Origin of the sequence: Streptomyces curacoi (assembly GCF_001513975.1) — a bacterium.
GTDB lineage: Bacteria > Actinomycetota > Actinomycetes > Streptomycetales > Streptomycetaceae > Streptomyces > Streptomyces curacoi.
The window spans coordinates 48,174-105,234 of sequence record NZ_KQ947996.1 but is presented as its reverse complement, the minus strand read 5'-3'; the positions used below and the strand labels follow the sequence as shown (position 1 = coordinate 105,234).

Sequence of the window (57,061 nt, the reverse complement as noted above, 5' to 3'; positions counted from 1 at the left end):
CCAGCAGCAGGGCCGCGTCCTCGTCGGCGCCGAACAGGGCCTCGGCCAGCGCCGCCGGGTCGTCGGCCGTGTGCTCGACACCGGAGACGTCCGCGTCCTCGACGCAGGGGACCGACGCGCGCCACGGGGGCTGCCGGTCGTCCGGGCGGGGCTTCGCCGGTGTCACCTCGACGCGGAACTCACCCCCGCCGGGTGACAGGGTCGCTGCCACGCCGACCCGCCAGTCGCCCCCCTTGGTGAGGCACTGCCGTAGTTGTGCGGTGAGCGCGGCCACCAGACGCGTCCGCTCGACGGGCGTCACCCCGCACGCGGCGGCCAGCCGCGCGGTGGCGATGCGGGCCTGCGCGGCGTCGGTGATGGTGCGTACGCACCAGGTGCGGGTCATGAGGAGCGGTCCGGGGGGAAGGGGCCGAGCACGGCGACGGCGGTGTCGTCGCGTACCGGCCGCGCGGGGCTGCCGGCGTCCCGCACGATCGATGCGGCGATCACGGCGGGGTCGAGGGACGACCGTGCGTGAGCGGCCGGGCCCGGACTCCAGCGGCTCGGCAGTCCGTCACTGTGCAGGACCAGCAGGCAGTCCTCCGTCCAGAGTTCCTGGTGCTCCGGCAGGTGCACGGGGAGGTGGCTGCCGACGATGCCGGGGCGGGAGACCAGGCCGTGCCAGGTGTCGCCGTGGCGCAGCCGGGCCCCCACGTTGCCCACGCCGGTGAACGACAGCCGTCCGGCGGCGATGTCCAGTTGGGCCACGGCCACGGCCGCGCCCCTGGTGCCGCGCAGGGCACTGTGCATCCGCCGCAGCAGGTCCGACGGTGGCAGATGGGGTGCCTGGCGCAGTGCCTCCACCGCGGCGGAGGAGGCACGAGCCGCCTGGGGGCCGTGGCCGAGACCGTCGGCGAGCATCAGCGTCACCCGCTCGCCGGTCCGTACGCACGCCCAGGCGTCACCGGAGAACTCCGCGCCCGCGAAGGGGATGTTGAGCCCGCCGGCCCGCACCGGGAGCGGGACGGGGTGCGGGCCGGCGGCGCCGCGGTCCGGGCCGGAAGCGATCCTGGCCAGGACGACCGTTCCCCGGCCGGGTGTGCTGTGCAGGTCGAAGTCGTCGGCCGTGCGCAGGCAGGTGCCGAGGCCGGCGCCGAGGGAGGCGGCGGTCGAGTAGCCGTCGCGCAGCGCCGCGGCGGTGTCGGGCATACCCGGCCCATGATCGACGGCCATGATCTGCACCACGGAGATCCTCTCGTCGGCGTAGGCCGGAACCACCGGCCCCACGAGGTCGAGAAGTACCCGCCCGCCACCGGCGTGCTTCAGCAGGTTGGTGGCGAGTTCGGTGGCCACGAGCTCGGCCGCGGCGACCCTGGCCTCGGCCAGCCCGGCATGGCGGGCCGCGGCCCCGGCCGCCACGCGGACGTCGCGGACGCGGGTCGAGTCGTGCACCGGCACGTCCCAGACGCGGGGCATCAGGGCGCCTCGCGGGGACGGGGCGGCCGGGAGTTCCATGACGTCACCGTAACGGTGGTGCCGATGCCACGGCGGCTGTCGATGGAGAACTCGTGGACCAGACGCCGGGCGCCGCCCAGGCCCATCCCCAGCCCCTCACCGGAGGTGTAGCCGTCGGACAGGGCCTGGTCCAGGTCCACGATGCCGGGGCCCTGGTCGCTGAAGACGAGCCGCAGCCCCTGGATCCCGCCGCTGCTCACCGACGTGCACTCCATCTGGCCCCCGCCGCCGTGGACGAGGGCGTTGCGCGCCAGCTCGCTGGCGGCGGTGACGAGTTTGGTCTGCTCGACCAGACCGAACCCGAGTTGGGCGGTCATCTGCCGCACATGCTGCCGTACCCGCACCAGATCGAGGTCCGAGTTGATGGGCAGGCAGGCGGAGACGCTGCCGGTGCTGTGGGTCACGGGCTCTCCCCGCGTGCGCGCCCGGCGCGGGGCAGGGCCGCCACCTCGGCCCCGAGCAGGCGCAGGGCCTCCTCGGTGTTGAGAGCCGTACGCAGTCCCGGCAGGGTCAGGCCGAGTTCCACCAGGGTGATGGCCACCGCCGGGCGCATCCCCGCCACCACGGTCTGAGCGGCCAGCAGCCGGGTCATGGCCGCGACGTCACTGAGTACGCGGCCCATGAAGGAGTCGACGATCTCGACACCGGACAGGTCGATGACGACGCCGGTGACCGCGCTGTCGGCGGCGGTCTCGCCGATGTCCTGCTGGAGCTGTTCCGCGGTGCTGTCGTACAGGTCGCCCTGGAGGGTGACCAGGAGTACCCCGCCGAGCCTCAGTACCGGCACATGTCCCTCGAACGGGGAGGTGGCGGCGCCGGTCACCGGGGCTCCACGGTCGAGGCGGGGTTCGGCACGATGTGGGCGCCCTGCTGCTGCAGTGCGTAGGCCAGGGCGTCGGCGAGGCTGGCGCGGGTGAGCACCGAGCTCAGGTCGATGCCGAGGTGGACGATGGTCTGCGCGATGGCCGGCCGGATCCCGGAGACTATGCACTCCGCTCCCATCAGCCGCGCGGCCGCCACGGTCTTCATCAGATGCTGCGCCACCAGGGAGTCGACGGTCGGCACTCCGGTGATGTCCAGGATCGCGATACGGGCGTGCTGTTCGACCACGGCGTCCAGGAGCGTCTCCATGACCACCTGGCTGCGGGCGCTGTCGAGGGTGCCGATCAGGGGTACGGCGACGATGCCTTCCCACAGCTTGATCACGGGGGTGGCGATCTCCAGCAGTTCGAGCCGCTGACGGTTGATGAGTTCCTGCCCGGCGATCGTCGTCGCCTCCAGCATGACCAGGCGCAGGGTGCCCATCAGCACGGTCAGTGCCGTCGTGCACTCCCGCAGGTGCTCGGCGGGCGACTCGGAGAGCTCGTCGAGCAGGAGGTCGGTGACGGGGGGCCGCAACGCGTCCATCTCCTCGGAGATCTGCGCGATGGTGGCGCCGGCGCGTGCCCGGGCCTGCGCGGTACGCGCCAGCTGTTCGCGGACGACCGTGAACCCGTCCGCCTCCGCGTCCTGCACGCGCCCCGAGACGGCCACCGCGGCCAGCGCCTCCACCACGGTGCGCCCGGCGTCCACCGCGTCGTCCCGGGAGACGGTGTACACGGTGCGGAACAGCGCCGCGTCGGCCCAGCGTTGGGCGATCTGCTCCCGGCGCCGCCGCAGGAAGGCGCCGACCTCCTCCGCCGGGTCGGTCTCGTGTTCTGCCACTTGCTGCTCCGGCACGTGCTTCCCTCCTCATACGGTTGCGCTGCCCCGGCTGCACGGGGAGCGCCGGACGGTACGGTCAAGGCGCCCGCCGTGGCCCCGACGAGTCGAGACGAACCACGAGCGCGTCCTCGTCGGGACCGCCGTACCGCGGTGATCCGACGTTCTGCCAGGACGGTACCGGGGGACCTCGGCCGGGCATACGCAGGGTCCGCGGGGAGCCGGCGGCACCGACCCGCGGTCTGCCCTTGCTCGGGCCGAGGCCGGGGAGGAGCACGAAGAGGGGGGCGTTCGCGCGGTGCCGGGCGCGCGCGGCCCGGTCGGCGGAAGGCAGCGGGGCGGCCAGGACGCCGAGCCGGTCGCCGCGCGCGGGCACCGGCGGGTGCGGGCGTGCCTGGCCGCCGTTGAGCGTGTGGACGTGCTGGAGCGCGGCGAGGCCGTCGCCGACCGCGTCCACCAGGGGGTGCGGGACCGCAGGGCGAAGCGCCGACTCCGCTGCCGTGCATCTGTTCACGTGGTCGGATTCGCCATTCTGGTCACGGTGACGGCGCCGGGCCCACGCCGCGGCGTTCCTTCGAACGGCACCCGTCGGCGCGGTGGGTACGGCTCGCGGTCGATCAACTGCCTCTCCGGGAAGCGGCCTTCAGTCCTCCGTCGAGACGTGGGGCTCGGGGGACGCCGGCCGGGCGTCCGCGGTGGCGAGCGCCTCCTCGACACTGCCCACGATCGGGACGGTGATGCTGACCCCGGTGAGATCGAGGATGCGCTGGACGGCGGGCGTCGGGGAGATGACGTACACCCCGCCCGAGACCTCCCGCACCTCCTGGTACGCCCGCAGGACGATGTTCATGCCGGACGAGTCCATGAAGGGCACGCCGGCGATGTCGAGCAGGAAGTGCCGTCGGCCGTGGTGCAGCTGGTTGGCGAGGTGGTGCTGCAACTCGGTCGCTGTATCCATGTCCAGGTCACCCTCGACCGTGAGCAGCACGGCGTCCTCCCGGGGCACCTCCACCTTGATCGACAAGGGATTCTGGGCAACGGACACAAGTACCTCCCACAGGCGTTGGCGATCGGGACGGGTGCCCCGACGGACGGATTTCATGCATCGTGGCGCTCCAGAAACCCCGTGACCGGTCCCCTGGAGGCCGTCGTCGCTGGTCCCGGGCATGAGGCTCCTGTCCTGCGCGTGGTGTTGACCGTCCCGTCGGTGCGTTCGCCCGCCTACCCCCGAATCCCCGCGGCACACAAGGCGCATGCGAGGGAGTGGTACTCCGTCCCGCTTCTGGCTGCTTTTGTGTGCATGGGTCCGAGTGGCGGTTTGACGGCCCGCCGACTGGTCACGCAGGTAGGAGGAAGGCATCACGCGATGTGGAGGAGGGAAGGAAGCCGGGCCTGCCCGGCGTCCGTCACGGACGTACGGCGGGTTCCAGGTTCCCTCGCCTCCGTCAGGGAGCGAAAGGATGAGTGAGAACTACCGGACCGGCGCCACCAAAAGCCCGGCGGGTGCGGGCCGTGTGCGCCGCGGGCCGCGGAGTCCGGCCGAGGCGCGCGGAGCCGTGCGGCGGGTCCTGTCCGAACAGTCGCGCACCCGGGGCACCGCGTGCACGCCGGACACCCTCTCGGACGCGTTGCTTGTGGCATCGGAACTGACGACCAACGCGATGCTGCACGGCGGCGGCGTCACCGACTTCGACGTCGAGGTCGTCGGTCAGAACCTGTACCTGTCCGTCAGCGACCGGGAGCGGCGGCGGCCGGTCACGCTCGACCCCGTCGACCGTCACGGACGACGGCGCTGCTCGGGGCGTGGCTGGCCGATCGTGTGCCGGCTGTCCCGGACCGTGCTGGTGTCGGACCTTCCGGCCGGCGGCAAGCGCGTCACCGCGGTGATTCCCCTGTGCGGTGATTCCCCTGTCGGCGGAGCGCCGGTACCCGGTCGACAGCACCGGAACAGAACCTGACCTGCCCCGAACGGACCGGGACGGGCCGGCGGGCCCACGGCCACTCGGCCGCGGCCCACCCGGCCGGCACCGCTACCGCTCAGGGCTGCCGCTCAGGAGGCTTCGGGGTTCAAGGGGTTCAGGTTCGGGGTTCAAGGGGTTCAGGCAACCTCGGGCTCCAGCAGCCCGGCGCGCAGTTGCTTGATGATGCGGCTGATGAGCCGCGAGACATGCATCTGGGAGACGCCGATCCGGTCGGCGATCTGCGCCTGGGTGAGCTCTTCGACGAACCGCAGATGGATGATCCGCCGTTCACGGTCGTCCAGCCCGGCGATCAGGGGCGCCAACGAATGGAAGTCCTCGACGAGTTCCAGCGAGGGGTCCTCCGCACCGAGGAGGTCGGCCAGGACGGACTCGCCGTTCTCGGCGTCGCCTGTGACGGCCGCGTCGAGGGAGGTGGACTGGTAGCAGTTGGCGGCCTTGCGGGCCTCGATCACCTCGTCCTCCGACAGGGACATCAGCTGCGCGAGCTCGCGGGTGGTCGGCGTACGGCCCAGCCGGGAGCTGAGTTCCTCCGTCGCCCTGGCCAGCTCCGCGCGCGCCTCCTGCAGTCGGCGCGGCACATGGACCGCCCAGCTCGTGTCGCGGAAGAAACGCTTGATCTCGCCGACGACGTAGGGGACGGCGAAGGTCGTGAACTCGACCTCCCGGGACACCTCGAAGCGGTCGATGGCCTTGATCAGCCCGATCGTCCCGACCTGGACGATGTCCTCCAGCGAGTCCCCCCTGGCGCGGAAGCGCGACGCCGCGTACCGCACGAGCGACAGGTTCATCTCGATCAGCGTGTTGCGAACGTACTGGTGTTCGTGTGTGCCTTCCTCCAGCATGGCCAGTCGGTCGAAGAACTGACGCGACAACTCGCGTGCGTCCTCGGGCCTCACCCTCGTCGGCTCCTCGATCAGCGGCAGCGCCGCAGCGTCCGTCGTGACCGTCTCCTGTGCCGTGGCCGTTGCCTGCGCCACCGTCACGGCTGCCATGCCGCCCTCCCCATCGCCGGAACTTGTCGTCCTTCCCCGCGTGCCCGCACTCGCGCGGCTCACTCCCCTTCTGTGGGCCAGAACACATCATCGTGGTGAGTTCTGGCGTGAAGTCGCGCCTCGGGGCGCGCGATCCGGACACCTCCGCGCCGCCCGGATCCCGACCGGCGCGGGCCTTCCGTCACCCTCTTGCGTCCGCGCCTGTTTGCGTGCCCGGTCGCGGGGCATGCGGGTTTTCGTGCTTCGGACCAGAGGCGCACCGGTGCTACAGGTGTGACCGTTCCGGGGTCTTCAGCGCCCCGTGCACCGTTTCCCACGGAGATTCCCGAGAACACCCTTCAGGAGTTGTTCCCGCATGCTGGTTGAAACGTCCGCACATGGTTCCGACATCGCTGCCCGTCCCCGCGTGTCCGGCGGACGCGTCCACGACGACGCCCCCGACACCGCGGCCGACTTCGCCCGCCTGGCCGATCTGCCCGAGGGACCGGAACGCGACGCGGTACGCGACCAACTGACCGAGGCGTGGCTGCCCATGGCCCATCGCATCGCCGGAAAGTTCCGCAACCGCGGTGAGGCGCTGGAGGATCTGCGCCAGGTCGCGGCGCTGGGACTGGTCAAGGCCATCGACCGGTACGAACCGGGGCGTGGGGCCTTCGAGAGCTACGCCGTGCCCACCATCACCGGGGAGATCAAGCGGCACTTCCGCGACCGTATGTGGGCCCTGAGGGTGCCCCGTCGGGTCCAGGAGCTGCGCAACAAGGTGCGGATGGCGCGCCGTGACCTCACCGACGCCGCGGGCGGCGCCAGCCCCTCGGTCGCCGAGATCGCCGCCCACGCGGGGCTCACCGAGGAGGAGGTCAACGCGGGGCTGGAGGCGTTGGAGAGCTTCAGCACGCTGTCCCTCGACGCCGAGATGTCCTCCAGCGACGACGGCTTCAGCCTCGCCGACACCATCGGCAGCTGCGAGGAGGCGTACGACGTCGTCATCGACCGGGAGGCGGCGAAGGAGGGCCTGCGGCGCCTGCCCGAGCGCGAGCGCGCCATCCTGTACATGCGCTTCTTCGAGGACATGACCCAGAGCCGCATCGCCGACCACCTGGGCATCTCCCAGATGCATGTCTCCCGCCTCATCAGCCGGTGCTGCGCGCGGGTGCGGGACGAGGTGCTGGAGCAGGGGCCGGGGACGCAGCGCCGCGGCGACGACGGCAGGGCCGGGTGACGCGGAGCGGCCGGACCTCCGGCGCCACGCATCCGGGCCCGACCGCCTCGCTCGGCGGCGGACGCGACGTTCACTTCTTCCAGGACTTCCAGGACTTCCAGGAGCGGATACACATGCTGATGCCCCATCCGGTGGTGCTGCGCGGGCTCATCGAGGAGTACGAGGCGCTCATGGCCCGCGAGGGCGACGGGGAGGCCGGCAAGGGCCGGCGCGCCCTGCGCGCCCAGGACCTGGCGTACACGCTGTGCGTGTCGACCGGAACGCGCGAGGTGGGCCAGGCCCTGGCAACGGCCCGCCGCCTGCTCACCGCCGCGCGCGACCCCGAGGAGTCGGCGATCGCCGGGTGAGCTGCGCGAGTGCACGGGCACAGGGAAGAGGCGTCGAGAGGAAGTAGGAAGCGATGTGAGCACCGGCGGAATCTGGTCGTACCCCGCGGGGAGCGGTCACCAGGAGGGACGGCCCCTCACGGGGTTCACGGTCGAGGCGGCCGACGGGGTGATCGGTCATGTCGACCGCCAGGCCGACGACACTCCCCTGCGGCACCTGATCGTCGACACGGGCGCATGGGTCTTCGGCAGCAGTCTGCTGATACCCGCGGGCACCGTCACCGGCATCGACATGAAGACCCGGGTGATCACCGTGGCGTGCACCCGAGCGGAAGCCAAGGCGGCTCCCCGCTTCAGGACGGACCGCGAGACCCTCGATCCCGAGTACTTGTCCGCCGTCGGTGCCTACTACGCCGCTCTGCCCCATGGTTCGGGTGCGAGTGGGTAGCGGAGCAGCATGCGCACGGACGGACGGACGACGAGGAGTGGAGGCGACAGGGTGCGAGGAATGGTGAAGTGACGGAAGCCGGAGCCCTCTTGGTGCGCGCCCGCGGTGCTCGGACAGTGATGAGCATCTTGCGGGCGGCGCACGAGCAACAGTGAAGCCGGCGGAGCGCCGTCCGGCCCGGGACAGCGGGACGGCGCGCACCCGGTCGGTGCCGATCACCAGCGCGGCGGCGGCACGCAGTCATGTGCGGGCGGTCGTAGGAGACCACTGGCGTGCCCCGGCCGGCCCGGCGAGTGAGCGAGCCGTCACGGATCTCCTGCTGGTCGTGTCGGAACTGGTCACCAACGCCATCCGGCACGGCGGCGGCCTCGCCGGGTTCGAGGTGGACCTTCTTCCCGAGGGGGTGCGGCTGAGTGTGCACGACTACAGCGACGCCGTCCCCTCCGCCGCCTACGGGTCCGGCGCGCTGCCCGACCCGCACGAGGGCAGCGGCTACGGATGGCCGCTGATCATCCGGCTGTCCCGGGAGATCCGCATCGAGTGCCGCCGGGAGGGCGGCAAGACGGTCAGCGTGCTGGTGCCGCTGAGGTGAGTGTCCGCCCGTGGGGCGGGCGACTCACCAGGGCAGGAACACGTGCACGTCCTTGCCGTCCTCCCGCGGCACCACGCTGACCTGGTCGCACAGCGTGTGGATCAGATACCAGCCGATACCGCCGCCCCCGCCGTCGCCGGGCTTGAAGGGGCGCGGCGCCGGTGGGGTGGTGCTCGTGTCGCCGAGTGTCACGTGCACGCCCTCGAACGTCCTGCGCATCGTCAGCCGGAACGGCCCCGGCGCGTACTGGATGGCATTGGCGGCCAGCTCGCTGACGACCAGCAGGATGTCGTCCCGGTATTCGGGCGTCGCCGGCGGTGCGGACCGCGCGAGCGTGTTCAGAAATTCCTCCGCGCTGAGGCGCGCTCCCGTCACATCACCAAAACCCCCGTCAAACCGGACCTCCCAGTCCTCGATCTTCTTCGAGGACGGTTCGCCGCCCCCACGCGATTCGGTCGCCATCAAAACCTTCTCCGGCCCGTCCGCCGCCGGTCGCGGTGACTTGTCGTACTGCTGCTTCCACCGCTGCTGGTTCCCAGCCAGCGCGCGGCTACTCGTCCGGAACCGGTGGGAACCGGCGGGACATCACGGAAGAGGGAGACCCCAGGTATTCCTGTGCCGGCTGGAACCTCGCCGTCGACGTCCCGGTTCGGCGTGTTCTGACGGAGGCTCAGGGGGCTGCGCGGAAAGCGCAGTTATGGAAGACCGGCGTGCCGATGAAAAGATATTGGGCTTTTTCACCATAATCTGTCATAACCATACGAAATCGATCCCTCACAGATCACATCTCTCTCACTCCCGGAGTGGACATGCACAAGCTTCGCAACGCTGCCGTCCTGGTCGTCGCCCTTGGCAGCGTCGGACTCCTGAGCGCCGGCACCGCCACCGCCCAGCCCCTCGACGGTCACGGCGGCTCGGGCGTCCTGCAGAGCTCCCACTGCAAGTCGCACGACCTGAACGTCGACGTCCTCGGCCAGGTCGGCGTGCTCAACGGCGCGCTGGGCAACGCGCTCAACGGCGAGGGCATCGCGGGCGGGCAGGACGGCACCCACCTGGGCGCGGACATGGGCTGCACCAACAGCGTCTTCTAGGCCGGATCCGAACGGAAAACAGTCAGGGGCCCGATCCACTTGCGTGGGTCGGGCCCCTGACTGGTATGAGTGGTCGGCCGTTGGGACGACGCGCGGATCAGTCTCCGGAGGAGAACGCACCATGGACACCGAAGCCGGCCCCGGTTCCCTCCCGGACGTTCCCGGAACGGAGCGGCCGGTGCCCGAAGCCGACCCGGGGCTCGTCAAGCGGTGGCGATCGGGGGGAGGCGAACTGGTCGAGCTGCTGTCCGAGGTGCGCGAGCGGACCGGCGGCATCGCCGCGTTCCGTCTCGGCCCGGCCCGCACCGTTCTCGTCACCGATCCGCAAGCGGTCCAGCATGTACTCGCACGGCACCCGGAGCGGTACGTCAAGCGCTCCCACCGCGCCCGCCTGCTGATCGGCGACGGCGTGCTCGCCGCCACGGGTACGGCATGGGAGCGGCAACGCCGCGTCCTGCAGGCCCAGTTCACCGGCACCGGGATGCGCCGCTACGAGCAGCGGATCAGCGAGGCGGCCCGGACCACCGCCCGGCGCTGGGAGACGTACGCCCGTACCGGACAGACCCTCGATGTCGGGCAGGAGATGCGCCGTTTCGCCCTGGACGCCATCTGGCGCTCCCTCACCGGCCATCCCCTCGACGACGGCACCGAGCGTGAACTGGCCGCCGTGGCAGCGGTGGCGGCCGCCCTTCCGACTCTGCCCGCCGACGCCGGCGACGCGCGGGACGCCGTAGCCGCCGACCTCGCCCGGATCGACGCCGTCGCCCAGCACGCCGTCGACGCCGCCCGCAGCGGCGCGGCCGGGCCCGACGGCCCGGGACTGGTGCACACCTTGATCGACGCTGCCGCCGAGCACCCCGAGTACGACGACCGGCTGATCCGCGACGAACTGGTCACGCTGCTCACGGCCGGGCACGAGACCACCGCCACCACGCTGACCTGGCTCTGGCTGCTCCTCGACCAGTACCCCGCCGCCCGCGAACAGGCTCTCGCCGGCGGCGGCGAAGGCTCGGAGCGACGCCGTCAGGCCGTCCAGGCCCTCGTGCACGAGACGCTCCGGCTCTACCCGTCCGCCTGGATCCTGCCCCGTCACGCGGCCGAGGACGACACTCTCGCCGGCTACTCCGTCGAGGCGGGCACCGACATCCTCGTCTGCCCGTATCTCACGCACCGCGATCCCGAACTGTGGCCGGATCCGGAGCGCTTCGAGCCTCGGCGCTTCCTCACGCGGCAGGGGAGGCCGAGCCAGACAGGCGCCTACTTCCCCTTCGGTATCGGCCCCCGCGCCTGCCTCGGCCTTCAGTTCGCGCTCCGCGAATCGACCACCCTGCTCGAACACCTGCTGCCGGCCCACACCCTGGCCTTCTCCGCCATCCCCACGAAGGCGGAGTACGGCATCACCGTCCGACCCGACGGCCCCACCCCCGCAACCCTGCGCCCGCCGCTCGGCTGAAGCGCACCGCATGGGAAACGGTCTCCGCTCCCCGCGTCATCAGCGCCTCAGATCCGCGCCCAGTGCGGCGGCGACGCCGCGGTCCACATCCCGACCCGGTCGCCGCGCCGTCAGGGGTCCGCCGTCGGACGAGGACAGTTGGCTCCGCGGCCACCGACCGGCCACCGCTTGCCGTCGGCGCCGGTTCAGTCGGCGGCCTCGGCGCGGTCGCGGTCCTCGTCCCCCGCGCGTGCGGTCGCCGATGAGGCGCTGACCCTGGCGACAGCGGACGACAGCTGCTCCTGTACCACTTCGGGCAGCGCGTCGCCCTTCACGGCGGTGACCAGGTCCCCGGCCAGGGAATGCAGTTTCGTGTTGGTGTGCTGGGACGCCGAAACCAGTACCTTCCAGGCGTCTTCGGAGCTGAGGCTGAAGGAGGCCATCAGGATGCCCCGGGCCAGGTCGATGGTCGGCCGGGTCTGCATGGCCCGGCGCAGCTGGGCGACTTCGATCCGCAGGTCCTGATCGACGTCCTCGGACGCGTCGGTGTCCTCGGACGCCTCGTTGTCCTCGGACGCCTCGTTGTCCTCGGGAGCGTCGGTGTCCTCGGGGTGCCGGGCTGCCGTGCCCTGTCCGTCCGGGCCGTGGTGGGCGAACAGCCCACGGGTACCGGTCAGGCCGAACAGGCGGTCGACTGCCGTGCTGGTGCCTTGGACGGCGACCGTCTTGGCCTGCCCCAGGGCTCGATTGCGCAGGTTGAACAGGACGTTGAGAGTGGAGCAGTCGCAGAAGGAGACGCCCGTCAGATCCAGGTCGACACCACGAACCGAACGGTTCAGGGCGTCGCGCAGGACACTGTGCAGCCGTTCACTGGTGTCGAGGTCGAGTTCTCCGGACACCTCCACGACAACCCTGTCGCCGTCCGGACGGACGGCGGTGACCAGCGTGCACGGCGGGCTCACCACCGGTGCGTCCGCGGTGTTCGCACGGTCGGCATCGCCCCCGGTGGGGGGCTCCGCAGAGGACGCGAGCTCCGGCATGACCGCCTCTCCCTCAGGTGCTCCCCGTCTTCTGTTCCAGACTGAACCCGAACCACCGTACACGTCAACAGATACATGAAATGGAGTGCGTGTTTTTGTATACGTGAACCCTACGACGTAGTCTTGGGGTATGGACGGAGTCCCTGAGCCGCACACCGGATGGACGTTTCTCACCAACCATGCCCGCGTACTGGCGGCCATCGCCGACAACCCCAGTGTCCGCATCCGCCATATCGCCGCGCGCTGCCGGCTCACGGAGCGCGCCGTCCAGAAGATCATCGCCGATCTGGAGCACGACGGCTATCTGTCCCACACCCGTGAGGGACGCACCAACACCTACCGGATCGACCCCGGCAAGGTGCTGCGTCACCCCAACGAGGCCGGGCTGACGGTGGCCGCGCTGCTCTCGCTGCTCGTCCAGGACGAGGCCCACCGCAGCACGGCACCGCAGCAGCTGAGGACGACGCGCCAGCGGATGCCTGCGGACGGCGTCTGAGCGGTCGCGGGAAGGCCGGTGTCGACGCGACACCGGAGCTTGGGGTTCAGGACAGGACCGGGGCTTGGGGTTCAGGACAGGACGCGCAGCGCTGCGGGCAGGACTCTGACCGTGACCGGAAGGGTCGCCTCGACCTCACCGTCCGCGCCGTAGGGCACCTCGCGGTCGGCCGCGATGCGGATCTCCCTGCCCCGCAGGATCCGCACCTGGGGGCGGTGGACGTGGCCGCCCGTCTTGAGTTCGTTCATCAGGGCGAAGAACAGCCGGCGCGGCGCCTCGCGGATCATCACCACGTCCAGCAGACCGTCGTCCAGGCGAGCGTCCGGGGCGATGAGGCGGCCGGAGCCGTAGTAGCCGGAGTTGGCGGCCACGACGGTGTAGCCGGTGTGCAGGTGTTCCTGGCCGTCGACGGTGACCCGGTAGCGCGCGGGGCGCCAGGTGGTGACGGCGCGCAGTCCGCCCGCGTAGTAGGAGGCCGCGCCGCGCAGCAGGGTGGCGTTGTTGGCGTGGCGGTTGGCGAGTGCGTCGACGCCGGCGTAGACGCTGCCGAGGACCACCGTGCGCTGGTGGACGGCCGACTCCACTTCGATGGTGTCGACCTTCCGGGGCTCGTGGTGGAGCAGTACCTGCGCGAGTGCGTCGGGCTCGGTGGGCAGGTTCAGCGCCCGGGCGAAGTCGTTGCCGCGGCCGGCCGGGACGAGGCCGAGTAGGGTGTCGGTGCCGCTGAGGGCGCCGCCGATGCCGCCGGCCATTCCGTCGCCGCCGACGGCGAGCACCACCCGGCCCTGCTGTCCGGCGTGCAGGGCGAGTTCCCGGGCGTGGGCCAGGCTGCGGCTGTACGCGGTCTCCAGGCCGGCCCCGGCCTCCCGAAGCAGCCGGGCCACCTTCAGCAGGGCGGCGGCTGAGGCGGATCCGCCCGCCGTGGGGTTGACGATGGCGGTGAACTGTCGCATCGGTGTGCCTTTCGGGCCGACGGGAGGATACCGCCGAAGGCGGGTGGGTGGAGGGGTGAGGCGGGAAGGTGGAGGGGTGAGCTGTGGTGGGGGGTGGAGAGGTGAGCGGGTGGCGGTGGGGTCAGTCGAGGGGCAGCAGGACACCGGGGCTGAGCACGCCCGCCGGGTCCAGTCGCCGTTTCACGGCACGCAGCGCCTCGATGCCCAGGGGACCCGCCTCGCGGACGTACCAGTCCCGGTGGTCGACGCCCACCCCGTGGTGGTGGCTGATCGTGCCGCCCGCGCCGAGGATCGCCTCGTTGGCGGCGTGCTTGGCCCGCTCCCAGTGCGCCACCGGGTCCTCGCCCTGGGCGGAGACGACGGTGAAGTACAGCGAGGCGCCGTTCTCGTAGGTGTGGGAGATGTGGCACATGATCAGGGGCGGGGTGCCGGCGTCGGTGAGCGTGGTGGTGAGCGCGTCCCGGACCGACGCGTACAGCTCGGGGACGCGTGACCAGAAGGTCGCCGTCTCCAGTGTCTCGGCGAACGCTCCCGCGTCCAGCAGGGCGTCGCGCAGGTAGGGGGCGGAGTAGCGGCCGTGCGCCCAGCGCTGTCCCGGTTCCCCGCCCAGCGAGGTGCCGCCGCACTCGCGCAGCACGGCAGCGGCCCGCTCCCGGCGGTGCGAGGTGTCCTCGTCCGTGCCTTCGTAGCCGGTGATCGCCATGCATCCCGCAGGCTGCAGCCCGGAGCCGTCGGCGCCGATGGCGTCGGGCTGGGCCAGGCCGATCAGGGTCTCGGTCTCGTCGGACAACCGCAGGACCGTCGGGCGCGGTCCGTCCTGGGCGAGGCGGCGCAGTGCGGTGGCGCCTTCCTCGAAGGAGGCGAAGCGCCAGCCCTCGTACACACGGGCCCCGGGGACGGGGCGGATCCGGACCGTGACGGACGTGATGACGCCGAACGCCCCTTCCGAGCCGAGCAGGAGCTGGCGCAGGTCGGGTCCGGCCGCCGAGCGCGGTGCGCGGCCGGTGTCGATGGTGCCCTCGGGGGTGGCGAGGGTCAGGCCCAGAACCATCTCGTCGAAGCGGCCGTAGCCGGCGGATGCCTGGCCGCTGGAGCGGGTGGCGGCGAATCCGCCGATGGTGGCCCACTCGTAGGACTGGGGGAAGTGGCCGAGGGTGAAGCCGTGTTCGGCGAGCAGCGCCTCGGCCTCGGGGGCGCGCAGTCCGGGTTGCAGGGTGGCGGTGCGCGAGACCGGGTCGAGGGCGAGCAGCTGGTCCATGCGGCGCAGGTCGAGGGCGATGAAAGGGCTCCGCCGGACGGGGGCGAGGCCGCCGACGACGGAGGTGCCGCCGCCGAACGGGACCACGGGCAGGGCGTGTTCGGCGCAGGCGCGCAGGACGGCGAGCACCTCGTCGTGGTCGGCGGGCAGGACGACGGCCGCTGGGACGTCGTCGACCTCGCCCTCACGGATCCGCAGCAGGTCGGGGGTGGACTTGCCGCGGGTGTGCCGGATGCGGGTCTCCGCGTCGGTGCGGATGTGCTCCTCGCCGCCGACGGCGGCCGACAGGGCCTGGCGCGCGGCGGGTTCGAGCCGTGGCTCGGGTACGGCGATGTCCCGCAGCGCGACCGGCCCGGCGGTGCGCGGCTTGACGCCGAGCAGATCGCGCAGCAGCCCGGTCACGGTCTCGGGCAGCGGCGCCGCCTTGGCCGGGTCGCCCCAGCCGCTCCACAACATGTCCATGGCCGTCGTCCTCACCGGTTCGATTCGAGCGATGCCGTGTCCCGGACGGCCTCGCAGGCGTTACACTGTGACACATGACGCCTATTCGTCACAACCGCTCGGACAGTGATGCGGTGCTCGACGCGGTGCGCGACTGCGTCCTGGCCGTCGGTGTCCGCCGTACGACGCTGACCGACGTGGCCCGCCGCGCGGGTGTCTCCCGGATGACGCTGTACCGGCGCTGGCCCGATGTGCGCTCGCTGGTGGGGGACTTGATGACCCGGGAGTGGGTCGCGGTGGCCACCGGAGCCATGCCCGAGCGGCGCCCCGGGGCCGACGCGCGTGCCCTGATCGTCGACGGACTGGTGGCCGGAGTGGAGGCCTTCCGCGCCCATCCGCTCTTCCGGAAGATCGTCGACGTCGATCCCGAGCTGCTCCTCCCCTACGTCCTCGACCGGCGCGGCGCGAGCCAGGAGGCCCTGCTCGCGCTGCTGGCCGACGCCGTCCGGGAGGGCCACGCCGACGGATCGGTGCATGCCGGACACGTCGAACGGCAGGCGCGGGCCCTGCTGTTGATCGTCCAGTCCTTCACGCTGTCCCTGCGCACCATGACCGACGAGGACGACACCGACCTGAGCAGCGAGGCCTTCCTCGTGGAGCTGCGCGGCATCCTGGAGAGGACCCTCACACCATGACCCCCACCACCGGCCCCGTACCCGGCTCGTCCCTGTCCGCCGCCCGGCGCTCGCGCGAACTGGCCGAGTCCGTCGGGGGGCCGGTCGTGGACGTCCTGGTCGTCGGGCTGGGCGCGACCGGTGCCGGGGCGGCCCTGGACGCCGCCGCCCGCGGGCTGACGGTGGTCGCCGTCGACGCCCACGACCTGGCCTTCGGCACCTCGCGCTTCAGCAGCAAGCTGATCCACGGAGGGCTGCGCTATCTCGCCTCGGGGCAGCTCGACGTCGCCCATGAAAGCGCGGTCGAGCGCGGCGTGCTGATGGAGCGCACGGCACCGCATCTCGTGCGTGCCCAGCCCTTCGTCCTGCCTCTGACGCCGCTGGTCCCCCGCGCCCAGTCCGCCCTGGCCTGGGCCGGCTTCCGGGCCGGTGACACGCTGCGCCTCGCCGCCCGCACGGCCCGCGCGACCCTGCCCGCGCCCCGCAGGCTCTCCGCGGTGGAGACCCGCCACCTCGCCCCCGCCCTGCGCACCGACGGCCTGCGCGGCGGTCTGCTGTCCTGGGACGGCCGGCTCACCGACGACGCCCGCCTGGTGACCGCGATCGCCCGCACCGCCGCCGCACAGGGCGCGCGGATCCTGACCCGGGTCAGGGCCCTGCGGCTCACCGCGTCCGGCGCCCGCGTCCGCGACGAACTCACCGGTGAGGAGGGCGAGATCAGGGCCCGCGCCGTGATCAACGCGTCCGGTGTCTGGGCGGGCGGCCTGGTGGACGGCATCCGGATCCGCCCCTCCCGCGGCACCCACCTCGTCCTGCGCTCCGACCACCTCGGCCCCCTGCCCGCGGGGCTGCACGTCCCCGTGCCCGGGGAGACCAACCGCTTCGTCCTCGTCCTGCCCCAGGGCGACGGCCGGGTCTACGTGGGGCTCACCGACGAGCCCGTGGAGGGTGACATCCCGGACGTTCCCGAGGTGCCCGAGGCGGACATCGGTTTCCTCCTCGACGTCCTCGGCTCCGTCCTGGACGTCCCGGTCCAACGCGACGACGTCGTCGGCGCGTTCGCCGGACTGCGCCCCCTGCTCGACACCTCACCGGCCGCGCACTCCGGCGACGCGCCGCGGACCGCCGACATCTCCCGTCGCCACGCGGTCCTCACCTCCCCCGACGGCGTGATCACCGTGGTCGGCGGCAAGCTCACCACCTATCGGCGGATGGCCGAGGACGCCGTGGACGCCGCCGTCGCCACCCATCGGCTCACCGCCGGCTCCTCCCCCACCGCCGCACTCCCCCTCGTCGGCGCCGCGTCACCCGGCAGACTCGGCTCCGTCCGGGCGCCACGCCGCCTCGTCCAGCGCTACGGCACCGAGGCACCTGCCGTCCAGGCGCTGGGCGCGCGCGATCCCCGGCTCGGCGAACCCGTACTGCCGGGGCATCCCGTCACCGCCGCCGAACTGGTGTGGGCCGTACGCCACGAAGGGGCCCTGGACGAGGCCGACCTGCTGGACCGGCGCACCCGCATCGGGCTGGTGCCCGCCGACCGCGCGGCGGCGCTGAACGCCGTACGCGAGGTGCTGGACGAGGCGTGGGCCCAGCAGGGGTGAGGGCCGGCGGGACGGAGGGACGGCCGGGCGGCGCGTGTGCCGCGGACGCGCCGGCCGGGTCTTCCCCCCATCAGGCGTCGGCGCGCCGCATCCGCCAGACGTTGTCGTCCCGGAAGCCCTCCACGCCCTCGGGTGACACATGCACGCTGCGCACTGTTTCGAGCGTCTCCACGGTCCACTCGCCCTCCGGCAGGGCGAGTTCGTCGAGGACGCTGCGCAGCGTGGGGAACTCCGCCTCGAAGGGCGGCTCGGTCTGCCACGACGGCCAGCCGGCGTGCATGACGATCAGCAGGGTGCCGCCCGCGTCGACCGCCGCCGCGGCCCGCCGGAGGATCCGCTGCTGGTCCAGTTCGACCGGCGACTGCAGGAACTGCACGTTCACCAGGTCGAAGGAGCCCTCGGGGAACGTCTCCCCCAGGACGTGCCGTTCCCAGACCGTACGGTCGCTCACCCCGGCGTCGGCGGCGTGGGCGACGGCGCGTTCCAGGGCCGTGTGGGAGATGTCGACCCCGGTGACCCGCCAGCCTCGCGAGGCGAGCCACACCGCGTCGGCTCCTTCGCCGCATCCGAGGTCGAGCGCGCTGCCCGGCTCCAGCTCCGCGGCTTCGCGTACCAGCAGCGAGTTGGGGCGACCGTTCCACAGGCGGCTGCCGTCCCGGTAGCGGGTCTCCCAGAAGTCGGCGGCCCTCACGGCGGGGGTCTCGGTCATGGCGCCTCCTCGTGCGCAGGTGTCCTTGGCGAACCGCGGACCCGGACTGGCACGGGGCTGCCCGGTCCACGGTCACGAAGCCTGCGGGACGGCACCGGTGGAGGCAAACACTCTTGCCGGTTCGGCAAAGAGCCCCTTCGCCGCGGAGACGAGCGACCGCAGGACTACGACCTTGGTGCCGGTCCCCCTGGTCCCGCGGCCCGATCCGCCGGGCCCCGGCCGCGGACTAGCGTCGCCCCATGCGTATCGGACTACTCGGCACCGGCAACGTCGCACGAGCACTGGCCCATGGCTGGAGCACCGCGGGGCACGACGTGCTCCTCGGCTCCCGGGCACCGAAGGAGCGGGCGGACCTCGAAGGTCTCCCCGTGGCGAGCCTGAGCGAGACCGCCGCCCACGCGGAGGTCCTGGTCAACGCCACCCCGGGGAACGTCTCCGTGGAACTGCTGCGCTCCATCGGGGCGCAGGCGCTGGCCGGCACCCTGCTGATCGATGTCGGGGTCGGCCTCTCGGACGACTTCACCGAACTCTCCCATCCCAACAGCAGTCTGGCCGAACAGATCCAGGAAGCCTTCCCGCTGACCCCCGTCGTGAAGACCCTGTGCACCATGGACTCCACCGCGATGATCGCCCCGGACAGCCTCGACGGACCGAGCACCGTCTTCCTCTCCGGCGACGACGCCGAGGCCAAACGGACCACCGGCCGGCTTCTCACCGACCTCGGCTGGCCGGAGTCGTCCCAGCTGGACATCGGCGGCATCACCACCGCACGCGGACAGGAGCACTTCGCGTTGCTCTTCATGGGGATCGCGGGCGGTCTGGGGGCCCACACGTTCAACATCAACGTCGTTCCCCGGCGCCGCTGACCGGCCTGCCCCGCACGGCCGGCGGGTCGGACGCCGGAAGCGTCCGCGCTACGCCTCCAGCCAGAACCCCGCCCGGGTCCGCCAGAGGTCGAGCAGGACCCGGTCGCCCCGCGTCTCGACGGCGGGCGCGGGTCGCCGGTAGAAGAACAGGAGCAGCTCGGTCACCGGGCCGCGAGCGGTCGCGGTGGCGTCCTCCGCCCCGGGGCGCCAGGCCGGAGCGCTCCCGGTGAGGTCGACGGCCCACTCCCCGGCGTCCGTCGCCCGGAAGTGGAGCCTGCGGTCGGGGCCGAGCAGGTCGGGCAGGTCCGGTCGGGGCTCGTACGCCTCGGGGAAGGTCGAGTACTCCAGCCATTCCTCCACCGCGTCGACGGCGAGCTCACCATCGAGCACGAACTGCGTGCCGGCCGCCAGGGCCGCGTCGGCGCGGTGCACGACGGTCTCGTACGTCATGCGCCGCGCCCAGAACGCCACCGCCGCGGGCCGCTCCGCGGAGGGGTTCCACGCCTGCGCGTCCGGCCCGGCGGCGCGGAGGGTGGCGCTGAGCCGTGCCGCGCCTTCGACGAGCCACGGGATCAGCACCGACTCGTCCTCGTGGGTGTGGGCGGCGAGGTCGTTCACCAGGCCGTCGGGGATCGGACCGGTGGCCCGGGTCCGTACGATCTCCTCGGCCCAACGGTGGTCACCTCCCACGTGCCGCAGCAGTTGGCCGAGGTTCCAGCCGGGGCAGGAGGACACCGGGGTGGTCATGTCCGCGCCCCGCACGTGGGCGGTGAGCCGCTCGGTCTGGGTGACGATCTCGTCGCAGTGACGGTCGAAGGTCAGCGAGGTCATCGGCTCATGATGCCGTAGGGGGAGATCCGCGCTGTCAGTGGTCTCGGATACTGTGTGCCGCCTGAGCAAGATCACAAGGGGAGGGACCACGATGCTGGTGGGGGCGGGACAGGTACGGCGCAGACTGGCCCAGGCGGCTGTGCTGGCCGGGCTGCTGACGGGCTGTGCGGGGGCGGCGGACGACGAAGCGAAGACGTCGGCGAGCGCTTCGGCGTCGGCCGACGCGGCGGAGGCGGGCGATACGGCGGTGAAGAGCGGGGGGACCATCGGCGCCGCCGGGTCGGCCTGCGAGCTTCCCGTCTCGTTCGACATCGCCGAGTACTGGGAGGCGGAGGCCGTCGACGCCGGGGCGGCGAAGGAGAAGGCGGCCGACAGCTCCGCCGATTCCGAGGAGAGCGAGTTCGCCCAGGAGATCGCCGACGCGATCCTGCGCCAGGGCCCGGTCACGGCCGCCTGTGAGGTCGACGCCAAGCCCGCGGGGAACATCGGCTTCCTCCGCATCTGGACGGGCGAACCGGGGGACGACGACGCACGCGCCGTACTGGAGGCCTTCGTGGCGGCGGAGGGCGGCACGAGCAAGGCGAAGTACCGCACCTTCGAAGCGGGCGGCCTCTCGGGGGTCGAGGTGGAGTACCTCCACACGAGCAAGCTGCTGGAGGAGACGAAGGAGGAGTCCGCCCTGGCCGTCGCCACGAAGCGGGGTCCGGTCGTCATCCACCTCGGCGGGTTCGACACCGACGAGCACCGGGACATGCTGCCGGCGTACGAACTGGCCAAGCGGACCCTGCGCGCCACCTGAGCGGTGCGCGTGTCCGGCGCGGGCGGCGGGAGCGCCGCGCCGGACACGCCCGGAACCGGTCAGGACGCGGTGCAGGAACCGATCACGGGGGCGGTGGTGGCGCCGTTCTTCATGACGGTGAAGCCGAAGCTCGTCGACGCCCCGGCGGCCAGGCTGCCGTTGCCGTTCGGCCTCATCGTCATGACGTTGCCGCTGCTGTCCCAGGTGGGCGTGCCGTTCCAGGTCGCCGAGACCTTCTGCGGAGGTGTCACCGTGACGGCGACGGTCCAGTTGCTGATCGCCGAACTCCCCGCGGTGATGGTGACCTTGCCGTTGAAGCGGTCACTCCACTCCTCTGCCTTGCCGTAGACGGCCGTGCAGGCGGCACCGGGCGTGCCACCGCCGGAGGAGGAGCCGCCGAGCGCGGTCAGCACCGCGTGGTACGCCGGCTTCTTGTTGTAGTTGCCGTCGAACAGCAGCGGCGTTCCGCTGGGGCGCCAGGAGTACTTGTCAGTGACGCCCCAGACGGTGATGCCGGTGCAGCGCGAGACCGCCAGGCAGGCCCTCACCACGTTGCCGTAGCTGTTGGCCTGTGCCGTGCCCGAGCCCTCGATGTCCAGCTCGGTGATCTGCACGTCGACGCCGAGGTCGGCGAAGCGCTGCAGGTTCGCCCGGTAGTCGGACGGGACCGGCGAGGCGCTGTTGAAGTGCGACTGGAATCCGACGCAGTCGATCGGCACGCCACGGGACTTGAAGTCCCGGACCAGGTTGTAGACGGCATTGCTCTTCGCGTTGATGCCGTCGGTGTTGTAGTCGTTGTAGCAGAGCTTGGCGGCCGGGTCCGCGGCACGGGCGGTGCGGAACGCCTCCTCGATGAAGCCGCTGCCGAGCTTGTCCCGGAAGGGCGAGCTGCGCAGGGCACCGCTGCTGCCGTCCTGGAAGGCCTCGTTGACGACGTCCCAGGAGTGGATCTTGCCCCTGTAGTGCCGCATGACCTGGGTGATGTGGTTGTTCATCGCCGATCTGAGGTCGGCGGTGCCGAGGCCGGCGACCCAGCCGGGGAGCTGGGAGTGCCACACCAGGGTGTGCCCGCGGACCTTCATGCCCCTGCTCTGGGCGTGGTTCACGATCTGGTCGGCGGAGCCGAAGGTGAAGGTGCCGCGGGTGCGCTCGGTGGCGTCCCACTTCATCTCGTTCTCCGGCGTGACGGAGTTGAACTCGGTGTTGAGCGTCGAGGCGTACGGAGCTTCGCCCAGGCGGTTCGCCGCGACGGCGGCGCCGAAGTAGCGGCCCTTCTCGGCGGCCGCGGCGCCGAGGGTGCTCGCGGCCTCGGCGGTGCCCGCGAGGGCGGTGACGCCGGTCGCGGCGAGCAGGCCCGCCATGCCGAGGGCCAGTGCGGTGCGTCGGCGCGAGCGCAGGGGACGTCGCTCGGGAGGCGGGTCGATGGATGTGGGGGTCACCATCTTGGCTCCTTCTCGGGGTCGAAAGTTTCGAACCTCTTTCCGAATTGCGCGGCAGACCCTAGGAGCACCACCCTCTGTCGTCAACAGACTGCACACGCACCAAAGCGAGTTGACTCAAGAAGGCCAGTAAGCACCACTCACGTACGAAAGTTTCGACCCGACCCCGACTGCTCTCCCTATCCGCGGTCGGTCAGGAACCGGTCGAGTGCGGCGGTGAGTTCCGCGGGCTTCTCCACCGGCAGTTCGTGTCCGGCGTCCAGGATGCGGATCACCGCGTCCGGGTAGGCCTTGGCCATCCGCAGCATCTGGGAGACGGGAAGCTGGATGTCGTGGTAGCCGTGCACCATCAGGGTGGGCGTATGGATGTCACCGACCCTGTCCAGCACGTCGAAGGCGCGCATGGCGCCGTAGAGCGTCATGACGACCTCCCGGGGTGTGGCCGCCGAGGCGCGGATGTACTCGCGGATCTCCTCGCGCGGATATCCGGGGGCGAAGGCGCGCTGGATGTTGGCGGCGACGAACAGTTTGAAGGGGGCGAGCGTCGAGGCGGCCATCAGCAGGGCGCGGCCCCGGCTGTAGGCCATCCTGCCGATGGAGTTCACCAGCACCATGCACTCCACCCGCTCCGGGTGGGAGAGGGCGATGGTCTGGGCGATCATCCCGCCCATGGAGTGCCCGACGACCACGAACCGCTCGATCTCCAGGTGGTCGAGGAGGGCGAGGACGTCCTTGGCCAGGTCGTCGATCGTGCGTGCGCCCGCCCCGCTGCTCTCGCCGTGCCCGCGCAGGTCGAGCCGGACGACCCGCCGCTTCCCGGCGAAGTGGGCCGTCTGGTGGTCCCAGCGGTGCCGGTTGGCCGTCCAGCCGTGGACGAACACCAGGGGCACCGCGTCGCCGTCGCGCGGGCCCTCGTCGTCGTACGTCAGCGTCGCGCCGTCGACTTCGAGCTGCGACATGGGTGCCTCCTGGAGTGCCGTCCGGTTACCGACCGGTACGGTATCCGGCCGTACCGGCCGTCGTCACCGGCGTTCCCCCAGGAAATCGAGGATGTGCCCGTACACGTCGAGGGCCGCTCCCCTGCCGAGGAACGTGTCCAGGTGGCCGTAGCCGGGGATCTCCGTGTAGGTCACGTCCAGCTGCGGTTGGCGGTGGGCGAGGACGTCGCGGCAGAGCTTCTGGGAGTCGAGCCAGAGGCCGTTCTCGCTGCCGGACAGGAGCAGGACCGGGGTGTCGATGCGGGCCGCCGCGTCCAGGGCGTTCGGCGGGAGGGCCCGGTAGCGGTGGTCGGTGTCGTGCCAGCGGACCACGGTGCGGGCCAGTTCGATGCGGCGCAGGTGCGGCAGGATCCACAGCGGGGCGGGGCCGAGGAGGTCGGCGAGGCGGTTGTGGGTCGTGTCGGTCAGGTGCTCGTGGACGAAGAGGGAGGCGCCGGTTCCCCAGGCGGAGTTGTGCAGGATCTGGCAGGTGGGGTCGGGGCAGGTCGCCTTGCGGGAGGCCAGGGCGAACAGCGGGGTGTACTTCGACCACAGGCCGACCTTGCGGAAGTCGACGGGGATGTGGTCGATGCGGGACCTGAGCAGTTCCCCGGCCAGGGTCATGCGCAGGGAGGTGCGGCCCGCGAGCTTCGGGGTGAGGAACACGCCCTGGGACACCACGCCCGCGAGACCGGGGACCAAGCCCGCCGTCATGCTCAGGGAGAGGGTCAGGGCGCCTATGCAGTGGGCGACGACGAACAGGGGGCGGTCGCCGATGCGGCTGCGGATGTGGCGGACGGCCTCGGGGATGTCGTAGAGGGCGACATCGTCGTAGGTGTAGCGGCGGCCCGTCTCGTTGTACGGCAGGCGGCAGCTGCCCCGCCAGTCGAGCACCCAGGGCTCGTAGCCCTCGTCCAGGAGGACGTCGACCAGGTTGCGGGTCTCGGGCAGCAGGAACATGTCGGCGGACGCGGTGTGTCCGTGCAGGAGCAGGACGGCGGGGCGGTTCGAGTCGCCGGTGGTGATGCGGGTCAGGCCGAGGCGTACGCCGTCGGGCGCGTGGAACGGGATCTCCTCGACCGTCGCCGGGTCGAGGCGGTGCTGGAGCGGGCGCAGGGCCGTGGTCGTCCTCACCTTGCGCAGGGCGGGCCCGGTGGTTCTGGGGTTCGGCGCGCGGAAGATCATCGGCGGTGCTCCGTGGGGGTGGGGGTGCGGCGCAGGTCGAGCAGGTCCGCGGCGGCCCGGGCGAAGGGGCCGAGCAGACCGCGGCCCATCTCCAGGCCGAACCAGGCGAGCCAGGTCAGCTTGGCGGCCCGTTTCTCCTGACCGGTCAGGCGCGGGTCGACCTTGATGCCGTCGATCTGGTCGCGTACGTAGGAGTCGGCGGGGACGACGACCTCGCCGGCCAGGCTCGCCGGTTCCCCCTCGCGGCCGAGTTCCACGGTGAGGGCGCGGGTCTGGCGCCAGACGTCGCGGCGGGCCCGGGCGTACTTGTGGCCCTCCAGCCACCAGCGACCGCCGTCGGGGGCGGTCAGCCGCAGGCGGTAGCGCAGGAGCGGGTGGCGCAGGCCGTGCCGGTGCGGGATGCCCTCCTCGGGGCGGATCCAGATGTCGCCGTGTTCCACGGTCAGCGGCTCCGCGTGCAGGGCGGGGCAGGTGATTTCGCCGCGGACATCGACGCGGCGGTCCGTGACCAGTTGGTGCATGCTCGCGATGGAGAGGGTGAGGGACATCGAACAGGGCGTGTCGGGGGCGGCTCCGACGGGGCCGACCGTGCCTTCGGTGGTCTCGGTGAACCACAGGTAGGGCTGGTCGTCCTTGTGCGGGAGGCGGGCCAGGCCGTCGTGGGCGAGGCGCTCGAAGGTCTTCAGCTGGGCGCGGGCGTCGTAGCGGGCGGCCGGCGGAAGACCGAGGGCCTCGACGAGGGCGGTGGTGCGGTCGGCCGTGGCGGCCGGCCCCTTGAGGGTCGCCTCGCACAGTTTCAGGGCGGTGGGGCTGCGCAACACGTGGGTGAGGAAGGCCAGTTCGGGGACGGGGTCGGCCTCCAGACGGGCCAGGGCGTCGGCGCGCCACTCGTCCCAGTCCTGCACGCGCACGTGCATGCCGCCGAGGGCCATGTCCCGTACGACGTCGTCGAGGGTGTTGGGGACGCCGGTGAGGTTGTAGTCGAAGCCCCAGGCGTCCGGTTCGCAGACGACGGCGACCGCGACGCGGCTGACCCAGTCGACGGGGGCGGCGTTGAGGCTGCGGAAGGCGGGGACGGTGCGGAAGCGGCCGAAGGCCGAGATGAGGCCGCTGCTGAGGTCCTGCGGGTTGTGGGCGCCGGTCCTCGTGTGGCCGGAGATGCCGCCCGGGCGCAGGGCCGTGACGACCAGGCCGTGGTCGCGGGCGCGGCGCAGGGCGACCTCGGCGGCCCACTTGGTCTGGTCGTAGCCGGCGACGAGGCGGTCGATGTGGGCGAGGGGGTCGTCCTCGCCCATGGAGGGGATGCCGACCTCGTTGAAGACGGCGATGGAGGAGATGTGGTGCAGGGGCTTGGGGCGGCCGGTCGCGGCGAGTTCGGCGAGGGTGAGGGCGCCGAGGACATTGCCGGCGCGCAGGGACTGGTAGCCGCGCAGGAAGTCCACTGCCGCCGCGACCGAGACGATGCCGTCCAGTTCGTGGGCGAGGGTGTTCCACACGTCGGCGGGCAGGCCCAGGTGGGGGTGGCGGATGTCGCCGGGGAGCACGGTGATGCGGCGGCGTACCTCCGAGGACCAGGGCAGCGCGTAGCTTTTGAGCGCCTCGCCGAGCCGGGTGGTCGCCGCCGCCTCGTCCGCCGCGCGGACCAGGCAGTACACGTGGGCGTCGCTGTGGCGCAGCAGGTCCAGGAGCATATGGCTGCCGAGGAAGCCGGTGACGCCGGTCAGCAGGACGCGGCGGGGTGGGAGGGGTTCGGGCGCGGCGGTGAAGGGGAGACGGTCGGCCAGGGCGAGGTCGGCGAGGATCTGGGCGAGGTCCTCGGGACGGGCCGCGGAGTGTGCGGGGGTGCCGGGGGCGCTGAGGGTGGGCGACGGGGCCGCGATGGTGGGTGGGGCGGCGTGGGCGGTGGGCGGGACCGGTGTGGGCGTCGACGGTACGGCGGCTGCGGCGCCGGTGCCGTCCGGGGCGCGCCTGGCCAGGCTGATCGGCCTGGCGTCGGCGAACACCTCGTCCAGGTCGAGCTCCAGGCCCAGCTCGGCCTCCAGCGCCGCGACGAGCTCGACAGCGGTCACCGAGGTGCCCCCGGCGTCGAAGAAGTCGGCGTCGGGCGACAGGTGGCCTGCGGGGACGTAACGGCCCGCGACGGCCGCGATGGTGGCGGCGAGTGTGTCCACGTCTCGCGGGGGCGTGCCGGTGGTGCCGGGCGCCGGGTCCGTGCCCGGGCCGGTCTGGTGGGGAGTCGCAGGTTCGGTGGTGTCCGGCGGCGTGGGCACGGCCGCCGCCGTGACCGGTTCGGCGGTGTCCGGCGGCCTGGGTACGGCCGCTGCCCCGACCTTGGCCAGCAGTTCGGTCACGGTCAGACCGACACCGCCGCGCTCTATCTCCTCCGCGGTCGCCCGCTGTTCGGCGGCTCCCGACACGTTCTCGTTCACCTCACGCATGAGAGCCCTTCACGGTGCGCTGCCCCTTCATCGCCGCTGCCCCTTCATAGCTGCTGCCCCTTCATCGCTGCTGCCCCTTCATCGCTGCTGCCCCTTCATCGCTGTCGTCCGGACGGTCCCCGGCACTGCGCCGCCGCCTCACTGCCGCCGCCACGAGCGGAACGCCCGCAGTTGTGCAGGCGTGACCACGGTCTCCAGCCGGTCGTCGTCCTGGTCGCCGCCGCCCAGCGCCGACAGCAGGCGGCGGGCCGGGGTGTTGCGCGGGGTGCGTTCCGCCGTCAGGCGGACCTTCGCGCAGTCCAGTTCCTCGGCGCGGCCGGCCAGCCAGTGCAGCAGGCGTTCCTCGACGCCGCGGCCCAGTGCGCGGCAGCTCATCAGCCAGGCGGTGACGTCGAGTCGGTCGCTCTCGCGGCGCAGGGCGATCAGGCCGATCTGGCCGTAGTCGCCGAAGCGGTCGCGGGCCGCCGCCGTCCAGACCTCGCCCTGTGCGCGCCAGCGGGCGACGTCGCCGCCGTCGGCGGAGCGGGCGCGGAGGGTGAACTGGTTGGTGCGGCGGACGAGTTGTTCCGCCCGCTGCACGTCGTCGTCGGACAGGGCCCGGATGTCGACCTCCAGTTCCAGCCGGTCCAGGAACTCCTCGAAACCGGCCTGTTCCCGCAGGACGTCCCGCTCCCGCTCCTGCTCGTAGAACCGCGCCCGCAGCGCGTCCTCGGCCGTCGCCGCCGCGGGCACCAGCGGCCACAACCGGCCCAGGAAGTCCGGCAGTTCACCCGCCTGCGGGCAGGTCACCGACAGCACCTGCGGCAGCGCGGCGCGCATCCTGGCGATCTCGGCCGGGTTGTCGTCGAGGAACAGGAAGCTGTCCGGGCCGAGACCGAGCGTGCGCGCCACCTCGGCCAGGCGGGCCGGTTTCGGTTCCCAGGCCGCGGAGAGCACGCTGAAGTGTTCCGCCTTCAGCGGGCTGTCGGGGCGGTCCAGTACGGCGCGGACCGTGTCCTCGTCGTTGTTGCTGACCAGGACCAGCAGCGCGCCCGCCGCACGCCAGTGCAGCAGCCTGCGGGCGAGCAGGGCGCGCGGGCCGGTCAGGTCCACGGCCTCGGGCCCGGCCTCCCCGGCCACGCCGCCCCACAGGGTCTCGTCGCCGTCGACCGCGATCACCTTCGGCGCCGGGCGCCGTACCGCTCGGACGACCTCGGCGAGGCGAAGGGCCACCGCGGCCTGGAAGTGCGGGGTGAAGGGCAGGTGGGCCAGGCGTTCGGTCCGCTCGTCGAAGCGCTCGGCCACGGGGTGGTGGCGAGTCCAGTCGTCGGGGCCGAGTACGGCGATGCCGGGCGTGTCGGCCAGCTCGGTGGCGATCTCCTGTTCCCACCGGGTGAGACGGTCCTCGCACGGTGCGGCGGGCAGGAAGCCGACGATCAGCGGCTTGCGGGTGCGCTCCGCCACCGCGCGCAGGGCGGCCGGGTAGGCGGTGCGCAGTTCGGCCAGCAGGGCGTCGTCCACCGGGCCGAAGCGTTGCAGGTCCGCCGCCCGCAGCAGCACGACGCCCGCTGTCGTGGCCGGGTCGGCGAACACGCCGGACGGGTCGCGCAGGCTCGCCAGTACATGGTGGTACGGAGCTTCCACGACGGTCGTCGGACCGCCGCCCCGCACCGACTCGTCGACCGCCGTCTCACACATCAGGGGCAGGTTGCCGAGGGCGAAGGTGGCGGCGAGGGCGAGCGTGTGGCCCGGCGCCGCCGAGGCCCTCTCGGCCGTCGTCGGCGTCGCACGCGCCGGTCCCGTCGGGTCCTCGGCCGTCTCCGCGAACAGACGCAGCAGCTCCTCCCCCAGCGCCGTGACCGCCGCCGCGTCCAGGATGTCGAGATTGTGATCGAGGCGGATCCGGCCCGCGCCCGGCGTCATGGTGATCATCAGGTCGAGGTCGGAGTGGCCAGTCCCAGCCGGGAGCACCTCCAGACCCGCCAACCGGCCTGCGGCACGGACGTAGTTGAAGTACACCTCGACCAGCGGCGCGTTCGCCCGGTACAGGCCCTGCTCGGCCAGCACCGGCAGGACGTCCGAGAACATCGCGCCCTTCGTCAGCACCTTCTCCAGTCGCCCGTCGGTACGGCGCAGCACCTCCTCGATCCGCTCCCCCGCCCGCGCTTCGGCCGGGAACGGCACCGGCACGCCGAAGAAGCCCACGGCGTCGTAGGCGTCGGCGTGGATGCGGGTGTCCACGGGCACGGCGAGGACGAAGCGTTCACGCGCGCGCTTCCTGGCCAGCAGGACGGTCAGGGTGCCGAGGCAGAAGGCGGCGGGAGTGACGGCCAGGCGGCTCGCGGTGCCCGTGATGCGTGCCATGAGACCGTCGGGAATCGCCAGGTTCACGCTGCCTGCCCGGTAGGAGCGGGTGTCCGGGCGTGGGCGGGTCAGGGTCAGGTCGAGGCGCTCGCTGCCCCGGAACGCCTCGCGCCACTCGCCCGCGTCGGCCCGCTCGCCCGTGTGCTGGGCTTTGATCAGCAGCTCGATGTCGCGGTTGGTGACGGTGTCGTCCAGCGCGGTGCCGGTGAGCTCGGCGTCGATCTCCCCCGCCACCAGCAGCAGCGACTGCAGATCGCTGACGGCGTGATGGGCGCCGTAGAGCAGGGTCTGGCCGCGCGTACGACCGTCCAGGAGCTCGAAGCGCCACAGCGGTGCCGCCGCCAGGTCGAACGGCGGTTCCAGCAGCTCGCGCAGCCGGTCGGCCGCGTCGGGTTCGGTGTCGTCCGGTACGACCGTCCAGTGCAGCAGCGGCCGCGGCGGTTCCCGGTCGACCCGCAACCGCCGTCCGCCTTCGCTCCCGGTGACGATCGCGGTGCGCAGGGCCGCGTGGCGTGCCGCCAGGCGGGTGAGGATCGCGGTGAGCGTCTCTCGGGTGGTCGGCGCGGTGAGGCGTACGGCCAGGCCGACGGCGTGGGCCGCGTCCGGCATGCCGGGCCGGGCGCTGCGCAGCAGCCGTACGACATCGCGGGTCGCGGGGTGCAGTTCGGTCGCCGGTACGTCGGCGGGGTGCCGTGGCTCGTCCTGCGGCGTGGTCTCCCGTTCGGGCAGTGCGGCGCTCAGGGCCTGGGCGAGCCCGCGGATGTCGGCGGCGGAGAAGACGGTGGCGGCGGGGAGTTCGACGCCGAGTTCGCGGGCGAAGGCGTTGCGCAGCCGCACGAGCATGAGGGAGTCGAGGCCGAGTTCCTTCAGTGCGGTGGTCGCCGAGACCTGGACCGTGCCGCCGGAGACCTCGCCGACCCTGGAGCGTACGTAGGCCTCCAGTCGCAGGGTCCGCTCGGCGTCGGTCGGCGCCGCGAAGACGTTCTTGACGAGGTCGTCCGTGCCGGGCGTGCCCGTGGGGGCGGTGACCAGGTCGGCCAGGAGCGGGCGGGTGCGGGCCGCGTCGGGATCGAGGGCCAGCATCTCCCAGTCCAGGGCGAGGGGGGCGAGCTGGCGGCGGGCGGTGGACAGCACGCGGTCGAAGAGTTCGCCGCCGTCCTGCGTGGAGAACGCGACCAGGCCCGAGCGGGCCGTCTCGGCCTCGCGGGCGCCGGACCCGGACACCATGCCCACGCCCGACCAGGCGCCCCAGTCCAGGCTCAGCGCCCGGCGGTCCGTGCGGGAGAGGTGGTGGGCCCAGGCGTCGAGGAAGGCGTTGGCGGCCGAGTAGGGGCTCTGTCCGGCCGAGCCGAGCAGGCCGGCCGCCGAGGCGAACAGGATCAGGTCCCGTGCGTCCGGGGTCAGTTCGGTGAGCAGGGCCGTGCCCAGGACCTTGGGGGCGAGGACGCGCAGGACGCGCTCGTCGGTCAGGTTCGCGAGCGTGGCGTCGTCCAGGACACCGGCCGCGTGGATCACCGCGGTGACCGGGCCGAGCTCGTGGCGTACGGCGTCCAGGGCGGCGCTCAGGCCGTCGCGGTCGGCGACGTCCGCGCGGGCCAGGTGCACGGTCACGCCCCGTTCCGCGAGCCCCCGGACCCAGTCAGCGGCCTCTGCGGTGGGCGCGCTGCGGCTCAGCAGGGCCAGCCGGCGGGCGCCACGACGGACCAGCCGCTCGGCGACGACCCGCCCGAGGCCACCCAGGCCACCGGTGATCAGGTACACGCCGTCCGGGCCGACGGCGCCGTGACCGCCGTCGTCCGGTCGGGTGCGGGCCAGGCGGGGGACGAGCCGTCCGGCCCCGCGCAGCGCGACGAGCCGTTCGTCGTCCGCGTGCCGCAGCTGGGTGCACAGGGCGTCGAGGCCGTCCGTCGGCGGGAGGTCGACGAGGGTGGTCCTGAGCTCCGGGTGCTCCTGGGCCAGCGCCAGCCCGAAGCCCCAGGCGAGCGCCTGCTGGGGGTGCGCCACCCGGGTGCTGTCACCGGCGGGCTGACTGCCCCGTACGACGACGAAGAGGCGGGGCGCCGGGCCCTGCGCCCGGTCGGCGAGCGTGCGCACCAGGTGCAGCGAGCTCAGGCAGCACAGCCGGGCGGCTGCCCCGGCCGTGTGGGCGTCCTCGATCGCGGGGGCGTCGAGTGCGGACAACTGGACGACCCGCTCGGGCATTTCGCTCGGGAAGGCCTCGTCGAGGAGGCGGGCCAGGTGCTGGGGATCGGCCGGGTCGAGGACGTAGCGGCCGTGCCCCTCGGCGGCGAACTCCACGCCCCGGCGGGCGACCACGCACGGCACCGAGGTGCCCAGCCGCTCGACGAGGCCGGCCGCCACGCCCGAGTCGTCGGCCAGGATCAGCCAGCTGCCGCGCCCGGGCGGCTCGTCGGCGACCGGGCGGGGCTGCCAGCGGGTCTCGAACAGCGCCCCGTCCAGGGGGGAGAGCGCGGCCAGCCGGAACTCCTCGGCCTCCAGGAGCAGTTGGTCCCTCTCGTCGTACAGGCGAAGGTCCAGCGTGGCGGTGTCGCCGGCCACGGACCGCAGCTCGCACGTCACGTACACGGGGGTGGTGCGCAGTCCGGTGTGGCGGAGTCGTCCGACCCCGGCGGGGACGAACGCCCGTCCCTGTGGTGCGTCGCCGGGCAGCGCGGCCGTGTGGAAGGAGGCGTCGAGGACGGCCGGGTGCAGCAGATGGCCGGCGGCGGGCTTGTCGGTCAGGCGGGCGAGGCTCGCCGAGTGGGTGCGGTGGCCCGACTCCAGGCCTCGGAAGGCGGGGCCGTAGTCGATGCCGAGGGCGGCGAGACCCGCGTAGACGGCCGACAGGTCGACCTGCTCGGTGCACTGTTCCCGCAGCGCGGCGAGCGACTCGCCCGGGCCGGTGGTGGGTTCGGCGGGAGCGGCGGCGACGACGCGTCCGCTGACGTGGTGTTCCCAGCGGATGCGCCCTTCGCCGCCGGTGGGCGCCGAGGCGATGGTGAAGTCCCGGAAGCCGTCGACGGCGGGGCTCAGGACCAGTTGCAGCCGGGTCGGCCGGGACTCGTCCAGGCGCAGCGGCTGGACGAACCTGACGTCGGCGAGCCGTACGTCGCCGCCGTCCCGCACGGCCGACGCGGCCTCCAGCGCCATGTCGAGGAAGGCGGCGCCGGGCAGCCACACCTCGCCGGTGACCCGGTGGTCGGTCAGATAGGTGAACCGGCCGTCGCGCAGGTCGACCTCGCTCTGGAAGAGGTGCCGGTCGGCTTCGTCGCTGGCCTCGACGTGCGTGCCCAGCAGCGGCGAGGAGCCGGTCGCGCCGGCCGGGGCGGGGGCGAGCCAGTGGCGCTCGCGAGCGAAGGCGTAGGTCGGCAGGTCGACCCGGCGGCCCGCCGGGAACAGCACCCGCCAGTCGGGCGTGTGACCGGCCGTGTACAACTCCCCCACCCTGCGCAGGAGTACGTCCGCCCCGCCCCGCTGCCGGCGCAGCGAGCCGACGCCGACCGCGTCGATTCCGGCGTCGGCGGCCACCGCCTCGATGGCCGAGCCGAGCGAGGGGTGCGGGCTCAGCTCGACGAAGTAGCGGTAGCCGTCGTCCAGCATGCGCCGGATCGTGTCCGCGAAGCGGACGGGCTCGCTGAGGTTGGCGTACCAGTAGGCGGGGTCCAGGCGGTCTCCGGGCACGGGTTCCGCCAGCACCGTCGAGTACAGCGGGGTCGCCGCCGAGGTGCCCCGGGTGCCGGAGAGGCGGTCGAGCAGTGCCTCGCGCAGCGGGGCCATCAGCGGGGTGTGCGAGGCGAACGGGGTGGACAGGGGGCGGGCGGTGAGCTGCTGCTCGTCGAGGCCGCGGCGCAGTTCGGCCAGTGCGTCGGCGTCACCGGAGACGGCCGTGGAGTGCGGGCTGTTGACGGCCGCGACGAAGAGGCGGCCGGCGTAGGGCGCGAGCAGTTCCTCGACCCGCGGGCGCGGCAGGTCCAGGGACAGCATGCCGCCCTTGCCGGCGACCGGTACGACCGCCTGGGCGCGCCCGGTCACCACGGCCACGGCCTCGTCCAGGGTGAGGGCGCCCGCGCTGTACGCGGCGGCGATCTCGCCCAGGCTGTGCCCGGTCACGGCGTCCGGGACGACGCCGAGCGAGCGCCAGGCGGCCGTCAGTGCCGCGTTCACCGCGAACAGCGTGGGTTGCAGGTACTCGGTCCGCTCCAGCGGGGAGAACTCCTCCGGTGCCCGCAGCGCGTTGAGCACCGACCAGCCGGCCTGCCGCCGCACGGCCTCGTCGATCCGGGTCAGTTCCGCGCGGAACGCCGCCGACTCGGCCATCAGGTCCAGGCCCATGCCGGGCCACTGACCGCCGTGTCCGGCGTAGACGAAGGCGACCTTGCCCGACCGGTCCTCGCGGAGCGGGGGCAGCGTGACGCGGCCGGCCGCCAGCTCGCCGAGAGCCGAGCGCAGTTCCTCCGCGTCCTCCGCCACCACCGCCGAGCGCCACTCGAAGTGGCTGCGGTGCCGGGCCAGGGTGTGGGCGACGTCCGGCAGCGCGGCAAAGTCGTGGGCGAGGTGGCGGGCCACCGCCGCGGCCTGCCCGCGCAGGCCCGCCTCACTGCGGCCCGACAGCACGAACAGCCGCTTGCCCGGGGGCGGTTCGGAGGCGGGCTCGGGCGCCGTCGACGGCGTCTCCTCCACGATCACGTGCGCGTTGGTGCCGCTGATCCCGAAGGCGCTCACACCCGCGCGCCGGATCCGTTCAGCGGACGCGGGCCAGGCCACCTCCTCCCGCAGCACGTGCAGCCCGCTGTCGGCCCAGTCGACGTGGCGGCTGGGCGTGTCGGCGTGCAGGGTGCGCGGGAGGGTTTCGTGACGCAGCGCCTGCACGGCCTTGATCAGGCCGACGATCCCCGAAGCCGCCTGGGTGTGCCCGACGTTGGACTTCAGCGAACCCAGGTACAGGGGGCGGCCCTCGGGGCGCGAGGCGCCGAAGACCTCCGCGAGGGCGTTCGCCTCGATCGGGTCGCCCAGGGTCGTGCCCGTGCCGTGCGCCTCGACGTAGTCGATGTCCGCGGGGCGGAGGCCGGACTGCTCCAGCGCGCGCCGGACGACCTGTTCCTGCGCGGGGCCGTTCGGCGCGGACAGGCCCTGGCTGCGACCGTCCTGGTTGACGGCGGTGCCGCGCAGCACGGCCAGGACCCGGTCCCCGGCGCGCCGGGCGTCGCTCAGTCGTTTCAGTACGACCAGGCCGGCGCCCTCGGCCCAGATCGCGCCGTCGGCGGCGTCGGAGAAGGAGCGGCAGCGGCCGGTCGGGGACAGCCCGCGCAGCCGGCTGAACTCGACGAAGGTCTGCGGGGTGACCATCAGGGTGACGCCGCCGGCGAGCGCCAGATCGCACTCGCCCGCGCGCAGCGCCCGGGCCGCCAGGTGCACGGCCACCAGCGACGACGAGCAGGCGGTGTCCACCGTCAGCGCGGGGCCGTTCAGCCCGAGGGTGTACGCGAGGCGGCCCGAGGCGACGCTCAGGGCGGAGCCCGTACCGACGTAGCCGTCCAGTTGGTCGAGCCGGGTACCGGAGAGGTAGCCGCTGCCGAACATCCCGACGTACACGCCGGTGGCGCTGCCCGCCAGGTCGGCGGGCACGATCCCGGCGCGCTCCAGCGCCTCCCAGGCCGTCTCCAGCAGCAGTCGCTGCTGGGGGTCCATGGCCGCGGCCTCCTTCGGGGTGATGCCGAAGAAGGCGGCGTCGAAGGACTCGATGTCGTCGAGGAAACCGCCCTCGCGGGCGTACGACTTGCCGGGCGCGTCAGGGTCGGGGTCGTACAGCGACTCGATGTCCCAGCGCCCCGCCGGGAACGGTCCGACCGCGTCCCGGCCCTCCGCCACCAGGCGCCACAGGCCCTCGGGGTCGCGCACCGAGCCGGGCAGTCGGCAGGCCATGGCGACGAGGGCCACCGGTTCGTCCGAGGCGGGCGCGGGCGCGGCCACGGGGGCGGCCCGGCGGATCGTACGGCCGGTCGTGGCCAGGGCGCCGGCCAGCAGGTGCTCGGTGAGACGGGCCGGGGTGGGGTGGTCGAACAGGAGGGTGGCGGGGAGTTTGGCGCCGATGCGGGCGCTGATGCGGTTGCGCAGGTCGACCGCTGTCACCGAGTCCATGCCGAGGTCGCGCAGCAGCTGGTCGGGGCGGACGGACTCCGCGGAGCGCAGGCCGAGGGCGCGGGAGGCCTCCTCGCGGACCAGGGTGAGGACGCGGGCGGCGCGTTCGGGTTCCGGCAGCCTGGCCAGGCGGTCCGCCAGGGTGTGGCTGCCGGCCTGGGCCGGGCGGGGCTCGGGCAGCAGGGTGCGCCACAGGGCACCGGGCGGCGCGGCGGCTCTCAGCCGGGGCAGGTCCAGGGCCCAGGCGACCAGGTGCGGGGTGTCGCGGCGAAGCGACAGCGCGGTCAGTTCGCGGCCCTGCTCGGGGGTGAGGGCGCGGTGGCCGAGGCGGGCCATCCGTGCCAGGTCGGCGTGTTCGGCGGCCAGCCCCTCGCCCGCCCAGGCGCCGAAGGAGACCGAGGTGCCGGGCAGTCCCAACGCGCGCCTGTGGTGGGCGAGTTGGTCGAGGAAGGCGTTGGCGGCCGCGTAGTTGGCCTGGCCCGCGTTGCCGACGACGCCCGCGGCCGAGGAGACCAGCAGGAAGAGGTCGAGCGGGTGGCCGGCGGTGAGCCGGTGCAGGTGGGCGGCGCCGTCGGCCTTGGGGCGCAGCACCTGTGCGAGGCGCTCGGGGGTCAGCTCGGCGACCACGCCGTCGGCGAGGACTCCGGCGCAGTGGACGATGCCGCGCAGGGGCCGCTCGGCGCCGGTCCGGGCCAGTACGTCCGCCACGGCTGCCGGGTCCGCGACATCGCAGGCGGCGACCTCGACCTCGGCGCCGAGCGCGGTCAGTTCGGCGGTGACGTCGGCCGCGCGAGGGTCGTCCGGGCCTTGACGGGACGTCAGCAGCAGTCGTTCGGCGCCTTGTTCGGCGAGCAGGCGGGCGATCTGCCGGCCCACCGCGCCGAGGCCTCCGGTGATCAGCACGGTGCCGTCGGCGGGGACCGGCGCCGCGGGCGCGGACGGCGCCGTCCGGGCACGCACGAGGCGTGGGGCGAGGAACTCGCCGTCGCGCCGGGCGAGTTCGTCCTCGTCGTCGTGGGCGACGGCCGAGAGCAGCGCCGGTTCGTCACCGTCGAGGTCGATCAGGGTCAGCCCGAGGCCGGGATGTTCGGCACGGGCGCTGCGGGCCAGGCCCCACAGCACCGACTGGGCGAAGCCCTGGACCGGGTCCGCGTCGGCGGCTGCGATCGCGCCGCGGGTCACCCAGACAGTACGCGTGGGCGCCTCCTGCGGCGGAAGGGCGATCAGCGCCTGCAGTTCGGCCAGGGCCGTGGTGGCCGACTCGTGGGCCGCGGCAGCCGGTTCGGCGTCGGCCGGCGGGCGCGGCCAGAAGCGTACGACGACGTCGGCGCCCTCGTCGGCGACCCGGATGCCCGCCGCGCCCAGCTCGCGCAGGGCCGCCCCGACCGCCGGGTCCGAGGGATCGCCGTGGACGGCCCACACCGTGCCGGGCGTCTCGGCCCGCTTCTCCGGCAGCGCCGTCCACGCCACCTCGTACAGGTGCCGGCCGTTCTCCGAGCCGCCGGCCAGGTCCGCCGGGTTGACGGCCCGCAGGCGTACGCCCTCCAGGCGGCCCGCCGGGAAGCCGTCGGCGTCCCACAGGGTGATGTCCAGGGTGAGGTCCGTGCCGGAGCCGCCCGTCCGGCGTACCAACGCGGTCAGGTCCGTCGCGCCGCCGGGCGGCAGGACGCAGCGGGCCACCGCGACCGGCAGCAGGACGCGCCGGTCGGAGGCGTCGAGGGCGGCGGCCACCTGGAGCGCGGCGTCCAGCAGGGCCGGGTGCACCGGGTAGGGGTCGGCCGCGTCCCGGGCCACGGGTGGCAGGGAGAGGCGGGCCAGCAGGGTTCCGTCGCCGGTCGCGGCGGCCTGCCGTACGCCCTGGAAGGCGGGGCCGTAAGCGAGGCCGAGCCGGGTCAGGCGCTGGTAGGTGTCCTCGCCCCAGGCCGGTTCCGCCGTCTCGGGCCACACCGGTGGCTCGTCCGCCGGTGCCGGGGCGGGCTCGGCGGCGGACGCGGTGGCGTGCAGGGTCCAGTCGGTGGCGTCCTGGCCGCGTGGCCGGCTGTGGACCGTGATCTCCGGTACGGGCCCGGCGGTGACCACCTCGACGGACACCTCGACCGTGCCGGAGTCGGGCAGGGTGAGGGGTGCCAGGAGGAGCAGGCCGGTGAGGTCGGCGGCGGTGTCGGGGCGGGCCACGGCGAGGGCGGCGCGGCAGAGTTCCATCAGTGTGGTGCCGGAGACGACGGTCCGGCCGAACACCGTGTGGTCGGGCAGCCAGTCGGCGGTGGACCGGGACCATTCGTCGCGGAAGGTCCAGCGGGTGTCGTCCGCCGACCGGAGCTGGATGCCGAGCAACGGGTGGGCGGCGCGGTCGAAGAGGCCGGGGCCGGTGGCGGAGGGCGCGGGCTCGATCCAGTGGCGCTGTGCGTCCCAGGCGTACGTCGGCAGGTCCGCCCAGGCGGTGTGCGGGACCAGGCGGCGCCAGTCCAGCCGCCGTCCGTGGACGTGGAGTTCGGCCGCGGCGCGGTCCAGGCAGGCGGGGCCGTCCTCGCCGCGGCGCAGGGAGCCGACGGCGACCAGGTCCTCGTCGATGGTGCGCAGGGCGGTGAGCAGGGCGGGGTGGGGGCTGAGTTCGACGAAGTGGCGGTAGCCGTCGGCGGCCATGCGCTCGACGGCGGGCGCGAAGCGGACGGGTTCGCGCAGGTTGGTGTACCAGTAGTCGGCTTCGAGTTCCTCGGTGACCGGCTCGGCCGTGACAGTGGAGTACCAGGCGATGGACGTGGGGCAGGTGGTGACGCCGTCGAGCTCGTCGAGGATCGTCGTGCGGACCGGCTCGACCCGGGCGCTGTGGGAGGCGTAGTCGACGTCGAGGCGGCGGCCGAAGACCTGCTGCCGGTCCAGGTCGGCGAGCAGGGCCTCCACCGCGTCCACGGCCCCGGCGACGACGGTCGAACGGCCGCTGTTGACGGCGGCGACGACGATTTCGCCGTCGTGGCCGGCGAGTCGGGCCTCGACCTCGGGGTGCGGCAGGGCCACGACGGCCATGGTGCCGGTGCCGGACAGGCCGGTCAGGGCCTGGCTGCGCAGGGCGACCACCGCTGCCGCGTCGTTGAGGCTGAGCGCCCCGGCGACGCAGGCCGCGGCGACCTCGCCCTGGCTGTGTCCGACGACGGCGTCCGGCCGTATGCCCCGGGCGCGCCAGACGGCGGCGAGCGACACCATCACGGCGAAGAGGGCCGGCTGGACGACGTCGACGCGGTCCGGGGCGGGGGCGCCGGTGTCGCCGCGCAGGACGGACGTGACCGACCAGCCGGTGAACGGGCGCAGGGCGGCGTCACAGCGGTCGAGCTCGTCGGCGAACACCGGGTCCCGGTCGAGCAGATCGCGTGCCATGCCGGGCCACTGGGATCCCTGGCCGGGGAAGACGAAGGCCAGCTTGCCGGCGGGGAGGGCGCGTTGGGGGCCGATGACCAGGTCGGTGTCGGGCCGGTCCGTCGTGAGTGCGCGCAGGGCGGTCAGCAGTTCGGCGTGGTCGCTCGCCCGGACGACGGCGCGGTGCTCGAAGTGTGCCCGGTGGTGGGCCAGGGTCGCGGCCACGGCGGGAAGGGGCGACTCGGGCCGGTCGGCGAGGGTTTCGAGGAGGCGGCCGGCCTGGGCCCGCAGGGCGGGGAGGGTGCGGGCGGAGAGCGGGAAGAGGATCGTGCCGGAGGGGTCGGCGGGCGGCTGGGGCGGCTCCTCGGGCGCTTCCTCCAGCACCACATGGGCGTTGGTACCGCTGATCCCGAAGGCGCTCACCCCGGCCCGCCGCACCCGCTCGGGGTGCCGGGGCCAGGGCTGGGCCTCGCGCAGGAGGCGCAGGCCGCTGTGCGCCCAGTCGATGTGCTCGGTCGGGGTCTCGGCGTGCAGGGAGGCCGGTATCCGCTCGTGGCGCAGGGCCAGCACGGTCTTGATGACGCCGGCGATGCCCGCGGCGGCCTGGGTGTGGCCGATGTTGGACTTCAGGGAGCCGACGCCGAGCGGCCGGCCGGCCGGGCGGTCCGGTCCGAAGACGGCGGCCAGGGCCCGGCCCTCGATGGGGTCGCCCAGCCGGGTGCCGGTGCCGTGCGCCTCGACGTGGTCCAGGTCGTGCGGCTGGAGTCCGGCGGCGTCGAGGGCGGCGCGCAGCACCCGTTGCTGTGCGGGGCCGTTGGGGGCGCTCAGGCCCTGGCTTCGGCCGTCCTGGTTGATCGCCGAGCCCTTGACGACCGCGAGGATCCGGTCGCCGTCGCGGCGGGCGTCGGCGAGCCGCTTGAGCAGCACCAGGCCGCAGCCCTCGGCCCACACCACACCGTCGGCGTCGGCCGAGAACGGGCTGCACCGCCCGGACGGCGACAGTCCGCGCAGTCTGCTGAACTCGACATGCCCGCGCGGGGTCACCAGCAGGGTCGCGCCGCCCGCCAGGGCGAGGTCGCACTCACCGCCCGCCAGCGCCCGCGCCGCGAGGTGCAGGGCGACCAGGGAGGACGAGCAGGCGGTGTCGACGGTGACGGCGGGGCCCTGGAGGCCGAGGGTGTAGGCGATACGGCCGGACGCCACGCTGGACGCCGAGCCGGTGCCGACGTGCCCGTCGAGCTGGTCGAGGGCGGCGGAGGCCAGGTATCCGCTGTCGTACAGGCCGAGGTAGACGCCCGTGGAGCTGCCGTTCAGCGTCTCCGGGACGATCCCGGCGCGTTCGATCGCCTCCCAGCCGGTCTGCAGGAGCAGCCGTTGCTGGGGGTCCATGGCGGCGGCCTCGCGTGGCGAGATGCCGAAGAAACCCGCGTCGAAGCGGTCGATGCCGGACAGGTAGCCGCCGCGCAGGGAGTAGGCCCTGCCGGTGGCCTCCGGGTCGGGGTCGTACAGCCCTTCGGTGTCCCAACGGCCCGCCGGTACCTCGGTGATGGCGTCGTCGCCCGCGGCCAGCAGCCGCCACAGCGCCTCGGGGTCGTCGGCGCGGCCGGGGAATCGGCAGGCCATGGAGATGACGGCGATGTCGTCGTCCCGCCGGACGGGCGCGTCGGCCGGAGCAGCGACCGGTGCCCCCTGGTGCGCGGGTCCGTTGTCGAACACCGCCTCGGCCAGTGCCGCGATGGTGGGGTGGTCGAAGATCAGGGAGGGGTCGAGGACCCGGCCCGTCGATGTCGAGAGCTCGGCAGCCAGGGCCACCAACTGGCGTGATCCCAGGCCGAATTCGGCGATCGGGCGGTCCGGGTCGACCGTCAGCGGGTCGAGCCCGGCCGCCTCGGCCACGGCCGACTCCAGCCAGGCCCGCACGCCGTCGGGGGTCGTGAGGGACGGCTCGGGGGACTGCTTCGGGGACTCGTGCGCAGGCATCTAGACAGGCGTCCTCGTGGATTCGGGCAAGGTGTGGTGGCCGTACTGCGTCGTCGGGCTCGTGTGGTGGTACGGCGGATGCGTCGGCGTACGACGGCGGACCGGGCGGGCTCAGCTCAGTGCGGTCGCGTCGATCAGGGCGAGGGTGCCGTCCAGGTACGCCGCCCGGGTGGCCCGGCGCTGGATCTTGCCGCTGGATGTCTTCGGTATGGTGCCCGGCCGGACCAGGACGACGTCGCGTACCGGCAGGCCGTGGGCCTCGCCGAGCGCGCTGCGGACGACGTCGGTGATCTTCTCCGCCTCGCCCTGCGCGTCGGGGGCGATCTCGGCGACGACGACCGCCTGTTCGCCGTCCGCTGCGGCGTCCTCCCCGTCGACGGAGAACGCGGCGGTGCAGCCGGGGCGCAGTGCCGGGTGGGCCATCTCCGCGGTCAGTTCGAGGTCCTGCGGGTAGTGGTTGCGTCCGTCGACGACGAGGAGGTCCTTGAGGCGGCCGGTGACGAACAGCTCGCCGGCACGCAGGAATCCGAGGTCTCCGGTGCGCAGGAAGCGGCCCTCGTGGCCGGTGAGGGTGGCACGGAAGGTCTTGCGGGTGGCGAGGGCGTTGCGCCAGTAGCCCTTGGCGACGCTCGCGCCGCGCACCCAGATCTCGCCGGTCTCCCCTTCGGGCAGCTCCTCGTGCCGTTCGGGGTCGGCGATCACGACGGTCACGCCCGCGCCCGGACGCCCGCAGCTCACGGCCGCCGCGTCGGCCCGGCCGGCGTGCGGGCCGGTGTCGGCGGCGTCGAGCAGGGTGGGTGCCGTGCGGACCGTGCTGCCGGTGACCATGAGGGTGGCCTCGGCCAGGCCGTAGCAGGGGTGGTGGGCCTCGGGGCGGAAGCCGGCCGGGGCGAAGGTGTCGGTGAAGCGGCGCAGGGTGGCGGCGCGGACGGGTTCGGCGCCGTTGGCGGCGACCCGCCAGCTGCTGAGGTCGAGGGTGTCGAGGAGTGCGGGGGTGGCGTGCCTGAGGCAGAGTTCGTAGCCGAAGTTGGGGCCGCCGGTGGTGTGCGGGCGGTAGCGGGTGACGGCGGTGAGCCAGCGCTGGGGCTGCTGGAGGAAGTGCAGCGGGGAGAAGAGGGTGGCGGTCGTACCGAGGTAGACGGTGTTGAGGACCGGGCCTATGAGGCCCATGTCGTGGTACATGGGCAGCCAGCTGACGAACATCTCGTGCCCGTACTCGGCGATGGCCTCGGGGGTGTGGCCCATGCTGTCGGTGAGGACGCGCTCGTTGTCCAGCAGGTTCCCGTGGGTGACGACCACGCCCTTGGGCGCGGAGGTGGAGCCGGAGGTGTACTGGAGGAAGGCGACCGAGTCGGCGGTGAGGTCGGGCTCCCGCCAGGAGCCGGCCGCCTCGTCGGGGATGTCCTCGGTGGCGACACAGGTGAGGTCGGCGAGCTCGGGCAGGTGTTCCGCCAGGCCGGCCAGGGCGGTGATCACTTCGCGGCCGCCCAGGATCACCTTGACGTCGGCGTCGGCGATGAGCCGCCTCATCCGGGTCAGGGCGCGGTGGTTCTGCGCGCGGCCCTGGGGCGGGACGCCCGGCACGGCGACGACACCGGCCGCCAGGCAGCCCAGGTAGCCGCTGATGAACTCCAGCCCGGGCGGGTACAGCAGCATGGCCCGGCCACCGGCCAGGCCGCGCTCCTGCAGCCAGGCGGCCACGGCCCGGGAGCGGGCGGCGAGACGGCCGTAGGAGATCTCCTCGGTCTCGCCGTCGCAGTCGCCGGTGGCGAGGTAGCGGTAGGCGGTCCGGCCGGGGGCGTGCGCGGCGTGCGCGGTCAACAGATCGACCAGGGATCGAACCATGTGGCGAGTCTCACCTGTCTGGAATCGGTGGGCGAGGAACTGGAGTTCGAGGGCCACGTGCTGGATCAGCGCAGACGCCTCGGTCGACCCGGCCCCCTTGCCGACTCTTCCGTCTCGACGACCCGCCGAGGAGTCACGGCGCTGCCGCGCCGACTCCTCGCGTCCCCCCGCTCAGCTTGCTACCGGTGAGTAGCACCATAGCAACACTCCGTTCGGTCCGGCGGGCCGAACGGAGGTAAACCCTACGTGTCCGAAGGGTCGTTGAGGTAGCGAGGGTCTGCGCACGGTCCGCCGGGACCCGGGACGGCCCCGCCGACGGTTCCTGACAGCCGAAAGCCCGGACACCTCGGCTCACTCGGTGTCCGGGCCGTGCGGGCGGGCTCGGTCAGCCGCCGTTCAGTCGCGCGCGCAGGAGTGCCTTGCCCAGTTCGGCGCCCTTGCGGCTGTCCGCCTGAGCCTTGCGGAACAGGTCGGCCACCTCGGTGTCCTTGTCGCGTTCCGCGTCCTCGATGTAGGTCTCCAGCCGCAGCGCGTTGCTCAGGCACGCCTCCACGTACCAGATGAGGTTGTAGTCCTTGTCCGGCGTACCGGTCACGCCACCGGTCTCCGTGCCGCTGGTCATGCAGGCCTCCTCCAAACGTTCTCGTTCCTGGGCTCGCCGAGTACCCGCCGTCCGACCGGGCACACCGCGCGGACGCCCTCATTCCCGCTCCCGCGGCCCGGCTCCGAAAACGCCAGGTCACGCCACCCCTTCCGCCGCATAGAAATATCTACGAGCATGCAGGGGCCGGGATGGCGTGCGACCGGCGGCCCCGGCGGAGGTTCCTCGTGCCCTGCGGGGCCGGGCCGACCTGCACTCGGAGCGGGACATGACCAACGCGATGTGGACGTACGGCGTGGAGTGGCTGGCCGCTGCCGCCGCGGACCCCCGGGCCTGCAAGCGGGCCTGGGACCAGGGCCATGGCACGGCACTGCTGGAGGCGGGCAGGTTCTGGGACGTGGTCAGCGTGCCCGAGCGGCTCGGGCTGCTCGCCCTGGATCTGCTGTGGCGGCCGTCGCTGCCCGTGCCCGGGCCGACACTCGTGGACACCGCCGCCCAGCGGGTCGGGTTCTTCCTGCCGCCCGATCCGCACAGCCGCTGGGTCGGGGCCGGGCTGCGGCACGCGGGCCGGGGCTCCTGGGTCGCCGTGCCGCCGCCGTACCGCTCGGCCCGGTTCCTTGAGTGGCTGGTCCCGCCCGACGGGACCGGCGTCCTGCATGGCCCCGGCCCCCTGGAGCACGCGCTGCGCGAGGCCAACGGAACGCTGGCCGTGCTCAACTCACCGTCCCCTGACGGCAATTCCGACAGTTGACGCAGAAGCGAGCAGAGTCCCGTCACTTTCGGAGCGAAGTGTCGATCGACCGTGCGAGACCGATCGATGACGGTGTGTACTGTGCTGCGAGCGCCTCGACCCAGCGCCTCGGAGACCAGCCCTGCCCTCCTGCCCCCGACCCGACCTCTGGGAACCGACTCGATGATCGAATTACCGGACCTGGTGACCGGCGGTCTCGTCGTCGGCATGCTGTCCGCGCTCGCCCTGGGCGGCGGGCTGCTGCGCGCACAGCGGCAACAGGCCCGCCAGTGTGCCGAGATCGCCGGATTGCGCCGCCGACTCGACGGCGCGCTGCAGACGTTCACGGCCGAGGTCGAGCATCTGGCGGCGCGGCGCCTGCCGGCCGCCGCCCGGCAGTCGGCGCACCCCCATGTCGCCGTGCCGGGTCCACTGCATCCGCAGCTCGCGGGGTCACCGCTGGACCTGGCCCTGGAGCAGGTACTGCAAGGGCTCCACACCGAGCTGGCCGCCCAGCGCACCCGGATCGACGCGGCCGCACAGGCCGGGATGCGCGGGGCGACACGCGAGATCCAGGCGGCCCTGTACCGGCTCCAGGACGCGTTGCGTGACTTGCAACAGCGCTACGACGACCCCGAGCTGACCCAGACCCTCTTCCAACTGGACCACGAGAACGAGCAGTCGCTGCGGCGCGCGCAGGTCACCGCCGTGGTGTGCGAGGCGTGGGTCGGGCTCGCCCGCGAGGAGTCGCATCTGGTGGACGCGGTGACCGGCGGCCAGGCCCGGCTCGCCGGCTATCACCGGGTCCGTATCCACAACCACCTGGCCGCGGGTACCGGACTGGTCTCGCACGCGGTGGAGCCGGTCGCGATCATCGTCGCCGAGCTCCTCGACAACGCCCTGCGGCACTCGGCGCCGGACACGGAGGTCGTGGTCAACCTGGAGCACGTCCATCACGGCGTCTGCGTCACGGTCGACGACGCGGGCCTGGGCATGACGCAGGACGAACGCGCCCGCGCCCAGCGGCTGGTGGCGGGTTCCGAGCCGATCCTCCTCACCGAGCTGGGTGATCCGCCGCGCATGGGTCTGGCCGCGATCGGGCAGCTGACCCGGCAGTTCGACCTGAGCGTGGACGTGTCGTCGCCGTCGCCGTACGGCGGAGTGCGGGCGGTGCTGCGGGTCGAGGGCCATCTGCTCAGCCGTATCGACCCCGTCGAGCGACCGCCCGCGGCCAGCGCGCCGCGCCCCACCCCCAGGGCCTCCCGAGCCGAAGCTCCGCTCGGCTCCCGGAGCGAGGCGTCCGCCCCCTCGCACGGATACGGGGCCGAGCACGACCACGACGGCTCCGGCGCCGCGTCCGGGCACCAGGCTCCGCGTGACACCGGGGGTCTGCCGCGGCGCCGGCGGCGTACTCGGGTGGCCGCCGCGTCCGGTGACACACCCGCGCCGCGGTCTCCGGCGCGCCGCCCGGAGGAGGCCGCCGCGGCGCTGGGCGCGTTGCAGGCCGGCACCGCCGCGGCGCGGGCCACGGCCGGCGAGTCAACGGGCGACGCCTCCACCGCCGTACCGGAAACCGCGCGAGCGGCGGCGCGGCGAGCCGAGGCCGCGACGCACGACGCCGGACAGCCCGACACCGAACAGCCGGACGCTGGACAGCCCAATACAGCGCAGGCCGACACCACGCAGCCCCACACTGCGCAGACCGACACCGAACAGGCCCGCTCCGAACAGGCCGGCTCCGCGCAGACCCGCACCGAACAGACCGACCACGAAGGGGGAACGGCTCGATGACCAGCCGCGACACGCAAGACACGGCATGGGTGCTCGAACCGGTCCTGCAAGTGCCGCACGTGGTGGCCGCCGTGCTGCTCACCCGGGACGGACTGGTGACCGGGTACACGGACGCGCTCACCCGGCCCTCGGCCGAGCGGGTGGCCGCGATCACGAGCACGGTGCAGGGCGCGTGCCGTGCCGCGGCGGCCGCGTTCGCCGACCGGGAGCGGTCCGAGGTACGGCAGGTCGTCATCGAGTCGGACCACGGGTACGTCCTGATCGTGCCGACGGACCACGGCACGTGTGTGGCCGCGTACGGGGGCGCCGAGGTGCGCCTCGATCTGCTCGCGCACCGGGTGCACTCGCAGGTGGCGCGGCTGGGCGAGAAGGCGATGGCCGCCGCGCCCCGGGCTGGCGACGGCGGCGCGCCGGCATGACCGGCCGCCGTGGCGGCCGCCCCCTGGTTCCGGCGTATCTGTCGACCGGCGGCGTGGCCCGGCCCAGCCGCCCCCATCTGGAGCGGCTGTCGGTGCTCACGGGTACCGGCACGCCCGCGCCCGCCGGTCTGCCCGCCGCCCAGCTCGCCCTGCTGGACGCCCTGGACGACGGCTCGCTGACCGTGGTGGAGGCCGCGGCGCTGCTGCGGCTGCCGGTGTCGGCGGTGCGTGTCCTGGCGGCCGAACTCATGGACCGGGACCTGGTGCTGGCCCGTGCGCCGATCCCGCCCGCCGAACGCTTCGACCCCGACCTGCTGAAGAGAGTGGCCGATGGCCTTCGCGCCCTCAAGCACACCTAGCGACACCCGCGCCCGACGCACGGCGGGCGCGTCCGAGGACATCCACCTGCCCGCCACCGCCCGCGACCTGGTCAAGATCCTCGTCGCCGGTCCCTTCGGCGTGGGCAAGACGACCCTGATCGACTCCGTCTCCGAGATCCGGCCGCTGCACACCGAGGAACCGCTCAGCGAGGCGTCCGCCCGGGTGGACGACCTGGCCGGAGTGCGGGACAAGCGGACGACCACCGTCGCCGTGGACTTCGGCCGGATCAGCCTGCCGGGCGGGGTGGTGCTGTATCTGTTCGGCACACCGGGGCAGGAGCGGTTCCGGGCGCTGTGGGACGACATCGCGTACGGCGCGCTGGGCGCCCTGGTCCTGGTCGACGGCCGTCGGATCGACGCGTCGTTCGACGTGCTGGGGCTGGTCGAGGAGACGGGACTGCCGTACGCCGTCGCCCTCAACGCCTTTCCGGACGCGCCCCGGCACCACACCGGCGAACAACTGCGCGCCGCCCTGGACCTGGCGGCCGACACGCCGATGGTGACCTGCGACGCGCGGGACGCCGACTCGTCCTTCGACGCGCTGCTCGCGCTGGTCCAGCACCTGATCGACCGTCACGCTCCGGAGGGCCGGTGACCACCCACTCCCCCGACGGGCACGCCTTCTCCCGCTCGACGCCGGTACGCCTGTGGGAGGACGGCTTCGCGCTGGACCCGTACCGCTACTACGACGCGCTGCGCGCCCAGGGCCCGGTCGGGTGGGCGGAGTTGGCGCCGGGCGTGCCGGCGTACGTCGTCACCGACCGGCGGGCGGCGCTGGATCTGCTGCACGACACGGACACGTTCTCGCACGACCCGCGGCCCTGGGAGTCCACGGTCGCCGACGACTCGCCGGTCCTGGGCATGATGCGCTGGCGGCCCAACACGCTGTTCGCCGACGGCGCCGCCCATCTCCGCTACCGCACCTCGCTGATCGACACCTTCGACCGGATCGAGCCGCACGACCTGCGGGCGCGGGTGCACCGGGCGGTGCGGGTGCTGGTGGGCCGGTTCGGGCCGCAGGGTGAGGCCGATCTGGTGGGCGAGTTCGCGCGACCGCTGATGGCGCTGGTGTTCAACAGCCTCTTCGGGCTGCCGGACAGTCAGAGCGACCGGCTGGAGGCGGCCTTGGGCAAGATGATGGAGAGCGGCGCGGAAGCGGCCGCGGGCGAGGCGGAGTTCGGCGGCTATGTACTGGACCTGATCGCGGCCAGGGCGGAGCGGCGGGGTGACGACCTGCCGAGCCGGCTGCTGGACCACCCCGCCGGGCTCACGGCCGAGGAGGTCACCTGGCAGGTGTTCCTCACCCTCGGCGCCGGGCACGAGCCGACGGCCAACCTGGTGTCGAACGCGCTGTCCCGCATCCTCGGCAACCCGGCGTACTACTCCACCCTGACCAGCGGGGCCCGCCCCGTGCGGGACGCGGTGGTGGAGGTCCTCCATCACGAGACTCCGCTGGCCAACTACGGCATCCACTACGCCCGCAGGCCGGTGTCCTTCCACGGCGTGTGGATCAGGGCCGCAGTGCCGGTGGTGGTCTCCTACGGGGCGCTCGCGCTCTCCGCCGGCCCGGAAGGCGCCGGAAGTGCCCCCGCCGCCGAGAGGGAGGTCCCCGGCGGCCGTCACCCCAACGACGCCTCCCACCTGTCCTGGTCGGCGGGCCCGCACGCCTGCCCGGTCCGGCAGCACACGCTGCTCCTCGCCACCGAGGCGATCGAACGGCTCACCCAGTGGCTTCCCGATCTGCAGCCGGTCCTGCCCCGCGAGCGCCTGACCTGGCGGCCCGGCCCCTTCCACCGCTCGCTCACCGCCCTGCCCGTACGGTTCAGCCCCCGCTCCCCCGACCAGCCCGGAGGTCCCTCGTGACCGTGACCGACCGCATCGACCGGATCGCCCTCGACCCGTTCGGCGCCGACATCCCCGGCGAGAGCGCCCGGCTGCGCGCCCTCGGCCCGATCGTGCCCGTGGAGCTGCCCGGCGGGATTCCCGCATGGGCGCCCACGGGCCACGACACCCTCAAGTCGCTGATCCTCGACCCGCGGGTCAGCAAGGATCCCCGGCTGCACTGGAGGCTGTGGCCCGAGATCGGCGACCACCCCTCCTGGGGCTGGATCCTGGGCTGGGTGGGCGTGGTCAACATGCTGTCGACGTACGGCGCCGACCACGCGCGGCTGCGCAAGCTGGTCGCGCCGAGCTTCACCCAGCGGCGTACGGAGTCGATGCGGCCGCGCGTGGAGGCGATCACCGCGGAGCTGCTCGACGCGCTCGACGAGGGCGGCGCGGTGGTCGACCTCAAGGCGGCGTTCGCCCATCCGCTGCCGATGCGGATGATCTGCGAGCTGTTCGGTGTGCCCGAGGAGCTGCGCGAGGACACCGGGGCGCTCATCGCGGCCATCATGGACACCTCCGATCCCGGTCCGGAGCACGCCGCGTACGTGCAGGAGCGGATCGGTACGGTGCTGGGCGCGCTGATCGCCCACCGGGGCGAGCACCCCGGGGACGATCTGACGAGCGAGCTGATCCGGGTGCGAGACGAGGACGGCGACCGGCTCGGCGACGAGGAGCTGCTGTACACGCTGCTGCTGGTGATCGGCGCCGGTTTCGAGACGACCGTCAATCTCATCGGCAACGCCGTCGTCGCCCTGCTGACCCACCCCGAGCAGCTGGCCGCCGTACGCTCCGGGGAGATCGGCTGGGACGCCGTGATCGACGAGACGCTGCGGGTGCACCCGTCGATCGCGTCGCTGCCCCTGCGGTTCGCCGTCAGCGACATCGAGGTCGGGGACGTGACCATCGCGGCGGGGGACGCGATCCTCACGACGTACGCCGCCGCGGGGCTGGATCCCGTGCGCTACGGGCCGGACGCGGACGCCTTCGACGCGTCGCGCGGGGCCGACGACCATCTGGCGTTCGGGATCGGCGTGCACCGGTGCATCGGCGCTCCGCTGGCCCGCGTCGAGGCCCTGGCGGCGCTGCCCGCCCTCTTCGACCGCTTCCCCGGGCTGCGGCTGGCCGCCGGGGAGCGGGAGCTGCGTCAGGTGCCGTCGTTCATCGCGTTCGGCTGGCGGGAGATACCGGTGCGGTTGCGGGACTGAGCCGTCCCCTGACGGGTGCGGGGACGCAACCGGTCCCCCGTTCCGGTCGTGCCCCCGCAGCGAGTCGAACTTACGTCTGCGGCCACGCCATGGGTATCGCGTCGATGCCCGCTGCACGGCCCGCGGGACTCACTTGTGCACAAGTGAGTCCGGAAGGCCCGGTTTCGCCCCGTGCAGGGCGGGCTGATCCAGGTCGCCCCCGGCGAGATGGGCCAGGACGACCTCGTACAGGTCGCTGCCGCCGGCGAGGAGCTGGCGTTCGAGGACGGGTTCCGCGCTGCGGACGTGCTCACGGACGGTCTGGGCATGGACACCGAGGGTCTGCGCGGCGCGTTCGGCGTTGCCGCCTTCGGCGATCCACGTGCGCACGGTGCGCCGCAGGTCCCGGCTGTCCTTGTCCAGGCGGGCGAGGAGGTCGTGCGCCCAGGTGCGCATGGCGGGACCGGAGAGCAGGTCGCCGAGGGAGACGGGGGCCGCCTGCGCGGTGCCGGTGTCGTTCGGTGCGTCCGCCAGGCTCACCTGGGTCTTGAGCGCCAGGTGGACCACCGCGCGGGCGGTGAGGTCGGCGAAGTCCGTGCGCAGCAGGGCTTCCACGCGTTCCATCCGGGCCCGGACGGTGTTGCGGCTGACGCCGAGCACCTTGGCCGTGTTCACGGCGGTGAACTCCAGGCCCAGCCGGGTGGTGGCGAGCAGTTCGGCGCGGGTGTGGTGGGACAGGGTGTCGAGCGGGTGCAGCACATGGGCCGTCCAGCCGCGCAGTGCCGCCGGGTCGATCAGGCGCTCGGGGTGGGTGCGTTCGGCGTAGACCGCGGCCTTGTCCGGGCGGAAGTGGGCGACGGCGAGGGCGCTCACGGCCTGCCCGTACGCGGCGGCGGTGCGGGCCAGACTCTGCCGGGCGCTGCCGCCGAGGAACGTGCGGGGACGCCGGCCGATCAGCGACCGCAGCTCCCCGGCGGCGGCGTCGCCGGGCGTCACGACGATCACGTGCTGGTCCACCGCCGGGCAGCGCACCACCAGCGCCCGCTCGCCCGTCACGTCGATGCACTCCTCGGCGAGCCGGTCACGCTCCTCGGCGGCGCCCTCGACGACGTACACGCAGGCGGTGTCCGTATCGAGCAGTCCGGGCCACAGTCCCGCGGCCACCCGGCGTGCGGCGACGGTGTCCTCCACCATCAGCAACTGCAGGATCGCCAGGCGCAGATCGGACGTCGCCCGCTCCAGGCGGCGACCGGCGGCGGTGGTCTCGCCCGCCCTGAGCAGCAGTTCGATCACCTGGACGGTGTGCGCGACCATCGCGGAGGTGCGCCGGTCGAAGGGCGTCGTGCGCGCCACCGTGAGCACGCCCGCCGACGAGGAGTTCGGGTACGCCACCCTGACCAGGCGCAGGTGCCGGTCCTGGCCCTCCCACGCCGCGGAGGCGATCCGGCCGGCGGCGATGTCCGCGACGAGGTTGTCGTCCAGCGGCGGCCGGGTGCCGGCGAGGAGCCTGCCGGTGTCGTCCTGCAGCGCGGCGGTGCCCTCCACGGCGTCGGCGAGCCAGGCGACGACCCGGCGGACGTCGCGCCCGGTCGGCCGCAGGTGGTCCAGCAACTCCTCCGCCCAGGCCGAGGCGTCGCCGCTCCTCACCCCCGTCTGACGGACCCCGTCCTCTCTGCCAGCCACGTCGGCCTTCACCTCGTCCTGCGCTCTCCACGACGTACCGCTCGGGGACGTTACCTCACGCGCACGCGACGGTACGCCGACGTTCACCTCGGGACGGGGTTCCCAGGATCGGGGCCGTCATCCCCCGGCTCCGGGGGGCGAAGTCGTGGGGCGGGCGCACGGGCGCCCGGACGTGACTTGTGACGGCCTGCGCGGCTGCCGTGCGTCCAGGGCATAGGCTCGTCGAATGGCGAAGTACTTCGATGTGCACCCCGACAACCCTCAGCCGCGCACCATCGCCCAGATCGCCGACAGTGTCCGCTCCGGTGCGCTCATCGCGTATCCGACGGACTCCTGTTACGCGCTGGGCTGCCGGCTGGGCAGCCGTGACGGTATCGAGCGGATCCGGGCCATTCGCCGCCTGGACGACCGACACCACTTCACCCTCGTCTGCCAGGACTTCGCGCAGCTGGGCCAGTTCGTGCGGGTCGACAACGACGTGTTCCGCGCGATCAAGGCGTCCACGCCCGGCAGCTACACGTTCATCCTGCCGGCGACGAAGGAGGTGCCGCGCATGCTCCAGCATCCGAAGAAGAAGACGGTGGGCGTGCGCATCCCCGACCACGTCGTCACCCAGGCGCTGCTCGCCGAGCTCGGGGAGCCGCTGCTGTCCAGCACACTGCTGCTGCCCGACGAGGAAGAGCCGATGACCCAGGGCTGGGAGATCAAGGACCGGCTGGACCACGCGCTGGACGGAGTGGTCGACTCCGGCGACTGCGGCACCGAGCCGACGACGGTGATCGACTTCTCCGGCGGCGAGGCCGAGATCGTACGGAAGGGAGCGGGCGACACGTCCCGGTTCGAGTGAGACCGCCCTGGTGGGGGTGGCCGCGGCGCCCGCGGACACGCGTGTCACGATGACCTCGGTCCGGCCCTTTCCCCACGGGCCGGTGCCTGCCGACGCCCCCACGCAGAGAGGCACGCCCCAGCCATGACCGCCGTACAGGGAACCGCCGTCGACATCCGCACCGAGGACGGCACCGCCGACGCCTATCTGGCCCACCCCGCCGATGGCGCTCCCCGTCCGGCGGTCCTGCTCTACATGGACGCCTTCGGTCTGCGGCCCGCGCTCAGGGCGATGGCCGACCGGCTTGCGCAGGCCGGGTACACGGTGCTGGTGCCCAACGTGTTCTACCGTCACGGGCGCGCTCCGGTGGTCGAGTTGCCCGAGTTCATCGACCCCGGGGCCCGGCCGGAGATCTTCGAGAGCCTCATGCCGATCATGCGGGCGCTGACGCCCGAGGCGGCGATGCGGGACGCCGATGCGTATCTGCGCCGGCTGGCCGAGTGCCCCATGGCGGCCGACGGCCCGGTCGCGCTGACCGGCTACTGCATGGGCGCCCGGCTGGCCCTGCTGACCGCCGGCACCCATCCGGAGCGGGTCGCGGCGGCGGCCGGGTTCCACGGCGGCCGGCTCGCGACCGAGTCGCCGGACAGCCCGCACCTCGTGGCCGGACACATCACCGCCGAGCTGTACTTCGGGCATGCGGACCAGGATCCGTCCCTGCCCGTCGAACAGATCGAGCGCCTGGAGGCCGCGCTCACCGAGGCGGGGGTACGGCACCGGTGCGAGGTGTATCCGGGGGCGGGGCACGGGTTCACCCAGAGCGACACCGCCGCGTACGACCGCGAGGCGGACGAGCGCCACTGGGCTGCGCTGCTCGATCTGCTGAAGCGGACGTTCTGAGCCGGGCCGCCCGGCGGCATGGCTCCGCTGGGCGAGGGCGGCAGTCCGCGTCGGGCCACCGGCCCGTGCCGATCACCTCGATTCCACTTTCGTCCAAGCGTCGTCGGTCTTTGTCCATGGACCCGTCGGCCGCCGGAAGGTGAGGGTCTGCCCATGAGTGAACCCGGCTTCCGTCGCGCTGCTTTACCGCAACCGTCCCGACAAGTGCGGCCGACCGAACGGCAACGGATGCCGAGTGGACTCGTCGCGCTGGCACTCGGCGGTTTCGGCATCGGTCTGACCGAGTTCCTGATCGCCGGGCTGCTGCCGCAGGTGGCGTCGAGTTTCGCGGTGTCCGAGGCGGCGGCCGGCCGGCTGATCTCCGGGTATGCGCTGAGCGTCGCGATCGGCGCGATCGCGCTGACCGCGGCGACGGCGCGGCTGCCCCGCAAGCATGTCCTGGTCGGCCTGGTGGTGTTGTTCGTCATCGGCAACCTGTTGTCCGCTGTCGCGCCGAACTACCCGGTGATGCTGCTCGGACGGATCGTCGCGGCGTTGTGCCACGGCTCGTTCTTCGGAATCGGCTCTCTGGTCGCGAGCAGTCTGGTCGCGCCGGAGCGGAAGTCCCGTGCGGTGGCGGTCATGTTCGCCGGGCTGACCGTTGCGAACGTACTGGGTGTGCCGTTCGGCGCGCTGGTCGGTGAGCGCTGGGGCTGGCGGGCGGCCTTCTGGGCGGTCACCGCGATCGGGGTGCTCGCGCTGGCGGGCATCGTCACCCTCGTCCCCGGCTGGGCGGGCCGGACAGGGCCGCCGGCGGCGAAGGGCCACCGCTCGGACCCAGCACCGGGCGACGGCCTGCGGGCCCAGTTCCGGGCGTTCCGGTCCTGGCAGGTCTGGCTGACCCTGACGGCCACCGCGCTCGGCTACGGCGGGATGTTCGGTGCGTTCAGCTATATCGCCTACACGTTCACCGAGGTCGGCGGCTTCTCCTCGGCCGATGTCGCCTGGTTGCTGATGGTGTACGGCGTCGGCCTGGTCGTCGGGAACCTGATCGGCGGGCGGGCAGCCGACCATGACCGCGACCGTGCGCTGGTCCTCTCCCTGCTCGCCCTCACCCTCACCCTGGCCCTGTTCGGTCTGCTGGCCGCCAGCGCCACCGCGTCGGTGGTCCTGGTGTTCCTGATGGGGGTGGCCGGCTTCGCCGCCGTCCCGGGCATGATCACGCGCGTCACCGACTTCGCCCACGGCGCGGCACTGGCCGCCAGCGCCAACGTGTCCGCGTCCAACATCGGCAACGCCCTCGGCGCCTGGCTCGGCGGCCTGGCCATCAGCGCGGGCCTCGGCTACACCGCCCCGCTCCACGTCGGCGCCGGGATCGCCCTGGTCTCCGTCGTCGTCATGGTCGTCGCCGCGCGGCACGCCAGGTCAGCCGCGGACCGGTCCGACCAGTGCGCCGCCGAGCCGCCGTCCCGGCCGGGGGCCGGACGGGCCATGCGGCATCGATGAGGCGGGCGCAAGCTGGAGACGTGCCCGCTTCGGCCGCGGGCCGTACACGATCCGTGGGGAGAACCGAGATGAGTCCGCTTCAGAACCTCCCTGAGGTGGTGTCGCGCGAGGAGTGGCTCGCCGCCCGCAAGGAGCTGCTGGCCAAGGAGAAGGAGCTCACACGGGCGCATGACCGGGTCAACGCCCAACGGCGGCGGCTGCCGATGGTCCGCGTCGACAAGCCGTACTCCTTCGAGGGGCCGAGCGGGACGGTGAGCCTGCTCGACCTGTTCGAGGGGCGCCGCCAGCTGGTCATGCACCACTTCATGTGGACGTACGACATCGACGCCGACGGCGTCGAGCACCCCCGCGACACCGGCTGCTCCAGCTGCTCCTCCGCGGCCGACGGGATCGGCGGGCTGCGGCAGCTGCATGTCCGCAACACGACACTGGTGGCGGTGAGCCGGGCGCCGTACGCGAAGATCGCCGCGTACCGGGAGCGGATGGGGTGGACCTTCCCCTGGTACTCCTCGGCGGGCAGCGACTTCAACTACGACTTCCACGCGACCGTCGACGAGCGGGTGGCGCCGGTGCAGGTCTTCCATCGCACCGAGGCCGAGCTCGCCGAGGCCGGAACGCCGTGGTCGGAGAGTATGCGCGGCGACTGGCCCGGCATCAGCACCTTCCTGCGTGTCGGGGACGAGGTCTTCCACACGTACTCCACGTTCGGCCGTGGCATCGAGCAGTTCCACTACGGCATCCCCTACCTCGACCTCACCGCGCTCGGCCGGCAGGAGCCGTGGGAGGAGCCGAAGGGCCGGGCGGTCCCTCTCGGCCTGCAGGCCGGCGGTCCCGGTTTGCGGCTTCCCGACGAGTACGACGCTTGATGCCGATTCCGACGTCTCATTCCGAGTACGACGCCTGACGCCGAGGACGACGCCTGACCCGTGACACCCGAAGCGTGCTCAGGCCCCCGTGGGAGCCGTCCGTGCCGACAGCCCGCTGCGCAGGCACTCGACGAGGCGGGCGGCGATGGTGCCGTCGGGGTCCAGACGCGGGTTGAAGATCGTGACGTCGAGTCCCACGGCTCGCGCGTCGGCCAGGGCCGTCCGCAGCACGCTCTCCAGCTCTTCCCAGGTCAGCCCGCCGGGCAGGCGGTAGTCGACGGCGGGCATGATCGCGTCGTCCAGGACGTCGACGTCCAGGTGGACCCAGAAGCCGGCGCCCGTGCCGGCGGCGAGTCGGTCGACCGCCTGGCGCGCTGCCGTGGCGGCGCCGACGGCGCGCACCCCGTCGAGGTCGATGGCGTGCAGCCGGGGTGGGAGCGGCTGCATTCCGGCCCGGGCGGATTCCTCGGCGTCGCGGAACCCGAAGGCCACGACGTCCTCGTCCCGCAGCAGGGGTCCACGGCCCTCCAGGTCGGTGAGCAGGCGCGGGCCGCGGCCCGTGGCCAGGGCGAGTTCCATCGAGGCCGCCTCACCGTTCGGCTCCGCCGAGGGCTGGTAGAAGTCGGTGTGACCGTCGAGGAACAGCAGGCCATGACGTGCGCGTCGGCGCAGGGCGAGGAGGCTGCCCAGCAGGATGCTGCAGTCCCCGCCGAGGACGACGGGAAAGCGGCCGGTGTCGAGGACGGCGCCGACCGTGTCGGCCAGTCGGGCGGAGTACCGCGCGAGGGCGGGCGCGTTGAGGACTCCGGTGTCGGCGTCGCGGGCGGGGTCGTAGGCCGGTGGTTCGACCCGGCCGGCCCGTACCGCGCCGAGACCGGCCGGCAGACCGGCCTTCAGCAGGGCCGCCGGCAGGTCCTGCACCCCGGACGGGCGCAGGCCGAGCACGGACGGGGCCTCGATGATCGCGAGTTCCTGCATGTCCGGCCCTTTCCGCTGCTGCCCGCCGCCGCTCACCTCACTCCATCTGTGCCACACCCGCGGGGCACGCACCACTCGACGGCTCGGTGACGGGGCGGCGCTCATGGTTCGCCGGGCTGCCGGCGGTAAAGGCTTGCGCTCGCGCAGCAGCGGCCGTAGACCGTTGCTCCGCAACTGGCCATGGTCCTGGGCGGATTGGCTCCGGTCGCGCCGGTCCGGCGCGGCCCCGCCGCTCGGCCCGCTCTAGATCATTGTTACGGTGCATCAGTGCCTGACTCCTCACGCGACACCGCCGAAGGCGCCGGCTGGGGCGCCACCGAACTCGGCGAGTACAAGCGGCTGATGCCGCACAGAGTGGAAAAGATCTCCTGGCTCAACCCGAAGACGATCTGGGCCGCCCGCAACGGCGTGCTCGCGTCCTGGTTCGGGGATCCCACGGGACGCACCCGCAGCCGATGGGTGGCACAGCGGGCGGCGGCCGGGGCACCCGCCGACAAGGTGATCCGGCGCGACGACCCGGACCGCTTCTCCTTCCTCGTCATCGGTGACACCGGCGAGGGCGACGACTCCCAGTACGCCGTGGTGCCGGGCCTTTTGAAGGTGGGTCAGGACACCAGGTTCGCGGTCCTCGCGAGTGACGTGATCTATCCCGTCGGCAGCGCCGACGACTACGGCACCAAGTTCTTCCGG

46 protein-coding genes and 1 pseudogene (1 of these 47 running past the window's edge) are annotated in these 57,061 nt (G+C 73.1%); 24 read left to right on the top strand and 23 right to left on the bottom strand.

From position 1 onward, the window contains the following. The 7 genes from AQI70_RS33965 to AQI70_RS33935 form a co-directional block, all read right to left on the bottom strand. Positions 1-385, bottom strand: partial view of a PP2C family protein-serine/threonine phosphatase gene (locus AQI70_RS33965; RefSeq protein ID WP_062156289.1) — the 5' portion only. 1,364 nt of this gene lie to the left of the window's left edge; the window shows 385 of its 1,749 coding nt (coding positions 1-385); its start codon is at positions 383-385; its stop codon lies off the left edge, out of view. Continuing rightward, positions 382-1,455 (bottom strand): ATP-binding SpoIIE family protein phosphatase, encoded by a 1,074-nt coding sequence (locus tag AQI70_RS33960; RefSeq protein WP_062156355.1) that lies wholly within the window; start codon positions 1,453-1,455, stop codon positions 382-384. The genes AQI70_RS33965 and AQI70_RS33960 overlap by 4 nt, the downstream gene beginning before the upstream one ends. Beyond that, the gene (locus AQI70_RS33955) at positions 1,455-1,898 is read right to left on the bottom strand and encodes an anti-sigma regulatory factor (protein WP_062156288.1); all 444 of its coding nucleotides are present in this window, start codon (positions 1,896-1,898) and stop codon (positions 1,455-1,457) included. Before AQI70_RS33955 ends, AQI70_RS33960 begins: the two co-directional genes overlap by 1 nt. Continuing rightward, entirely contained in the window at positions 1,895-2,317 is a 423-nt protein-coding gene (locus tag AQI70_RS33950) for an STAS domain-containing protein (protein WP_062156287.1), read from the bottom strand. Before AQI70_RS33950 ends, AQI70_RS33955 begins: the two co-directional genes overlap by 4 nt. Beyond that, a complete protein-coding gene (locus tag AQI70_RS33945; RefSeq protein ID WP_062156286.1) occupies positions 2,314-3,213 on the bottom strand; it encodes an STAS domain-containing protein in 900 nt (299 codons plus the stop codon). Before AQI70_RS33945 ends, AQI70_RS33950 begins: the two co-directional genes overlap by 4 nt. 61 nt (positions 3,214-3,274) lie before the next feature. Continuing rightward, a complete protein-coding gene (locus AQI70_RS33940; RefSeq protein ID WP_159042732.1) occupies positions 3,275-3,709 on the bottom strand; it encodes a hypothetical protein in 435 nt (144 codons plus the stop codon). Between the two features lie 129 nt (positions 3,710-3,838). Then, complete coding sequence (locus AQI70_RS33935) at positions 3,839-4,240, bottom strand: STAS domain-containing protein (protein WP_062156284.1); 402 nt, start codon at positions 4,238-4,240, stop codon at positions 3,839-3,841. Positions 4,241-4,655: 415 nt separating this feature from the next. Here AQI70_RS33935 and AQI70_RS33930 point away from each other — a divergent pair, with 415 nt between their 5' ends. Then, the gene (locus tag AQI70_RS33930; protein ID WP_244181948.1) at positions 4,656-5,153 is read left to right on the top strand and encodes an ATP-binding protein; all 498 of its coding nucleotides are present in this window, start codon (positions 4,656-4,658) and stop codon (positions 5,151-5,153) included. Positions 5,154-5,293: 140 nt separating this feature from the next. Here the strand turns inward: AQI70_RS33930 and AQI70_RS33925 are convergent, their stop codons facing one another. Next, entirely contained in the window at positions 5,294-6,169 is an 876-nt protein-coding gene (locus AQI70_RS33925; RefSeq protein ID WP_079051591.1) for an RNA polymerase sigma factor SigF, read from the bottom strand. 355 nt (positions 6,170-6,524) lie between these two features. On the opposite strand from AQI70_RS33925, the gene AQI70_RS33920 reads away from it, so the two are divergent. The 4 genes from AQI70_RS33920 to AQI70_RS33905 all read left to right on the top strand — a co-directional run bounded on the left by AQI70_RS33920 (position 6,525) and on the right by AQI70_RS33905 (position 8,754). Then, positions 6,525-7,388 carry a SigB/SigF/SigG family RNA polymerase sigma factor gene (locus AQI70_RS33920; RefSeq protein ID WP_062156283.1) on the top strand — a complete coding sequence of 288 codons (864 nt, stop codon included), beginning with the start codon at positions 6,525-6,527 and terminating at the stop codon, positions 7,386-7,388. After that, complete coding sequence (locus AQI70_RS33915; protein WP_341845973.1) at positions 7,385-7,735, top strand: DUF5133 domain-containing protein; 351 nt, start codon at positions 7,385-7,387, stop codon at positions 7,733-7,735. Before AQI70_RS33920 ends, AQI70_RS33915 begins: the two co-directional genes overlap by 4 nt. Positions 7,736-7,790: 55 nt before the next feature. After that, complete coding sequence (locus tag AQI70_RS33910) at positions 7,791-8,162, top strand: hypothetical protein (protein ID WP_062156282.1); 372 nt, start codon at positions 7,791-7,793, stop codon at positions 8,160-8,162. Positions 8,163-8,313: 151 nt separating this feature from the next. Further along, complete coding sequence (locus tag AQI70_RS33905; protein WP_079051590.1) at positions 8,314-8,754, top strand: ATP-binding protein; 441 nt, start codon at positions 8,314-8,316, stop codon at positions 8,752-8,754. A 24-nt stretch (positions 8,755-8,778) separates the two neighbouring features. Here the strand turns inward: AQI70_RS33905 and AQI70_RS33900 are convergent, their stop codons facing one another. Further along, positions 8,779-9,216, bottom strand: a complete 438-nt coding sequence (locus tag AQI70_RS33900; RefSeq protein WP_062156281.1) for an ATP-binding protein — start codon at positions 9,214-9,216, stop codon at positions 8,779-8,781. Positions 9,217-9,563: 347 nt separating this feature from the next. Between AQI70_RS33900 and AQI70_RS33895 the strand changes: the two genes are divergently transcribed. Both AQI70_RS33895 and AQI70_RS33890 read left to right on the top strand, forming a co-directional pair. Then, complete coding sequence (locus AQI70_RS33895; protein ID WP_062156280.1) at positions 9,564-9,845, top strand: hypothetical protein; 282 nt, start codon at positions 9,564-9,566, stop codon at positions 9,843-9,845. Between the two features lie 121 nt (positions 9,846-9,966). Continuing rightward, a complete protein-coding gene (locus AQI70_RS33890) occupies positions 9,967-11,298 on the top strand; it encodes a cytochrome P450 (RefSeq protein ID WP_062156279.1) in 1,332 nt (443 codons plus the stop codon). Between the two features lie 185 nt (positions 11,299-11,483). Here AQI70_RS33890 and AQI70_RS33885 read toward each other — a convergent pair whose 3' ends face one another. Next, positions 11,484-12,317, bottom strand: coding sequence for an ANTAR domain-containing protein (locus tag AQI70_RS33885; protein ID WP_341845972.1), 834 nt, complete (start codon positions 12,315-12,317; stop codon positions 11,484-11,486). Between the two features lie 130 nt (positions 12,318-12,447). Between AQI70_RS33885 and AQI70_RS33880 the strand changes: the two genes are divergently transcribed. After that, positions 12,448-12,813 carry a helix-turn-helix transcriptional regulator gene (locus tag AQI70_RS33880; RefSeq protein ID WP_062156278.1) on the top strand — a complete coding sequence of 122 codons (366 nt, stop codon included), beginning with the start codon at positions 12,448-12,450 and terminating at the stop codon, positions 12,811-12,813. Between the two features lie 71 nt (positions 12,814-12,884). Here the strand turns inward: AQI70_RS33880 and AQI70_RS33875 are convergent, their stop codons facing one another. Together AQI70_RS33875 and AQI70_RS33870 are read right to left on the bottom strand one after the other, a co-directional pair. Further along, complete coding sequence (locus AQI70_RS33875) at positions 12,885-13,766, bottom strand: YegS/Rv2252/BmrU family lipid kinase (protein WP_062156277.1); 882 nt, start codon at positions 13,764-13,766, stop codon at positions 12,885-12,887. Positions 13,767-13,887: 121 nt separating this feature from the next. Continuing rightward, complete coding sequence (locus AQI70_RS33870; protein WP_062156276.1) at positions 13,888-15,486, bottom strand: FAD-binding oxidoreductase; 1,599 nt, start codon at positions 15,484-15,486, stop codon at positions 13,888-13,890. Between the two features lie 74 nt (positions 15,487-15,560). Here AQI70_RS33870 and AQI70_RS33865 point away from each other — a divergent pair, with 74 nt between their 5' ends. Both AQI70_RS33865 and AQI70_RS33860 read left to right on the top strand, forming a co-directional pair. Continuing rightward, the gene (locus tag AQI70_RS33865; RefSeq protein ID WP_062156275.1) at positions 15,561-16,160 is read left to right on the top strand and encodes a TetR/AcrR family transcriptional regulator; all 600 of its coding nucleotides are present in this window, start codon (positions 15,561-15,563) and stop codon (positions 16,158-16,160) included. Beyond that, positions 16,157-17,740 (top strand): glycerol-3-phosphate dehydrogenase/oxidase, encoded by a 1,584-nt coding sequence (locus tag AQI70_RS33860; RefSeq protein ID WP_062156274.1) that lies wholly within the window; start codon positions 16,157-16,159, stop codon positions 17,738-17,740. Before AQI70_RS33865 ends, AQI70_RS33860 begins: the two co-directional genes overlap by 4 nt. Positions 17,741-17,810: 70 nt before the next feature. Here the strand turns inward: AQI70_RS33860 and AQI70_RS33855 are convergent, their stop codons facing one another. Further along, positions 17,811-18,449 carry a class I SAM-dependent methyltransferase gene (locus tag AQI70_RS33855; protein ID WP_062156273.1) on the bottom strand — a complete coding sequence of 213 codons (639 nt, stop codon included), beginning with the start codon at positions 18,447-18,449 and terminating at the stop codon, positions 17,811-17,813. Between the two features lie 239 nt (positions 18,450-18,688). On the opposite strand from AQI70_RS33855, the gene AQI70_RS33850 reads away from it, so the two are divergent. Then, entirely contained in the window at positions 18,689-19,315 is a 627-nt protein-coding gene (locus AQI70_RS33850; protein ID WP_062156272.1) for an NADPH-dependent F420 reductase, read from the top strand. A gap of 48 nt (positions 19,316-19,363) precedes the next feature. Here AQI70_RS33850 and AQI70_RS33845 read toward each other — a convergent pair whose 3' ends face one another. After that, entirely contained in the window at positions 19,364-20,146 is a 783-nt protein-coding gene (locus AQI70_RS33845; RefSeq protein ID WP_062156271.1) for a maleylpyruvate isomerase family mycothiol-dependent enzyme, read from the bottom strand. Positions 20,147-20,237: 91 nt separating this feature from the next. Between AQI70_RS33845 and AQI70_RS33840 the strand changes: the two genes are divergently transcribed. After that, the gene (locus tag AQI70_RS33840) at positions 20,238-20,945 is read left to right on the top strand and encodes a lipoprotein (RefSeq protein ID WP_062156270.1); all 708 of its coding nucleotides are present in this window, start codon (positions 20,238-20,240) and stop codon (positions 20,943-20,945) included. Between the two features lie 59 nt (positions 20,946-21,004). On the opposite strand, the gene AQI70_RS33835 is transcribed toward AQI70_RS33840, so the two are convergent. From AQI70_RS33835 to AQI70_RS33805, 7 genes are all read right to left on the bottom strand, one after another. Next, a complete protein-coding gene (locus tag AQI70_RS33835) occupies positions 21,005-22,387 on the bottom strand; it encodes a glycoside hydrolase family 10 protein (RefSeq protein WP_062156269.1) in 1,383 nt (460 codons plus the stop codon). Positions 22,388-22,563: 176 nt separating this feature from the next. After that, complete coding sequence (locus AQI70_RS33830) at positions 22,564-23,343, bottom strand: alpha/beta fold hydrolase (protein WP_062156268.1); 780 nt, start codon at positions 23,341-23,343, stop codon at positions 22,564-22,566. Between the two features lie 63 nt (positions 23,344-23,406). Continuing rightward, positions 23,407-24,546 (bottom strand): alpha/beta hydrolase, encoded by a 1,140-nt coding sequence (locus AQI70_RS33825; protein ID WP_062156267.1) that lies wholly within the window; start codon positions 24,544-24,546, stop codon positions 23,407-23,409. Further along, positions 24,543-26,984 (bottom strand): thioester reductase domain-containing protein, encoded by a 2,442-nt coding sequence (locus AQI70_RS33820; RefSeq protein WP_062156266.1) that lies wholly within the window; start codon positions 26,982-26,984, stop codon positions 24,543-24,545. Before AQI70_RS33820 ends, AQI70_RS33825 begins: the two co-directional genes overlap by 4 nt. A gap of 138 nt (positions 26,985-27,122) precedes the next feature. Then, positions 27,123-40,796, bottom strand: coding sequence for a type I polyketide synthase (locus AQI70_RS33815; RefSeq protein WP_062156265.1), 13,674 nt, complete (start codon positions 40,794-40,796; stop codon positions 27,123-27,125). A 111-nt stretch (positions 40,797-40,907) separates the two neighbouring features. After that, positions 40,908-42,641, bottom strand: a complete 1,734-nt coding sequence (locus AQI70_RS33810; RefSeq protein ID WP_062156264.1) for a fatty acyl-AMP ligase — start codon at positions 42,639-42,641, stop codon at positions 40,908-40,910. A 385-nt stretch (positions 42,642-43,026) separates the two neighbouring features. Beyond that, complete coding sequence (locus AQI70_RS33805) at positions 43,027-43,263, bottom strand: hypothetical protein (protein ID WP_004004067.1); 237 nt, start codon at positions 43,261-43,263, stop codon at positions 43,027-43,029. A gap of 247 nt (positions 43,264-43,510) precedes the next feature. On the opposite strand from AQI70_RS33805, the gene AQI70_RS33800 reads away from it, so the two are divergent. The 7 genes from AQI70_RS33800 (at position 43,511) to AQI70_RS33770 (ending at position 49,654) form a co-directional block, all read left to right on the top strand. Beyond that, positions 43,511-43,993, top strand: coding sequence for a hypothetical protein (locus AQI70_RS33800; RefSeq protein ID WP_062156263.1), 483 nt, complete (start codon positions 43,511-43,513; stop codon positions 43,991-43,993). A gap of 162 nt (positions 43,994-44,155) precedes the next feature. Beyond that, complete coding sequence (locus AQI70_RS33795) at positions 44,156-45,763, top strand: ATP-binding protein (RefSeq protein WP_244181947.1); 1,608 nt, start codon at positions 44,156-44,158, stop codon at positions 45,761-45,763. Further along, a complete protein-coding gene (locus AQI70_RS33790; RefSeq protein ID WP_062156262.1) occupies positions 45,760-46,182 on the top strand; it encodes a roadblock/LC7 domain-containing protein in 423 nt (140 codons plus the stop codon). The genes AQI70_RS33795 and AQI70_RS33790 overlap by 4 nt, the downstream gene beginning before the upstream one ends. Beyond that, positions 46,179-46,541, top strand: coding sequence for a DUF742 domain-containing protein (locus AQI70_RS33785; protein WP_004004065.1), 363 nt, complete (start codon positions 46,179-46,181; stop codon positions 46,539-46,541). Before AQI70_RS33790 ends, AQI70_RS33785 begins: the two co-directional genes overlap by 4 nt. After that, on the top strand, positions 46,513-47,157 hold the full coding sequence (locus AQI70_RS33780; protein ID WP_062156261.1) for a GTP-binding protein: 645 nt from the start codon (positions 46,513-46,515) through the stop codon (positions 47,155-47,157). Before AQI70_RS33785 ends, AQI70_RS33780 begins: the two co-directional genes overlap by 29 nt. After that, complete coding sequence (locus tag AQI70_RS33775) at positions 47,154-48,425, top strand: cytochrome P450 family protein (protein ID WP_062156260.1); 1,272 nt, start codon at positions 47,154-47,156, stop codon at positions 48,423-48,425. The genes AQI70_RS33780 and AQI70_RS33775 overlap by 4 nt, the downstream gene beginning before the upstream one ends. Then, positions 48,422-49,654 (top strand): cytochrome P450 family protein, encoded by a 1,233-nt coding sequence (locus AQI70_RS33770; RefSeq protein WP_062156259.1) that lies wholly within the window; start codon positions 48,422-48,424, stop codon positions 49,652-49,654. The genes AQI70_RS33775 and AQI70_RS33770 overlap by 4 nt, the downstream gene beginning before the upstream one ends. Positions 49,655-49,783: 129 nt before the next feature. Here AQI70_RS33770 and AQI70_RS33765 read toward each other — a convergent pair whose 3' ends face one another. Then, a complete protein-coding gene (locus AQI70_RS33765; RefSeq protein ID WP_062156349.1) occupies positions 49,784-51,316 on the bottom strand; it encodes a helix-turn-helix domain-containing protein in 1,533 nt (510 codons plus the stop codon). A gap of 226 nt (positions 51,317-51,542) precedes the next feature. On the opposite strand from AQI70_RS33765, the gene AQI70_RS33760 reads away from it, so the two are divergent. From AQI70_RS33760 to AQI70_RS33745, 4 genes are all read left to right on the top strand, one after another. Beyond that, entirely contained in the window at positions 51,543-52,163 is a 621-nt protein-coding gene (locus AQI70_RS33760; RefSeq protein ID WP_062156258.1) for an L-threonylcarbamoyladenylate synthase, read from the top strand. Positions 52,164-52,286: 123 nt separating this feature from the next. Continuing rightward, a complete protein-coding gene (locus AQI70_RS33755) occupies positions 52,287-53,042 on the top strand; it encodes a dienelactone hydrolase family protein (RefSeq protein WP_062156257.1) in 756 nt (251 codons plus the stop codon). A gap of 228 nt (positions 53,043-53,270) precedes the next feature. Continuing rightward, positions 53,271-54,527, top strand: a complete 1,257-nt coding sequence (locus AQI70_RS33750) for an MFS transporter (protein ID WP_062156256.1) — start codon at positions 53,271-53,273, stop codon at positions 54,525-54,527. Positions 54,528-54,595: 68 nt separating this feature from the next. Further along, the gene (locus AQI70_RS33745; RefSeq protein ID WP_062156255.1) at positions 54,596-55,393 is read left to right on the top strand and encodes a DUF899 domain-containing protein; all 798 of its coding nucleotides are present in this window, start codon (positions 54,596-54,598) and stop codon (positions 55,391-55,393) included. Between the two features lie 78 nt (positions 55,394-55,471). Here the strand turns inward: AQI70_RS33745 and AQI70_RS33740 are convergent, their stop codons facing one another. Further along, entirely contained in the window at positions 55,472-56,371 is a 900-nt protein-coding gene (locus AQI70_RS33740) for an arginase family protein (RefSeq protein ID WP_062156254.1), read from the bottom strand. Positions 56,372-56,638: 267 nt separating this feature from the next. Between AQI70_RS33740 and AQI70_RS40475 the strand changes: the two are divergent. Continuing rightward, positions 56,639-57,061: pseudogene (locus AQI70_RS40475) on the top strand (metallophosphoesterase); the annotation flags it as partial.

Coding starts and splice junctions, on each gene's coding strand:
- AQI70_RS33920 (WP_062156283.1), top strand. CDS start 6,525: ATGCTGGTTGAAACGTCCGCACATGGTTCCGACATCGCTGCCCGTCCC.
- AQI70_RS33895 (WP_062156280.1), top strand. CDS start 9,564: ATGCACAAGCTTCGCAACGCTGCCGTCCTGGTCGTCGCCCTTGGCAGC.
- AQI70_RS33960 (WP_062156355.1), bottom strand. CDS start 1,455: ATGCCCCGCGTCTGGGACGTGCCGGTGCACGACTCGACCCGCGTCCGC.
- AQI70_RS33900 (WP_062156281.1), bottom strand. CDS start 9,216: ATGGCGACCGAATCGCGTGGGGGCGGCGAACCGTCCTCGAAGAAGATC.
- AQI70_RS33850 (WP_062156272.1), top strand. CDS start 18,689: ATGCGTATCGGACTACTCGGCACCGGCAACGTCGCACGAGCACTGGCC.
- AQI70_RS33880 (WP_062156278.1), top strand. CDS start 12,448: ATGGACGGAGTCCCTGAGCCGCACACCGGATGGACGTTTCTCACCAAC.
- AQI70_RS33780 (WP_062156261.1), top strand. CDS start 46,513: ATGGCCTTCGCGCCCTCAAGCACACCTAGCGACACCCGCGCCCGACGC.
- AQI70_RS33870 (WP_062156276.1), bottom strand. CDS start 15,486: ATGGACATGTTGTGGAGCGGCTGGGGCGACCCGGCCAAGGCGGCGCCG.
- AQI70_RS33795 (WP_244181947.1), top strand. CDS start 44,156: ATGATCGAATTACCGGACCTGGTGACCGGCGGTCTCGTCGTCGGCATG.
- AQI70_RS33860 (WP_062156274.1), top strand. CDS start 16,157: ATGACCCCCACCACCGGCCCCGTACCCGGCTCGTCCCTGTCCGCCGCC.
- AQI70_RS33885 (WP_341845972.1), bottom strand. CDS start 12,317: ATGCCGGAGCTCGCGTCCTCTGCGGAGCCCCCCACCGGGGGCGATGCC.
- AQI70_RS33820 (WP_062156266.1), bottom strand. CDS start 26,984: ATGCGTGAGGTGAACGAGAACGTGTCGGGAGCCGCCGAACAGCGGGCG.
- AQI70_RS33925 (WP_079051591.1), bottom strand. CDS start 6,169: ATGGCAGCCGTGACGGTGGCGCAGGCAACGGCCACGGCACAGGAGACG.
- AQI70_RS33840 (WP_062156270.1), top strand. CDS start 20,238: ATGCTGGTGGGGGCGGGACAGGTACGGCGCAGACTGGCCCAGGCGGCT.
- AQI70_RS33740 (WP_062156254.1), bottom strand. CDS start 56,371: ATGCAGGAACTCGCGATCATCGAGGCCCCGTCCGTGCTCGGCCTGCGC.
- AQI70_RS33875 (WP_062156277.1), bottom strand. CDS start 13,766: ATGCGACAGTTCACCGCCATCGTCAACCCCACGGCGGGCGGATCCGCC.
- AQI70_RS33830 (WP_062156268.1), bottom strand. CDS start 23,343: ATGTCGCAGCTCGAAGTCGACGGCGCGACGCTGACGTACGACGACGAG.
- AQI70_RS33865 (WP_062156275.1), top strand. CDS start 15,561: ATGACGCCTATTCGTCACAACCGCTCGGACAGTGATGCGGTGCTCGAC.
- AQI70_RS33750 (WP_062156256.1), top strand. CDS start 53,271: ATGCCGAGTGGACTCGTCGCGCTGGCACTCGGCGGTTTCGGCATCGGT.
- AQI70_RS33825 (WP_062156267.1), bottom strand. CDS start 24,546: ATGATCTTCCGCGCGCCGAACCCCAGAACCACCGGGCCCGCCCTGCGC.
- AQI70_RS33835 (WP_062156269.1), bottom strand. CDS start 22,387: ATGGTGACCCCCACATCCATCGACCCGCCTCCCGAGCGACGTCCCCTG.
- AQI70_RS33760 (WP_062156258.1), top strand. CDS start 51,543: ATGGCGAAGTACTTCGATGTGCACCCCGACAACCCTCAGCCGCGCACC.
- AQI70_RS33755 (WP_062156257.1), top strand. CDS start 52,287: ATGACCGCCGTACAGGGAACCGCCGTCGACATCCGCACCGAGGACGGC.
- AQI70_RS33800 (WP_062156263.1), top strand. CDS start 43,511: ATGACCAACGCGATGTGGACGTACGGCGTGGAGTGGCTGGCCGCTGCC.
- AQI70_RS33845 (WP_062156271.1), bottom strand. CDS start 20,146: ATGACCTCGCTGACCTTCGACCGTCACTGCGACGAGATCGTCACCCAG.
- AQI70_RS33790 (WP_062156262.1), top strand. CDS start 45,760: ATGACCAGCCGCGACACGCAAGACACGGCATGGGTGCTCGAACCGGTC.
- AQI70_RS33805 (WP_004004067.1), bottom strand. CDS start 43,263: ATGACCAGCGGCACGGAGACCGGTGGCGTGACCGGTACGCCGGACAAG.
- AQI70_RS33815 (WP_062156265.1), bottom strand. CDS start 40,796: ATGCCTGCGCACGAGTCCCCGAAGCAGTCCCCCGAGCCGTCCCTCACG.
- AQI70_RS33785 (WP_004004065.1), top strand. CDS start 46,179: ATGACCGGCCGCCGTGGCGGCCGCCCCCTGGTTCCGGCGTATCTGTCG.
- AQI70_RS33890 (WP_062156279.1), top strand. CDS start 9,967: ATGGACACCGAAGCCGGCCCCGGTTCCCTCCCGGACGTTCCCGGAACG.
- AQI70_RS33930 (WP_244181948.1), top strand. CDS start 4,656: ATGAGTGAGAACTACCGGACCGGCGCCACCAAAAGCCCGGCGGGTGCG.
- AQI70_RS33745 (WP_062156255.1), top strand. CDS start 54,596: ATGAGTCCGCTTCAGAACCTCCCTGAGGTGGTGTCGCGCGAGGAGTGG.
- AQI70_RS33810 (WP_062156264.1), bottom strand. CDS start 42,641: ATGGTTCGATCCCTGGTCGATCTGTTGACCGCGCACGCCGCGCACGCC.
- AQI70_RS33855 (WP_062156273.1), bottom strand. CDS start 18,449: ATGACCGAGACCCCCGCCGTGAGGGCCGCCGACTTCTGGGAGACCCGC.